This is a genomic window from Vibrio sp. 10N.247.311.47 (genome assembly GCF_041467535.1).
GTDB lineage: Bacteria > Pseudomonadota > Gammaproteobacteria > Enterobacterales > Vibrionaceae > Vibrio > Vibrio crassostreae_C.
This window is the reverse complement of record NZ_JBFSUR010000015.1, coordinates 1-57671: the sequence shown is the minus strand read 5'-3', so window position 1 is coordinate 57671 and position 57671 is coordinate 1. Positions and strand designations below refer to the sequence as shown.

General features: G+C 43.1%; 46 protein-coding genes (1 of these 46 running past the window's edge). 27 read left to right on the top strand and 19 right to left on the bottom strand.

Annotated elements, in window-relative coordinates:
* The 3 genes in view from AB6E51_RS11875 to AB6E51_RS11865 are tightly spaced (at most 10 nt apart) and all read right to left on the bottom strand, a layout consistent with a single transcriptional unit that may run on beyond the window.
* A protein-coding gene (locus tag AB6E51_RS11875) for an FUSC family protein (RefSeq protein ID WP_372058303.1) crosses the window boundary here: on the bottom strand, positions 1-990 show its 5' portion. The gene continues 366 nt to the left of window position 1, outside the view; the window shows 990 of its 1356 coding nt (coding positions 1-990); the start codon lies at positions 988-990; its stop codon lies beyond the left edge, outside the window.
* Between the two features lie 9 nt (positions 991-999).
* Positions 1000-1866, bottom strand: coding sequence for an HlyD family secretion protein (locus AB6E51_RS11870; protein ID WP_017059803.1), 867 nt, complete (start codon positions 1864-1866; stop codon positions 1000-1002).
* Between the two features lie 10 nt (positions 1867-1876).
* A complete protein-coding gene (locus AB6E51_RS11865) occupies positions 1877-2089 on the bottom strand; it encodes a DUF1656 domain-containing protein (protein WP_017059802.1) in 213 nt (70 codons plus the stop codon).
* A gap of 471 nt (positions 2090-2560) precedes the next feature.
* On the opposite strand from AB6E51_RS11865, the gene aspT reads away from it, so the two are divergent.
* The 7 genes from aspT to AB6E51_RS11830 all read left to right on the top strand — a co-directional run bounded on the left by aspT (position 2561) and on the right by AB6E51_RS11830 (position 11395).
* Positions 2561-4276, top strand: a complete 1716-nt coding sequence (aspT, locus tag AB6E51_RS11860; protein ID WP_372058304.1) for an aspartate-alanine antiporter — start codon at positions 2561-2563, stop codon at positions 4274-4276.
* Positions 4277-4427: 151 nt separating this feature from the next.
* Positions 4428-6026: a bifunctional aspartate transaminase/aspartate 4-decarboxylase gene (locus AB6E51_RS11855; protein ID WP_372058306.1), complete on the top strand. Its 1599-nt coding sequence runs from the start codon at positions 4428-4430 to the stop codon at positions 6024-6026.
* 206 nt (positions 6027-6232) lie between these two features.
* On the top strand, positions 6233-7090 hold the full coding sequence (pdxY, locus tag AB6E51_RS11850; RefSeq protein ID WP_017060057.1) for a pyridoxal kinase PdxY: 858 nt from the start codon (positions 6233-6235) through the stop codon (positions 7088-7090).
* A 213-nt stretch (positions 7091-7303) separates the two neighbouring features.
* Positions 7304-8476: a patatin-like phospholipase family protein gene (locus AB6E51_RS11845; protein ID WP_372058307.1), complete on the top strand. Its 1173-nt coding sequence runs from the start codon at positions 7304-7306 to the stop codon at positions 8474-8476.
* A 17-nt stretch (positions 8477-8493) separates the two neighbouring features.
* Entirely contained in the window at positions 8494-8919 is a 426-nt protein-coding gene (locus tag AB6E51_RS11840) for a hypothetical protein (protein ID WP_017060059.1), read from the top strand.
* A gap of 158 nt (positions 8920-9077) precedes the next feature.
* Complete coding sequence (locus AB6E51_RS11835; protein ID WP_372058309.1) at positions 9078-9983, top strand: LysR family transcriptional regulator; 906 nt, start codon at positions 9078-9080, stop codon at positions 9981-9983.
* Between the two features lie 260 nt (positions 9984-10243).
* A complete protein-coding gene (locus AB6E51_RS11830; protein WP_372058310.1) occupies positions 10244-11395 on the top strand; it encodes a BamA/TamA family outer membrane protein in 1152 nt (383 codons plus the stop codon).
* An 83-nt stretch (positions 11396-11478) separates the two neighbouring features.
* On the opposite strand, the gene AB6E51_RS11825 is transcribed toward AB6E51_RS11830, so the two are convergent.
* The 3 genes from AB6E51_RS11825 to AB6E51_RS11815 form a co-directional block, all read right to left on the bottom strand.
* Positions 11479-12036 carry a PhnA domain-containing protein gene (locus AB6E51_RS11825; protein ID WP_017060062.1) on the bottom strand — a complete coding sequence of 186 codons (558 nt, stop codon included), beginning with the start codon at positions 12034-12036 and terminating at the stop codon, positions 11479-11481.
* Between the two features lie 264 nt (positions 12037-12300).
* A complete protein-coding gene (locus AB6E51_RS11820) occupies positions 12301-14835 on the bottom strand; it encodes a VolA/Pla-1 family phospholipase (protein ID WP_372058311.1) in 2535 nt (844 codons plus the stop codon).
* An 18-nt stretch (positions 14836-14853) separates the two neighbouring features.
* Entirely contained in the window at positions 14854-16107 is a 1254-nt protein-coding gene (locus AB6E51_RS11815) for an outer membrane protein transport protein (protein ID WP_372058312.1), read from the bottom strand.
* 358 nt (positions 16108-16465) lie between these two features.
* Here AB6E51_RS11815 and AB6E51_RS11810 point away from each other — a divergent pair, with 358 nt between their 5' ends.
* On the top strand, positions 16466-17548 hold the full coding sequence (locus AB6E51_RS11810) for a site-2 protease family protein (protein WP_372058313.1): 1083 nt from the start codon (positions 16466-16468) through the stop codon (positions 17546-17548).
* A gap of 137 nt (positions 17549-17685) precedes the next feature.
* Here AB6E51_RS11810 and AB6E51_RS11805 read toward each other — a convergent pair whose 3' ends face one another.
* The gene (locus AB6E51_RS11805) at positions 17686-18474 is read right to left on the bottom strand and encodes a M48 family metallopeptidase (RefSeq protein ID WP_017060066.1); all 789 of its coding nucleotides are present in this window, start codon (positions 18472-18474) and stop codon (positions 17686-17688) included.
* 139 nt (positions 18475-18613) lie between these two features.
* On the opposite strand from AB6E51_RS11805, the gene AB6E51_RS11800 reads away from it, so the two are divergent.
* From AB6E51_RS11800 to AB6E51_RS11780, 5 genes are all read left to right on the top strand, one after another.
* Positions 18614-19039 carry a hotdog fold thioesterase gene (locus AB6E51_RS11800; protein ID WP_017060067.1) on the top strand — a complete coding sequence of 142 codons (426 nt, stop codon included), beginning with the start codon at positions 18614-18616 and terminating at the stop codon, positions 19037-19039.
* Positions 19040-19134: 95 nt separating this feature from the next.
* Complete coding sequence (locus AB6E51_RS11795; protein WP_017064605.1) at positions 19135-19368, top strand: DUF3389 domain-containing protein; 234 nt, start codon at positions 19135-19137, stop codon at positions 19366-19368.
* Between the two features lie 153 nt (positions 19369-19521).
* A complete protein-coding gene (locus tag AB6E51_RS11790; protein ID WP_372058315.1) occupies positions 19522-21213 on the top strand; it encodes an SgrR family transcriptional regulator in 1692 nt (563 codons plus the stop codon).
* A 48-nt stretch (positions 21214-21261) separates the two neighbouring features.
* On the top strand, positions 21262-22167 hold the full coding sequence (locus AB6E51_RS11785; protein ID WP_372058317.1) for a DMT family transporter: 906 nt from the start codon (positions 21262-21264) through the stop codon (positions 22165-22167).
* 21 nt (positions 22168-22188) lie between these two features.
* Positions 22189-22440: a hypothetical protein gene (locus AB6E51_RS11780; RefSeq protein WP_017060071.1), complete on the top strand. Its 252-nt coding sequence runs from the start codon at positions 22189-22191 to the stop codon at positions 22438-22440.
* Between the two features lie 125 nt (positions 22441-22565).
* Here the strand turns inward: AB6E51_RS11780 and AB6E51_RS11775 are convergent, their stop codons facing one another.
* A complete protein-coding gene (locus AB6E51_RS11775; RefSeq protein ID WP_104216053.1) occupies positions 22566-23174 on the bottom strand; it encodes a DUF2238 domain-containing protein in 609 nt (202 codons plus the stop codon).
* Positions 23175-23375: 201 nt separating this feature from the next.
* Between AB6E51_RS11775 and AB6E51_RS11770 the strand changes: the two genes are divergently transcribed.
* Together AB6E51_RS11770 and AB6E51_RS11765 are read left to right on the top strand one after the other, a co-directional pair.
* On the top strand, positions 23376-24215 hold the full coding sequence (locus tag AB6E51_RS11770) for an isopenicillin N synthase family oxygenase (RefSeq protein ID WP_017060073.1): 840 nt from the start codon (positions 23376-23378) through the stop codon (positions 24213-24215).
* Between the two features lie 575 nt (positions 24216-24790).
* Positions 24791-25411 carry a DNA-J related domain-containing protein gene (locus AB6E51_RS11765; protein ID WP_029235437.1) on the top strand — a complete coding sequence of 207 codons (621 nt, stop codon included), beginning with the start codon at positions 24791-24793 and terminating at the stop codon, positions 25409-25411.
* 145 nt (positions 25412-25556) lie between these two features.
* Here AB6E51_RS11765 and mrdA read toward each other — a convergent pair whose 3' ends face one another.
* The 5 genes from mrdA to AB6E51_RS11740 all read right to left on the bottom strand — a co-directional run bounded on the left by mrdA (position 25557) and on the right by AB6E51_RS11740 (position 33593).
* Positions 25557-27455 carry a penicillin-binding protein 2 gene (gene mrdA / locus AB6E51_RS11760; protein WP_136981853.1) on the bottom strand — a complete coding sequence of 633 codons (1899 nt, stop codon included), beginning with the start codon at positions 27453-27455 and terminating at the stop codon, positions 25557-25559.
* A 376-nt stretch (positions 27456-27831) separates the two neighbouring features.
* Entirely contained in the window at positions 27832-29487 is a 1656-nt protein-coding gene (locus AB6E51_RS11755) for an ABC-ATPase domain-containing protein (protein WP_017064599.1), read from the bottom strand.
* A gap of 120 nt (positions 29488-29607) precedes the next feature.
* Positions 29608-31515: an EAL domain-containing protein gene (locus AB6E51_RS11750; protein ID WP_372058319.1), complete on the bottom strand. Its 1908-nt coding sequence runs from the start codon at positions 31513-31515 to the stop codon at positions 29608-29610.
* 179 nt (positions 31516-31694) lie between these two features.
* Positions 31695-32894 carry an enoyl-ACP reductase FabV gene (gene fabV / locus AB6E51_RS11745; protein WP_372058320.1) on the bottom strand — a complete coding sequence of 400 codons (1200 nt, stop codon included), beginning with the start codon at positions 32892-32894 and terminating at the stop codon, positions 31695-31697.
* Positions 32895-32975: 81 nt separating this feature from the next.
* Complete coding sequence (locus tag AB6E51_RS11740) at positions 32976-33593, bottom strand: arylesterase (RefSeq protein WP_017060079.1); 618 nt, start codon at positions 33591-33593, stop codon at positions 32976-32978.
* Between AB6E51_RS11740 and AB6E51_RS11735 the strand changes: the two genes are divergently transcribed.
* The 3 genes from AB6E51_RS11735 to AB6E51_RS11725 all read left to right on the top strand — a co-directional run bounded on the left by AB6E51_RS11735 (position 33592) and on the right by AB6E51_RS11725 (position 38693).
* Positions 33592-34266: an ABC transporter ATP-binding protein gene (locus AB6E51_RS11735; RefSeq protein WP_004730959.1), complete on the top strand. Its 675-nt coding sequence runs from the start codon at positions 33592-33594 to the stop codon at positions 34264-34266. The genes AB6E51_RS11740 and AB6E51_RS11735 overlap by 2 nt on opposite strands.
* Position 34267: 1 nt before the next feature.
* The gene (locus tag AB6E51_RS11730; RefSeq protein WP_372058322.1) at positions 34268-36706 is read left to right on the top strand and encodes an ABC transporter permease; all 2439 of its coding nucleotides are present in this window, start codon (positions 34268-34270) and stop codon (positions 36704-36706) included.
* A gap of 532 nt (positions 36707-37238) precedes the next feature.
* Positions 37239-38693 carry an FAD-dependent oxidoreductase gene (locus AB6E51_RS11725; protein WP_017060081.1) on the top strand — a complete coding sequence of 485 codons (1455 nt, stop codon included), beginning with the start codon at positions 37239-37241 and terminating at the stop codon, positions 38691-38693.
* A 180-nt stretch (positions 38694-38873) separates the two neighbouring features.
* Here AB6E51_RS11725 and AB6E51_RS11720 read toward each other — a convergent pair whose 3' ends face one another.
* The 3 genes from AB6E51_RS11720 to AB6E51_RS11710 form a co-directional block, all read right to left on the bottom strand.
* Entirely contained in the window at positions 38874-39824 is a 951-nt protein-coding gene (locus tag AB6E51_RS11720; RefSeq protein WP_372058323.1) for a biotin-dependent carboxyltransferase family protein, read from the bottom strand.
* A complete protein-coding gene (locus AB6E51_RS11715) occupies positions 39817-40569 on the bottom strand; it encodes an allophanate hydrolase subunit 1 (RefSeq protein ID WP_372058325.1) in 753 nt (250 codons plus the stop codon). Before AB6E51_RS11715 ends, AB6E51_RS11720 begins: the two co-directional genes overlap by 8 nt.
* 134 nt (positions 40570-40703) lie before the next feature.
* Positions 40704-41447, bottom strand: a complete 744-nt coding sequence (locus AB6E51_RS11710; protein ID WP_372058327.1) for a 5-oxoprolinase subunit PxpA — start codon at positions 41445-41447, stop codon at positions 40704-40706.
* 170 nt (positions 41448-41617) lie between these two features.
* Here AB6E51_RS11710 and AB6E51_RS11705 point away from each other — a divergent pair, with 170 nt between their 5' ends.
* The 4 genes from AB6E51_RS11705 (at position 41618) to galE (ending at position 47279) form a co-directional block, all read left to right on the top strand.
* A complete protein-coding gene (locus AB6E51_RS11705; RefSeq protein WP_372058329.1) occupies positions 41618-43681 on the top strand; it encodes a TonB-dependent receptor plug domain-containing protein in 2064 nt (687 codons plus the stop codon).
* Positions 43671-44207, top strand: coding sequence for a YfiR family protein (locus AB6E51_RS11700; RefSeq protein ID WP_017060086.1), 537 nt, complete (start codon positions 43671-43673; stop codon positions 44205-44207). The genes AB6E51_RS11705 and AB6E51_RS11700 overlap by 11 nt, the downstream gene beginning before the upstream one ends.
* Positions 44207-46183 carry a diguanylate cyclase domain-containing protein gene (locus AB6E51_RS11695; RefSeq protein WP_065584959.1) on the top strand — a complete coding sequence of 659 codons (1977 nt, stop codon included), beginning with the start codon at positions 44207-44209 and terminating at the stop codon, positions 46181-46183. The genes AB6E51_RS11700 and AB6E51_RS11695 overlap by 1 nt, the downstream gene beginning before the upstream one ends.
* Before the next feature lie 82 nt (positions 46184-46265).
* Positions 46266-47279, top strand: coding sequence for a UDP-glucose 4-epimerase GalE (gene galE, locus AB6E51_RS11690; protein ID WP_017060088.1), 1014 nt, complete (start codon positions 46266-46268; stop codon positions 47277-47279).
* A 358-nt stretch (positions 47280-47637) separates the two neighbouring features.
* On the opposite strand, the gene AB6E51_RS11685 is transcribed toward galE, so the two are convergent.
* Positions 47638-49785, bottom strand: coding sequence for a TonB-dependent hemoglobin/transferrin/lactoferrin family receptor (locus AB6E51_RS11685; RefSeq protein WP_010429656.1), 2148 nt, complete (start codon positions 49783-49785; stop codon positions 47638-47640).
* 222 nt (positions 49786-50007) lie between these two features.
* Here AB6E51_RS11685 and AB6E51_RS11680 point away from each other — a divergent pair, with 222 nt between their 5' ends.
* Complete coding sequence (locus tag AB6E51_RS11680) at positions 50008-50895, top strand: LysR family transcriptional regulator (RefSeq protein WP_372058331.1); 888 nt, start codon at positions 50008-50010, stop codon at positions 50893-50895.
* Here the strand turns inward: AB6E51_RS11680 and AB6E51_RS11675 are convergent.
* Positions 50887-53568, bottom strand: a complete 2682-nt coding sequence (locus AB6E51_RS11675; RefSeq protein ID WP_017064586.1) for a bifunctional acetate--CoA ligase family protein/GNAT family N-acetyltransferase — start codon at positions 53566-53568, stop codon at positions 50887-50889. The two genes, AB6E51_RS11680 and AB6E51_RS11675, sit on opposite strands and share 9 nt — an antisense overlap.
* Positions 53569-53784: 216 nt before the next feature.
* Here AB6E51_RS11675 and AB6E51_RS11670 point away from each other — a divergent pair, with 216 nt between their 5' ends.
* Together AB6E51_RS11670 and AB6E51_RS11665 are read left to right on the top strand one after the other, a co-directional pair.
* Positions 53785-54348, top strand: a complete 564-nt coding sequence (locus AB6E51_RS11670; protein WP_017064585.1) for an SPOR domain-containing protein — start codon at positions 53785-53787, stop codon at positions 54346-54348.
* A gap of 179 nt (positions 54349-54527) precedes the next feature.
* Positions 54528-55523 carry a D-alanine--D-alanine ligase gene (locus AB6E51_RS11665; protein WP_017064584.1) on the top strand — a complete coding sequence of 332 codons (996 nt, stop codon included), beginning with the start codon at positions 54528-54530 and terminating at the stop codon, positions 55521-55523.
* A gap of 157 nt (positions 55524-55680) precedes the next feature.
* Here AB6E51_RS11665 and AB6E51_RS11660 read toward each other — a convergent pair whose 3' ends face one another.
* The gene (locus AB6E51_RS11660; RefSeq protein ID WP_372058332.1) at positions 55681-56649 is read right to left on the bottom strand and encodes a tyrosine-type recombinase/integrase; all 969 of its coding nucleotides are present in this window, start codon (positions 56647-56649) and stop codon (positions 55681-55683) included.
* 100 nt (positions 56650-56749) lie between these two features.
* Here AB6E51_RS11660 and AB6E51_RS11655 point away from each other — a divergent pair, with 100 nt between their 5' ends.
* Both AB6E51_RS11655 and yciH read left to right on the top strand, forming a co-directional pair.
* Positions 56750-57118 carry a DUF3319 domain-containing protein gene (locus tag AB6E51_RS11655; protein ID WP_017060095.1) on the top strand — a complete coding sequence of 123 codons (369 nt, stop codon included), beginning with the start codon at positions 56750-56752 and terminating at the stop codon, positions 57116-57118.
* A gap of 3 nt (positions 57119-57121) precedes the next feature.
* Positions 57122-57433, top strand: coding sequence for a stress response translation initiation inhibitor YciH (gene yciH, locus AB6E51_RS11650; RefSeq protein ID WP_372058333.1), 312 nt, complete (start codon positions 57122-57124; stop codon positions 57431-57433).
* Positions 57434-57671: the final 238 nt, after the last annotated feature.

Below are 57671 nucleotides of genomic sequence, written 5' to 3'. Positions count from 1 at the left end.
TACACCGGCTAACATAGGAAATATGAAACCACCTGGAACTGGAAGATAAATCCAAATCAACAGCGATGTGATAAACATCGACACGCCTTGCAGTACTTTGCGCCCATCTTCATTCAAATGTTCAACAAACGTGCGATGTGCATGATGCCAAGACACGTCTTTATGATCACCTATGACATTGAGTTCACCCTCAACAAGAGATTGTTCTGGTGTTAATACATCGAACGTCTTCAAGTTGTGAGTAAGAACTGCCCATTGGATATCTAAGTCTGATTCGCTGTTACTTTGTTTGAGTAATGTATCTTGGATATGTGCCATTTCATCGATACGCAAGCGCCATGTTTGGATGTTCTCTTTAAGGTGGTAACTTCCGGTCAGTGGCAGATCTAAAAGTTGATACAGCTTATCAATATTCGCGGTGTTGCTTTCAAGTGCGGCAATGTCGATGTTGTCTGTTTTTTCCATCGCATCTAACAACGCTTGTTTACTGGTTTCGAAACGTTGTACAAAGTTGAGTGCAGTATTCACAGGCCACACGATGCGATACACAATAGAGAACACAACAACACCTAATAGTGTTTCTTGAAGTCTAAGTACAGCAAAGTGAAAGGTGGTTTGGTTATCAAACCCGCCCATACAAGCAACAATCGAACACACGGTAAATCCTATTGAAAAGATGTAGCCGTATTTCTCGTCACTAGACATGAAAATACAAGTGCCTAAGAACACGGTAAGAAATGTTAGAAACAAAAATCGATCTTGTGAAAACATCGCAATGAGGAAAAAGGCATAACCGGTCCCTAACAAGGTTCCCATTAACCGGTTATGGCCTTTGTTTATTGAATGGGCGAAGCTCTCGTTCAATGCCATCACTGCGACGGCTATCGCAGCCCAATACGGTTTTTCCCAACCAAACCACAACGCTAGGCAGATTGCGATAACGATAGAGAGTGCGACTTTAATCGCGTCTTTAGTCGATGCAGTGAACATAAGAATCACCTAGCTATTTTTGATTATTTTGATCGAGGCAGTCATACCAACACGCAGTTGTACGTCTTCTGGTATTTTGTCTAACTTCACTTTGATAGGGATGCGTTGAGCTAGGCGTATCCATTGGAAGTTTGGATTCACGTTTGGCAATAAATCATTACCTGTGCTGCCGTCTTGCTTCGCGATACCAAAACCAATACTTTTGATATGTCCTTCTAGCTGAACATTGTTGTGCATCATTAAGGTCACATAAGCAGTGTCCTGAGCATCGACACCGACTAAATCAGTCTCTTTGAAATAACCTTCAATCCAGAAGCTATCTTCATCAATTAGCGCAACCACAGGTGAATTCGCGACAACTTGAGAGCCAACACGTAGGTTCAGATTGGTGATATAGCCGTTAGTAGGCGCATATACCTTGGTGTACTCAAGGTTGAGATGTGCTTCTTCTACGTTCGCTTTTGCCAGTTCGACATTTGCGGCGCTGGTTTCTACCGCGTTGTTCAAGTTGTTTAGTGTCAGCACGGGCACGGCACCGGGCGTTCTTTTCTCTAAATTCAACGCGCGTTGCTCTTCGTTTTTGGCTTTGGCGAGTAGGGCAAATGCTTGTTTTTGAGTCGCAAGTGCTTTTCTGTAGGTCGCCTTGTAAATACTCGGATCGATCTCAAAAAGAAGATCGCCTTTTTTTACCTTCGAGTTGTCTTCGACATGCACTTCAATGACTTGACCCGTGACTCGAGGTGTAATCGAGACGATATAAGCGCTGACTTGTCCGTCTCTGGTCCATGGGTTACTTGAGTACGACTGGTAATAGCTATAAACCACAGTTCCCGCAGCGGCCAATAATAAAAGTGTGATGAGATAACGTTTGATCACAGTAAGTGCCTCAAAAAATGGTAATAAAATGGCCGATAGCGCCAGTAAAAATCACGATCAAGCTCAGTTCTGCTATTGCAGGAAAGGCGACGTACTTATGAAGGCCAAACCGTGTCGCGATTGACCCTGTTAGCATTGTCAGTATGTAAGCCAGTGCGATAACCAATAACAGCGGTGGGAAGTAGACTTCATCCCACACAAGCTCATGCGGCATGGTATTCATGGTTCTGTTCTCTATTTGTTTGATGAATGCAACGATAACGGAGTTCGATTTATTGTGATAATCGCTTATAGAGGATCGTACCCATCAAAATCCAACTTTATTCGGTGATTATGCCAACTGCCTCTTTGTTGAGAGCCGTAAGCCAGTAAAACAACGGTAGGTAGGTTGTCGTTCTTGAAGTGGAAACACTTAATTGAAATTGATTTCGAAAATCATCTACTTTTGCCGGTTTAAGATAAATATATTTAAACCAATTACTTAAGGTGTAAATTGCACTTCAAAAACTATGCGAACAGTTAAAGTGATGATTTGATCCATCAAATGGGATTACATAATAAAACCTTTTGTTCTTAATATTCGGTTCGAAGCAACGAGATGCTTTATTTATTTTGAATAATCCAACAAATATCATTATTAAGTTATTAGTTAGATTATTTACTCCTTATATTTAGTAACAAGAGTAAATTTGTCATGGACATTATTTCTAATCTGTTTGACATGGCACCATTTGTCGCACTATTTATTACACTCTCATTGGGTTATATGGTTGGTAAAATTACTATCGGCCGATTTGTTTTAGGCGGTGTGGCCGGAACATTATTAATGGGCGTAATTATTGGGCAATTTGGTGTTCAGATTGATCCCGGCGTAAAAAGTATTTTCTTTGCGCTCTTTATTTATGCTGTGGGTTATCAAGGCGGCGCACAATTCTTTAAAGCGCTTAACTTTAGAACCATCAACATTCTGTTGTCTGCGGTTGTTATGACGGTTTCAGGCTTATTGTGTGTACTTGCCGCTGCGTGGTTGTTTGACTTAGATAGAGGTACTGCTGCGGGCCTAGCTGCCGGTGGTTTAACTCAGTCTGCGATCATTGGTACTGCAGGCGATGCGATCGCCCGTTTGGGTGGTGTGTCTGAAGAAGCCAAACATCTGATGCAAACTAACGTTGCTGTAGGTTACGCTGTAACATACATCTTTGGTTCATTAGGTCCAATCTTGATGGTGACTTGGGTATTCCCAACGTTGATGAAGTGGGACATTCGCTCTGAAGCAATTGCGTTAGAGGAGAAAAATTCTAACGGTAAACGTGATTTGGCAGATGGCGAATTTAACGCAGTCACAGCTCTAGTGACACGTGCTTTTAAAGTCACTCACGACGATAAACTGGTTGGAAAAACACTCGCGCAATTGAATCAATCATCACTTGCTGCGTGTATCGAACTTATTGAACGCGACGGAAAAGAGCTGAGTGCAGACAAGTTCACAGCACTTAAAGCGGGCGACCTTGTTGTGGTTACCGGCCGTAGAAATGCGGTTCATGAGCTACAGAGCAAGGCGCAAAGTAATGAAGTCGCATTACCGGAAAGCTATGAAGTTATTGAAGAAAATCGTCAACTTATCGCTGACAATCGCAAACTGATTGGTGGTTCGCTAAGAGAGATCAAAGATAGCTCAAATCAACGTTCGTTCCGTGGTGTGTATGTTACAGACTACATGCGTGCTGGTGCTTCAGTCGCCATTACTGATGATCTGATTGTTCAGAAAAACGACGTTATTCAATTAACAGGCACCGCACAAGACATCAACCGAGTTGAAAAGCACATCGGTAAGCGTATGGGTTCAGCAACCATGACTGATTTCATCGTACTGGGTTTCGGTATGGTACTGGGTCTACTTATTGGCTTAATCAGCTTCAAGATTGCAGGCATTCCCGTAACGATTGGTTCTGGTGCAGGTTGTTTGATCTCAGGCTTGCTTGTTGGCTGGTTACGTAGCCGAAACCCACATGTGGCTCAGTTCCCGGTAGGTGCAGCAAACTTCATTCGTGACTTTGGTCTAGCGGCATTTGTAGGCATTGTTGGCCTCCAAGCGGGCCCTCAAGCGGTTGATACCATCAAAGAACACGGCATGTCACTTCTGTTCTTGGGTATGGCAGTAACCATCATTCCACAGATTATTTCATTCTTCTTCTCGTACTTTGTATTGAAGATAAAGAATCCGGTAGAAGCTTTAGGTTGTGTAACCGGTGGTCGAAGTGCAAACCCAGCGTTCGCTGCATTGATGGAAAAAACAGGCAACGCAACGCCAGTATTCTCTTTTACTGTGACTTACGCCGTAGCCAACGTGTTACTGACTCTATGGGGCCCAATTATCGTCGGCATTATTACCGTTAATGCGGGTATGTAATTAAAACCTACAACTCATTATAGATTTAAAAAATCATCAACTTATTAACAGACCTACCCAATCAAAAATAGGGTAGGCCTGAATAATCACGCTTAAGTAAAACACTTTATTTAATTACAAGTGTTTAATATTAAATTATTAGGTAAATATTATGACTACACAAAATACAAATATCGACTTTTCAAAATTCGCTGATTTAAGCCCATTTGAATTAAAAGACAAATTAATTGAAGTTGCTCAAGCAGTGCCAGACCGTGCTTTACTAGACGCAGGTCGTGGTAATCCAAACTTCTTAGCAACATTGCCACGTAAAGCATTTATTCGTTTGGGTGAATTTGCAGTAATGGAAGCGGAACGTAACTACGCTTACCTCGGTGGTGATTTCGGTGGTATCCCTGATGGCGTGGGTATCGTTGAGCGTTTCGATACGTTTACTAAAGAATACTCAAACGACAAAGGTGTTCAGTTCATCGAGCGCGCACTAAGCTACGCAAAAGATCGTCTAGGCATCCAAAAACAAGCGTTCCTAAACGAACTCGTTCTTGCTTACCTAGCGTGTAACTACCCAGTACCACCACGTATGTTGACTAACATTGAGAAAGTGGTGAAGCAGTACATTGCAGAAGAGATGTATGGCCCAGTTCCAATGACCACGGACTTTGACTTGTTCGCAACGGAAGGTGGTACGGCATCAATGACCTACACATTCCAAACGATGTTCAACAATGGTCTATTGAAAAAAGGCGATAAAGTGGCGCTAATTACGCCAATCTTTACCCCTTACCTAGAAATCCCAGAGCTTTCTGAGTACGAACTAGAGATCGTTGAACTGCGTCTTGATGAGACCACTTGGCAGCTTCCAATGTCTGAAATCGAGAAACTGGCAGATACAGACATCAAACTACTTTGCGTCGTTAACCCTGCTAATCCAGCATCAGTGAAATTCTCTGACGAGACTCTAGAGAACCTAACAAACTTTGTGAATGAGCAACGCAGTGACCTATTCATCATCACTGATGACGTATACGGTACATTTGCCGATGACTTCGTTTCTCTATTTGCAAAACTACCATACAACACACTTTGTGTTTACTCGTTCTCTAAGTACTTTGGCGCAACAGGCTGGCGTTTAGGTACCATTGGTATCCAACACAAAAACGTATTTGATGACGCACTAAGTTCTTTCAGCGAAGAAAAACAGTGTCAACTTGATGACCGTTACAAAACACTGACTCCAGAGCCACGTGACATTAAGTTCATCGACCGCATCGTTGCGGATAGCCGTAGCGTAGCCTTGAATCACACTGCCGGTCTATCTCTACCGCAACAAGTGCAAATGGCGATGTTTGCTCTAACTTGCCTAATGGATTCTGAAGGTAGCTACAAAGCAGCATGCAAGCGCATCATTCGTGAGCGCTATACAACTCTATACACCAACATGGGGCTAGAAGTTGAAGAGAACAAAGATCGTGTGGACTACTACACACTACTAGAGTTAGACACTCTAGGTGGCAAACTATACGGTCAAGAGTTCGTTGAATGGTTCAAAGCAAGCGGTAAAGGTAAAGATTTCTTATTCCATCTAGCTCACGAAACTGGTGTTATTTTACTACCAGGAAATGGCTTCGATACTGTACATGCGTCGGTTCGCGTATCTCTGGCTAACCTGACTCACCATGAGTACGAACTGATTGGCCGCGCAACTCGCAAGGTATTGGACGAGCACTTCGCTGAGTTTCAAGACGCATAAGTTCAAGTCTGGCTTAGAATCAAATACATGATTTAAAGCCGATGGCGTCCAACTCATTAAGAATAAGCCTCGGCGATGTCGAGGCTATTCCGACCAAATAAGCACAGTGGTTAGATCGATAAAACTTCCTATCTTGATGTTCCGTTGTGTTTATTTAGTCGTCTTATCCAAGTATTCAAATCCATTTCAAACTGAAAGAGCGACGCATGAAAAGCATTATTTCTATTCAATCTCACGTGGTTTACGGGCATGCAGGAAACAGTTCTGCGGTTTTTCCAATCCAAAGAATGGGACTCGATGTGTGGCCAATCCACACTGTTCAGTTCTCTAATCACACTCAATATCAACAAGGTTGGACCGGGCAAACATTCGGCTCAGATGATATTCGAAACTTGATTCGAGGCTTAGACAACATCAACGTACTGAAAGACTGTGGTGCGATCCTATCGGGTTATCAGGGAAGCGCAGACCAATGTAAAGCGGTTGCCGAGTCGGTTAATTTAGTTAAAGAAAAGAACCACAGTGCACTCTATGTTTGTGACCCTGTAATGGGTGACCCAGATAAAGGTTGTATCGTTGAGGATGGCGTTAGAACCGCCATTACTAAACACTTGCTTCCTATTGCCGATGTTATAGTGCCAAACCAATTTGAACTAAGTGAATTGACCGGCATTAAAATCCTCTCCCTTTATGACGCGGTTACAGCATGTAAGAAAGCATTGGAGCTTGGTCCAAAGATGGTGCTCGTGAAGCATCTTCACTCATTACCCGATGACGCGTTCAGTATGATTTTAGCAACGAAAAAGGCATGTTATTTAGCCCAACGACCGAACATTGAATTTGCTCAACAACCGGTTGGTGTCGGTGACCTTATCTCTGGCCTGTTTACCGCAGGGTTAATAAAGAGAATGTCTCCCGTAGCTGCATTCCGACATGCAAATAACGCGGTCTATGGTGTGTTGGAGCTAACTAAAAGCTATGGCACTTGGGAGCTACAAACAATCAATGCACAATATGAATTTGTAGAGCCTACCCACGATTTCAACGTGGTCAAAATCGGGTAGAGCGTTTAACTCCGATAGTGGTGGAGGGTGTACCTATTCGATGGGTCGCATCCTACAAACGAGATTACGAGCTAAGACTAAACCTAGCTATATTACTCCCAGAAAGAGACGGACTTCACTTTATCCCTATTTATTAACTTCTCTGTTTATAGCTGTTCTTTTGATTAAACAGAGTTTCTGAATCATTTTAGAGAACACTAAATGAGCCTAATTATGAACCGTCTAATTTCCTCGGGTTTTACCGTTGCTTTGTCATTACTTGTAGTGGCATGTAGCTCACCCCACACGTTGGATGTACGCGTACACAAAGACAATTACAAAGAAGTGGTTGTAGAAGAAGCGATATCAGTAAAAGAGCCATTGCGTATGTGGGCGAGTGAGAACCCAGACTTCTTATACTCTCCAATCGATCAAACAACGCCAATTAAAGTGTCAGGTGAGCAACTAAATATCTTAGCTTTGTCAGGAGGCGGCGCGAACGGAGCCTTTGGAGCCGGTATTTTGATAGGGCTGGAAGAATCTGGCCAATTGAAAGACTACTCAATAGTTACTGGCATCAGTGCAGGAGCGCTAATAGCACCATTTGTATTCATCGGCGGAGATGCATTTCCGAAGATGAAGGAGGTGATGTTAAACATCAATGACAAATCAGTGCTCGGCAAAAAGAACTTTTTAAACACCGTGTTTAAAGATGCTTTTACTGACGGTAAAAACTTGAATCAATTTATCGCTCAGGCGTTCCCTGAACCGATGATCGAGCAAATTGCTGCGCGACACCGCAACGGTAAGCGTTTGTTTATTGGTAGCACACACTTTGATTCTGGAGAGCTTGTCATTTGGAATGTGGGCGCAATTGCAAATAGTGACATGCCAGATAAGTCTGAACTTATATATAAGGTTTTAGCAGCAAGTGCTTCTATTCCTGGAGTCTTCCCACCGCAGTTTATCAATGTGAAGTACGAAGGTAAAAGTTATGAAGAACTTCACGTCGATGGTGGTTTAGCCGCTCAAGTATTTTTCAATCCATCTAACTTCGACTATCAGCAGATCTCAGATGCTCTTGGGTTAGAAAAACCACCACAGCTCGATGTTATTCGAAATGGAGCACTGAAAGCGCCATACCACTCGCTGAGAGATAAGGGTCTAGATTTAGTAGCAAAGAGCGTATCAAGCCTGACTCTTGCTCAAACACGTGGTGATTTATATCGAATGAAATACATCTGTAAAATCAACAACATTGATATGCAATTTACTTACATCGAGCACGACTTTGGTTACGCCAAACGAACCAAAGACATGTTTGATGAACACTATTTATTAACCATATACGAATATGGTTATCACAAAGCAACTCAGGGCAAACCTTGGGTAACAGAATTACCTTAATTTAGGGATATCGTAAAATGAATAAAACAGCTTTAGCGCTACTTATCATGGCAACGTCTAGCGCTGCCATGGCACAAAATGTGACCTCAATGGAACAGCAAAAAGTCGATAACGACATGCTACAACTGGCCGACGTTCAACAAGAAGCGGCGTTGTTCATGGTTGAAGAAAATTCAGACTACGTGGAGATTGACTACATTGGTCAGTGGGTTGACGTGAACAATTACGTCACACACAAAGAAGCTAAAGAACGCCAGCTTCAAAAGACCACCAAGAAATACATTTACTCGCAAACAGGTGAAACTCTAGAATCCATCGAGCAGCGAATTGCTGAGCATATTCAAGTGGACCAACCTAGATATTTCAGTGTCGATGTTTACCGTAATTACCACGGTGATTCTGGGGACTTTAACTATCTAGCTCGAGTTATCGAATACATTTAAGTTATTCGTTTTACATCAACGATAAAACCTACTATCTTAAGTAGGTTTTTTTGTTTCAAATTGACGAATTATTTTCACTAATATTATTCTGACAAAGTAGATATTTCGCCAACCTGTGATAATTTAAATACATAACGATTAAAAGTAAGCACAACAACATGAATTTCAGCATTGAACAACTTCTCGCGTTCGTTACCGTTTATGACCAACTCTCTTTCAGCAAGGCAGCAGTCAAGCTTAACAAGCACAGAACGACAATCGGGCAGGTTATAACTAACCTTGAAGACCAACTCGCGGTAAGCCTATTTGAAAGGGTTGGACGCTCTGTAAAGCCGACAGAAGATGGTCATCTTCTTTACCACTACGCTAAGCAAACGATTGAACAGGCACGCACTTTCGACAAGGTAGCCTTGAGCTTGTCTTATGGCGGTTTGGAAAACATTACTTTTGCTTATTCAAGTGTGATACCTCATCAAATCCTTGTGGATATTCGAAAGAAGTTGCGTCGTGATTTCCCGATGATGCGAGTGAATTTTCTTGTACGAAATAAAAAAGACATTAAGCAAGGCCTTCAGAGCGGTGAGTATCATTTTGGATTGGTCAACGTGCATGACAGTCGTGGAATACACAGTTTTGATGCCACCTTTTTAGGCCATATAGAATTTTTTCCTTTCGTTCAAAAAAATGGTGAGTTTTCATCTTTGGCAAAAGAAGATGTACTTTTAGCGCTAAGAAATGCGAAGCAGTTTGTCTTAAAATCCTTCATTGAAGAAGGAATGTCCGAAAAAATAACCGTTAGTTCTGACAATGAAGAAGTCGACCAATTAGCGCTAGTTATCAAAATGGTTGAAGCAGGTCTAGGATGGGCACTTCTACCAAAAACGTTCGCTCATTCTGAATTTTCGCATTACGACATCGAACCTATACAATCGTCTGAAATGGAACAAGGATTTAAATTTGGCTTTGCACTATGGTGCCCTCATTCTAAACAAATTAGCGAAGTTAAGTCATCAGTATTATCAGTTATCAAAGAAAACGTAGAGCGATTGCTAAAGCGAGATTAATGAACCAATAACACAGTTTACTTGTTCACAGAGGCTCATTTATATGAGCCTTTTTCGTATTTGTCATCTTTAGAATGATTTGATTTTGTAGGGCTAGATCCTCCATATGAGAGTAGGGCAATACCACAGTTTGACCTATTCTAACCTTGTCGATTAAGGACCCCTTTATTGGCAATAAGTGTTTAATTTCTATGTTTATTGCAAGGAAGCAAACTTTCGGCCGGGTTTCGTCACCCGGTCTTTTTTATGAGGCAAATTTTATGACTCGCTGCGGCGGCATTGTTCTTCTTTCCTGCTTTTTATTTACAACATCTTCTTTCGCATCGTTTTATGATCCTGTTGATGGTCAATTTGATATGGGGCATCACCTTGCGGAAAACGCACATGGCTTTTTGCCTATCCCAATTTTGATTACCGAGCCTGCGGTGGGGTACGGCGGCGGTGTGGCTGGTTTGTTTTTACATGAGACGGATGAGGAAAAGCGACAAAGAAAGCAAGCTGCTCTTTCTGCCATAGATGGTGGTGCGCAGTTAGTACCCTCAGCAATGTCAGTAGTGGGCGCAGTAGGGACAGAGAACGAAACTTGGTTTGTATTTGGTGGCCATAGACGATCTTGGATGAATGATTCCATTCGTTACACAGGAGGCGGCGGCTTTGGTGTTGCGAATTTGGATTTGTACACATCAATCAACTGGGGCCCCATAGATCATGACCTTAGAATAGGCACGTCAACTTCGGTAGCCGTACTTTCACAAAAGGTGCAGTTCCGGATTGGGCATACGCCTTGGATGTTGGGAATAAAGCAGTTGTTAGCTAAGTCTGAGATTGAATTTGATAACATGGTTTTAGACCGAATTTTGGGTAACGAATCGGTTACTTCTGGTTTAGGGTTGGAGGCTGAATATGACACAAGAGATAATTTATTTTATCCAACCAAAGGTTACAAATTGTCTGCAGATTACATGGTGTACGACGATGCGATTGGCAGTGATTACAATTACCGAAATTTGAACATAGATGGCGAAGCCTATATCCCAATTACCAATAAATGGACGTTAGGCTTGGCTGCAAATTATCAAAGCTTCGAACAGCAAGACCTGCTTGTATCACCCACAGCGAAACCGTACGTGTCGTTACGCGGGGTGTCATCTTATCGGTACCAAGGAGATGAGATTGAAACAATCCAAGGCCAATTGACGTATAGCATCACTCATCGTTGGAAGGTGTCTGGGTTTTACGGTTCAGGGGTTGCAAAGCAAGATAACGGCATAAGCCACGACAGTACCGTCAATGCCGGAGGTGTCGGCTTTCGATACCAAATCGCGAGACGTTACGGTTTGCATCTTGGGATGGATTATGCGCAAAGCCATGAAGAACGCGCTATCTACTTTAACGTAGGCAGTGGTTTCTAGAACAACGGAATAGGTTAAATTTTTCCAAGAAAAAAGGCGCTAATTAGCGCCTTTTCGTTTTCTATCACTTTCTTACAGTAAGATTACTTCTTACGGCAGAACTCAGCGATTACGTACATTGATTGACCGCCGTTTGTTTTACCAGAAACAAGCTTAGGATCGTCACCAACGCTGATACCACGAATAACAGTACCTTGCTTAATCACTTGGTTAGTACCTTTGATTGGCAGGTCTTTGATTACTGTTACGTCGTCACCTTTCTTAAGTTCAACGCCATTCACATCAAGAGGCTTGTCATCAGCAGACATGCCGATTTGTGCCCAAACTGATGTTTCTTCTTCAAGGTACATCATGTCTAGCGCGTCCTGAGCCCAGCTTTCTGTGTTCAGACGAGTAAGTTGACGCCATGCCGTTACTTGAACTGGCGCTTCCTGGCTCCACATGCTGTCAGTCAGACAACGCCAGTGGTTGATATCTTTAGGATCGTCAATCTCACCAAGACATTTGTCACATACCATGATGCCGTGATCCACTGTTACGTGGCTGTGTGGCGGCACTGCGTATGCAGTAAGAGAAGAATCAGAACCACATAGTTCACATTTAGATTGGCAGCGTTCTAGCATAGTAGCTTCAGAAGACATAATGGACTCACATTTATTAGGTATTAAATTACGGGGCTATTATCCACTTTATTTACAATAAAGAAAGAGGTCGTACGGTATTCTGTCTTGATTAATTTTAGCTGAGATCAACCATTTGTGTTTTAAAGTTTTATGCAAACGGTTAACTAGGGGAACTGTTCGAACGGCAGATACAAAAATGCCAGCGGTTAGGCTGGCATGAATAAGTTATAACTTGGCTTAATGATCTGGGCTATTTACCTTTTAATCATTAGTTACTTGTTGCTAATCAATCGTTGCATCAAGCAGTGCAGGGTTAACGACCAAGCTACCCGTCGCATTACCTTGTGTGAGATTGAATTGCACAATTTGTGATACCATTTCTTCATGCGCGGCACTGTCGTCTTCTGCAGGTAGGTGAGATTTTTGTGGTGCAATCACAGTACTATGCTCAGCAAATGAAGTGCGAGCAAAATAAGATGCCAATAATTGGCCTGTAGAATGATTAACACTGTTCTTTAACTCAAGTTTGCTAAACAGAGCTTGCGTGCCAGCTGTAGGCAGTCGAGTCGTATTAGGTATTGTTTCATCACCTTCTGCTTGTATGCCAAGTACAGGGCCAGACATAAGCGTCGCTATGTTAATCGGGTCAACATTGTCTAACACGGTTTGCGCCGCATAAGTGAATGACGTGAGCGTTGCATCAATCACGGCTTTTGTTTGCTTTTGTTCATTACTTGCGTTCGAGTCACTGAGCGTTTCATAGAAATCATCAAAGCAATCACCACCGTCAACTGCCGGCGTTTTGTTATAACAATTGACCGCATAATAGTCTTGATAGGCGGTGACTTGAGTACCTATTACCGTATGCTTTATTGTGCCGGAAAATGAGCCAGATTCAAGTAAGAATTGACCGATACCACCGCCTGGATTCGCTAGCGTTGTCGCTTTATAAGCAAGTTCGTCATCAACCGTGATGCCGAATTTCGCATCAATTTTGGTGTTGGCTACCGCTGAAGAGCTAATGCCAGTAATGCCACCAATAGAATGCCCCATCAAAGAGACGTTGCTCGTATCTAAAGAGCTAAATGGTGCACCAGTACCGTTATTGAGCGCAAGTCTCAAACCAATGCCATCAATCGCACTTTGTCTAATATTGTCACGGGCAACCGGTAAGTACTCAAGGTTCATGTACACAGTCGGTGTGTTTGGCGTAGTCACGACTTCTCCATTTTGTCCAAGACCTCGCTGACCATGTAGCGGTTGATCAATCGCAACAATGGCATAAGGTTGCTGGCCGGTTTGGATTGCGCCCGCAATATGCTGCAACGCGAAAGCGTAACTGGTCTCTTTTAAACTGGTAATACCGTGCTGGTATTGAAGTACTGGCAGGCTGTTACCGACAAGGACACCAGAAGGAATAAACATAATAACATCAACGCTTTCAACAGAGCGAATCTGTGGTACTGGGCTGTATTTGGTTAAAATTCGTTCCTGGTCTAACTGTGAGCCATTCGCTAAGGTGAGTTCGGCACCAATTAGGTTTTTTTGGTAGTTTGGGTCCAATAATTGATTAGCTGGATCTGAGATACCTAACTCAAATAGTTGTCGTGCAATCTCACCTTTATCCGCATCTGAACCCGATGATAGAACCTTTAGTATCTTGAGTACACTTGGCATGCTACTGCGCCAAGGCTGAGTTTTCCAACCACTATTCGCCGTATCATTTGATAGAAAATAAGGCAATTTCACCTTGGCACGATATACCGTGATCTCGCTTCCTGTTGCTAACTTGAAACCTGCGTAGTTGGTTGTGAGCGCATCAATACCTGCCGTCCCCAGAGCAGCCATTGCATACGGGTCAACGCTTAACGCGGTATCAAATGGCATAGTGTTTGGGATCGGGCTTGCACTGTCTATTTCTATCTCATAAAGGCTATTGAGCATATCTGCATCAATATTGTTCGGGTTGGCGCTGCCTTGCCAAATCTGAGATTGGGTTGATTCATACCCTAGTGCTAACGCGTTTTTAGTATTTTGCATAACGTTACCTGCCGAGGCGGTGGTAAACCAAGATGAGTATATGATTTCATCTGAGCTTGATACAGAACCATAGCCAGCGAACAACGCTTCAACTTGATGGATGATTTTCTGTGGTAAATCGAGCGAGCCTGCTTGGTCAATATCTGTCGTTTTTAAAGATGCGTAAGAGCTTGATGTTCCAAGTGGTTCATCTGCGCTATCAACAATTGAGTCAGTTAATGCATAGATGTAGTCAGAGCTAGGATCTAAACCTTTAAGAGGCAACACTTGTATGGTCTTAAAATCACTAGATGCCACTAAGTAGTCAACGCCAGCAGTTAGCGCAGTAAAGTTAGACATTACACCAGTGCTCAGGTCAACATCCACTTTAGCAACTTTTACACCGGCATTTAGGTGCGCGCTAAACGGTGTCGTACCCATCATCACGACATCATTCTTCAGCGTCCTATCACTTGGAAGATTCACATTGATAGTGAACGGCATGATAGTACTCCAACCATCAGCTTCCCCCATGGCTACTTTTGGATCATTCAAGAGCCCCGTTGAATTTGCATCTAACGGAATGTTTAACGTGTGATCGTTGGTATCGAATAGAAAAAAAGACGGCAGAGGAATATCTGCTTCTGGGCCTAAGAGCGTAAAGCTGACTTTTGAGCTTCGTTCCAAGGATTGTTCGATAGCATCAGAATAGATAGATCCTGAGCTTTCACTATTATCACCACATCCAGCAATTAGTAATGCCGAGCATACGAGAGAAAAAGAAAATTTATTGTTCATGTAATTATTCCCGTACGGTTAGTTGAAGGTATAGTTTAGTTGGATCGCAGAAAGGTAAGCATCGCCTTCAGCATCAAATGTTAACTTGTCATCGGCAGCATCAGTTTCTGTGAATGAACCACTTTTACTTTGCACGAGAGCAAATGCAGCATCGACAGTCATGTTTTCAGAAACTGCGTAAGTTAAACCCGCTGAATACCACATCCGATCGCTGTCTGGGATACTTAACGTTGCTTCACCTGCTTGTTCGTCATATGCCAAACCTGCACGTAAAGTCCAGTTTTGGTTAACCGTGTAAGTAGCACCTACAGACCATCTTTGGTTGTCTTCGTAATGTTCTGTCTTTAAGAAACATTCATTATTTTTACAATCAGGACTCGTCGCTTTTAACTCTTTGAACTTACTCCACTTAGTTAACTGCCAACCGTAGTGTACGGCCCAAGCATCATTTAGTTGGTGGAAAGCAGATAGTTCGAAGATGTCTGGTAGCTCAATTTCTAGCCGCCCTGTTGTTTTTCCTGGCTGGTCATTAGCCATTTTTAAACCTACATAGTCAGTGAACTCACCGTCATCAAAATCGAGTTCAACAGACGATCGGTAACCAAAGCCAAAACGGTTGTACTCGTTTAGTTCATATAACGCACCCACGTTCCAACCAAAAGCAAATGTCTCACCAGTCATCGATATCAATTTGTCGCTTGATGAACCACCAACAGGAAGGCTGCCTTTATGTCTGTTGAGTTCAGCTTCTGCATAAACAAAATTGACGCCAGCTCCAACACTAAAGCTATCGTTAACTCTGTACGCAATGTTTGGATTTAGGTTTACGGACACCAAAGATGTGTCACCGGCTAAATCACCTGCATAAATATCATCGGGATAATCAGTAGCAACGCCATATGTAGTGAACATGCCAATCCCCCAAGCCCATTTATCGTTGATAGGGCTAATGTAGTAAGCGGCAGGGACTATTTGTAAAGGGGCTACGTCAGAAGACTTCTGATTGAAATCGCTATCATTAATTTTGGTTTGAGTGACGTTAACCTCTGGATCAACGATAGAAACCGCGCCTGAAAATTGGGCTGTATCAAATAGGGTCATTGCGGCGGGGTTTCTCGCTAGTACACTCGCGTTATCGGCTACAGCGCCTTCACCTGAGAATGCGCGACCAAGACCTGAGGCAGAATGCTCAGCAACTTGGAAACCAGCCGCAAGTGAGTTACATGCAAATAGTACTGAAAGTGAAACGAGAGAGCGTTGTATTGTTTTCATCCTTGACCCTCCTAGGGCATCGAATTTCGTTATTATGGTTTGAAAACACACTGAGCATTTTTGGTGTTGAAGCTCCAATGTAAATGGCATGTTAAATTCATGTTTTATATAAAGTCAAAGAAAGAGTTGTTATTTTGTGAGGTTATGTTTTAAAGGGGCGGCACTTTAACATCGATAATATAAGTATAATCAATAATTTATTCGTGGTTGGAGGTGTGACCAGAGTGTTTATGCATCGTTGCGGTATAAATAGTGTTCAATAGCTCAATATGTAACAACTTTGTTTCTGTTTACCACCATTCGCTAAATCGGCATAATATCGACACTCGTTAGAAGTCATTAAATTGGAATTTTAAGTTTGGAATTACTCGCGATAGAGTTTCTTGGAAAACCGCTTCGTTTAGAAGGATCAATGGCAGGGTGGCAACAGTTGTATTGGGATAACACTTTGGTATCTCAATTAGATGCGACCACAGACCAAGAAGACGCCCGAAAACACGAATTTACACTACGCGCTGGCGAAGAAACGTTGCAGTGTCACGTTAAATCGACCGTTCAGTGGCAACCGTTTGAGATGACGTATAAAGCGTCGGTGAATGGGCAAACCATTACCGAAGGCAATCGAAACACCAAAGATATTGAACAACAAACTCCTGTTGTCGCTCCTAAACCAGAGAAGCGTTTTAGCTTAATTGGGTTGGTGTCGCTTGGTATGAAAGCGCTTAAAAGCGCCAAGCTAATCAAGGTCGTACTTGCTTCTGCGAGTTTAGCGGCCTATTCATGGTTGTTTTCAATTCAGTTCGCTTTGGCCTTAATCGCCTGTTTAATGTTCCATGAGTACGGTCATATTAGAGCGATGAAATACTTCGGCATGAAAACCAAAGGGATCTATTTGATACCATTTCTTGGTGGCTTGGCGTTATCCGATGAAAAGATTAATACGCGTTGGCAAGATGTGGTTATCTCAATCATGGGGCCATTGTTCGGCCTGATATTGTCGTTAGTATTTATGGTGCTGTATTGGGCGACTGGCGAAATGTTCTTTGCCGGCCTTGCAGTATTTAATGCTCTATTAAACCTGTTCAATCTATTGCCGATTTTGCCTCTCGATGGCGGACATGTTCTTAAAAGTATCAGTTTCTCGATGAACAGCGTACTTGGCATTGTACTTTGTGTCGCGGCTGCCGTTGCTGGTGTGGTATTGAGTTATCAGTTGAATTTAACCCTGTTTGGTTTCTTATTGATCATGGGCAGTGTTGAAATACTGTTTGAATGGAAAGGACGTCATCACAGTCACTTGTTACCGTTAGACAAATACGGGCAAGTCGTGTCGTTCGTTTGGTATGTAGGTTTAGTGAGCAGTTTGATTGGTGTTATCTGGTATTTTGCATCTACTGGTGATCAGCTATTAAGCCTACCATTACAAATTCTTGGTACTTAACGAGTGAGTTTCTGTTGTTGGAATTATCCAGCTGCTTAGTGCACTTGAACTGTTAGCAAGCAAGAAACTGAAAATGCCCTAACCAATATGGATAGGGCATTTTTGTATTTACACCAGCTAGGCGATTCTTACTTAGATTACGCTTTGCAATTTGGTCTTGGTGAACCTGATTGAGGAAGCGTTTTTATCGTTGCTTGTAGATCTTTAATACGCGTACTGTGGGAAGGGTGCGTAGAAAGCAACTCTGGCGGTTGATTACCCCCTGATGCTTTCGCCATGTTTTGCCACAAGTTGACACTTTGGTTTGGATCGAAACCTGCTTGAGCCATATACTCTAAACCAACAACATCGGCTTCAGACTCTTGAGTTCGCCCATACGGTAGAATAACGCCATATTGAACGCCTAACCCTAACGCGGCCATCGTCATACCTTGATACTGTTTGTATTCTGATGCACCTAACGCAACGTTAGTAATAGATAAGCCCGTATTAGCGATTTGAGACTGAGAAAGGCGCTCATTACTGTGGTCCGCTAAAACGTGTGCCACTTCGTGACCGATAACCGTCGCGAGTTGGTCTTGATTGACTGCAACCTTGAGTAACCCTGTGTATACACCGATTTTTCCGCCAGGTAGGGCGAATGCGTTCACTTGATCACTATCAAACACAACAACTTCCCATTCACTAAAACCTTGTTTAGGAATATATTGAGTGATGCTGTTCGCTACGCACTGTACATAAGCGTTAGTTTTGGCATCTTTGCTGATGGGTTGTTCTTTTTTCATTTGTTCAAAAGACTGTGCTCCAAGCTGAGACATGTCTTTATCTGAAAAAAGCAGCAATTGGTTTCTGCCTGTCGGAGAAGCGCTACACGCGGTTAGGCCTGCAAGTGTGAGAAGCGAGGCAAACTTCATCCATGACGTCATACAATATCCTCTGTGTATTCGGTTTTTATGCATGTTAACATCAACTTGCGTAATAGCTAAGGGCTGTAAGATAACTAACAGCGGTAATATAGAAAAAAGCTATGCACGCGATAACAAGATCAATAATTAAGGAACCTATATGAGTATTTGGAAAAAGCCCGTTGACCTAGATACCTTCAACGCGACCTCAAAAAATACCTTAATTGAACACCTCAACATTGTTTACACCGAAGTAAATGACAATTCTTTGGTAGCAACCATGCCGGTTTGTCACTTTACGCACCAACCACTGGGTATGCTTCATGGCGGCGCATCGGTTGTGCTAGCAGAAACGCTTGGCTCATTGGCTGCAAACTTCTGCGTACCAGAAGGCTATTATTGCGTTGGGCTCGATATCAATGCGAACCACGTAAGGTCAATGCGTGAAGGGCATGTCATTGGTACTGCTGAGCCTATTCACTTGGGCGTCTCTACTCAAGTATGGCAGATCAATATCACTGATGATCGTCAACGCTTAGTTTGTACCAGCCGTTTAACCATTGCCGTTAAGAAACATAAGCGATAACAGACTAGGCAGTCGTACGCTGGTTTTGTCTTTAGAAGAAGTAATCAGTACTTAGAACAAGCAATCAGTATTTAAAGAAGTAACCCGAGAAGCCCATGGTCATAACGTTTAAAAGTGGAAAAGTCATCGCAACCGCACATGAATTGGTTGTTCGTTTAGATGGGGAGCATAGAGTCACGCTGCAAGCCCAAGTTGATGCAATTCAATTGATCGGAAAAGGGGCAAATGTTATTTCAGCTAACGGTTCTGAGTGTAAATGGTCGATAAAATTAGACGATGAACAGCAGCTCCGTGAAATCGCTAATGAAATTGGCTGCGATGTAATGTAATCCTTTACGGTAAAGGCACTTAACCCTTAAGATTGAATAACATCTTAGGATGTCGTACTCATAATTCACAATAAAATTGTGTCAGTAATATTGATTTTACGCCATAAAATAGGGAAACTGAATTCAATGTCCTTTGAATAAGTTTTCCTCTTTATGAGCAGCCCAAGACTTCGCGTTCAATTTGAAACCCTGTTTGAATACTTCGATGGTAAAGATTCTGATGTTCAGCTCGACGACATCACGGATGTGCTCTGTTGTACTCGTCGTAATGCCCGAATGGTACTCAACAAGCTTGAAGAAGAAGGGTGGGTAGAATGGTTACCTGCAGCTGGTCGAGGAAAGTTATCTCAACTTATCTTTAAACAGAATCGTTGTGATGTCAGCGAGAACCTAGCAAGACGCTACTTGCAGGAAGGAAAAATTGGACAGGCGCTGTCAGTGCTTGATCACAATGCTGCCAAACTCACCCAAGTTATTCAAAACTACTTGGGTGTACAGTATCAAGAAGGTGAACAAGTTATTCGTTTGCCTTATTACCGACCGCTTTCAATGCTTAACCCAACCAAATCGATGCGTCGTTCAGAGCAGCATATCGCTTGTCAGGTATTCAGTGGGTTGACTCGTCTAGATGAGAATGACCAGCTCCAACCCGATCTGGCTCATTCATGGCAAAAAATCAGCGATTGCCAATGGCGATTCTTCTTGAGACCCGGTGTTCGTTTCCATAACGGGGAACCTCTGTTAACCAATCATGTTGTGGATACACTGCTTGCGCTCGAACCTCTCAACATGTTTTCGCATATCAAAGATGTCTCTTCACCTGCAAATTGTGTCGTAGATGTTTTTCTCACACGTCCAGACAAGTATTTTCCGCTTGCGCTAACGGAATCGGTCGCTAAAGTTACTTTACCGATCACTTTACGTGGTGAAGATTACGATATTCGACCGATTGGAACGGGACCTTATCGCATTGAAAAGAACGACGAGAAACAACTCGTGTTAACCGCTTTTAATGGGTACTTTGGTTTCAGACCGTTAATTGATCGCGTTGAAGTTTGGGTGGTGGATGAGGCTTATTCTTCAATGGTTTACCCAAGCCTATCTAAGCCTGTTATGGCCGACCGTGGCGATAGCGATGAAGTAGAACTCGATCCTGGCTGCACGTATTTACTGCTCAATAGAAAGAAAGGTATTGCACAAGATCCCGCATGGGCACAGTTTTTATCTAACGCATTGAATGCGGCGGATCTGTTTGTTCATATTCCAAAAGAGACTGTTATCGATTTGGGCGTGTTACACGCTTATGGGATAAAACCCGGTTGGTATGACATAAAGTTGAAGGTGCCAGTTTGTCCACCAGAAAATTCCAAACCAACGATAAGATTGGCGTATCAATGCCAACATCCAATGTTTCCAACGCTTGCCAAGGCGATTGTCACGATGCTGAAGCAATACAACGTCGATGTTGATCTTTACGGTTACGAAACCGATCCTCCACACGCTGATGATGTCGATATTTGGATTAACCCTATGGGTATCGCTAATAACAGAGACGACGCTTTAGCCGGTTGGCTAATGGACTACAGTTTTCTTGATGAATCTAGCCCGGCAGAAGACTTCGACCAATGGTGTCACATGATTGACCGTTGGCGTTCTGGTGAATTCGAGCAATTCCCAGCACGACAGTTAGGTAAACAACTGGTCCAAAGCAATCAATTGATCCCGATGTTCCATTGCTGGTTAGGCGTTAATAAAGATCAATGTGGTACGTTGCAAAACGCGAAATGTAATGCATTAGGTTGGTTCGACTTTAGCCAAGTTTGGGTGAAGCCTGACGTTGATTGAAATCCAAGAAAACTCAATTAGGACCAAATAACTCATTTAGGAAAAACGATGCAAACTCTGATGGTTACATTTATTACGCTGGTGGCATTTGCTGCGAATTCAGTTTTGTGTCGCTGGGCCTTAATGGATCAAACGATCGATCCTTTGAGCTTTTCGATCGTTCGCATCTTATCTGGTGCGCTTACGCTTCTGATTTTATTAACTTTGTCTTCCCAATCTAAAGCTAGACGTGTGTTAACAAACAACAAATCGCTATACACAAGGTTAAAATCACAGTTTCAATTCACGTCAATACTGTCACTGCTCGTGTATATGTTTGGTTTCTCGTTTGCTTACTTAGAGCTCGGCGCAGGTCTTGGTGCTCTGGTGTTGTTTGTCGCAGTGCAATTTACGATGATTGCCGCGCACCTGTTTTCTGGAAACAGAATGTCGCTCATTGAGTGGGGCGGGTGTTTGTTATCTGTGGCAGGGCTTGTTTATTTGTTAATGCCAACGGAATCGACTCAAGCACCCGACTTAGTTTCTATTATCTTGATGTCTCTGGCCGGAATTGGGTGGGGCATTTACACATTGGCAGGAAAGAAATCGTCAAACGCACTGCAATCGACCACCGCTAACTTTGGATTCAGCTCGCTAGTTATCCTTGTGGCATTGAGCTTATTAGTTTTAATACCTAATGCATTAACGCAAGTGTCTATCACTGAGCAAGGTTTGATTTACGCGGTTATATCGGGCTCTGTGGCTTCTGGTATCGGTTATAGTTTGTGGTATTACGTAGTGAAAAAACTGAATACCGTGGTTGCGTCTATTGCACAGCTTTCTGTTCCAGTTATCGCGACACTTGGTGGCGTATTACTGTTATCTGAACCTGTCACTATGCAATTTATAGTCTCATCAACCGTTATACTTCTTGGGATAAGCTTGGTTCTTGTCGCACCTAAACTTAAGAAATAAAGAGTTCAATCATTAACTTCTATGGCTAAACCAAACAAGAAACAACCGACCAAGACGGTTCAGATTTTCTGTGCCAAATGCAAAACGCAGCTTTTTAAGTATCGGAAAGGTGGCAAAGGTGCACTCGTGAAATGTTTTAAGGAGCGTATCGTTGAAGATTTCACGACAAAACCATGTGTGTGCCCTGAATGCGGGATTGAATTTGCGCGAGACACTTTGGTTCGAGGTACGCCAGCCTACAAGTTTGTTGGTGGCAAGGTAACGATGAAATAACCTGTCACGATGAAACGACCAGTCATATTAAAACGAGCAAACAATGCTGAAACTAAAAATGCCACAGCACGGTTTGTGTGTGGCATTTCAACGTTGCTTTTGATACTCAGTGTAAATAATTGAGCTTAGTAAGCATTGACACGCCCTTGAAGCTTAAGAAGTAATAGCGAGACAATTGCGCCCGTGGTGTCACACAGCATATCTTTCTGTGCATCCCAAATATCGCCTTGTGAACCAAGGAATGCGATACCTTCATCACCACCTGCAATCTCCGCGTACCACCACTCGATGATTTCATAACCTGCAGCAACACTCATGATCGCAAATAACGCAAAGAAACATGCAAGCACCGGTTGAGCCAGTTTTTTACGAATCAAGTACTCAGCGAGTGGGTAAGCATAAAGGCCAATAGAGAAATGCGCGACACGGTCAAAGTTATTCCGTTCTGAACCTATCATGTTATTGAACCAATCAAATGGCACTTCCGCGAAGGTATATTTTGCGCCTATCGTATGCAAAATCAGCCAGATAAACATCAAAACGTAAGCTGTCTTAGTGAAGGTGAGCTTTGTTGATAACCACCAAATACCCACCAATATCGCGAGCGCTGGGACAATTTCGGCAATCCACACCGCTCTTGAAGAGGGAGCGAACGCTGAAAATAGAAACACCGTCAGATACAGCGTCGTCAATGACAGCAATGGTCGATTTTGAGCAAGTGGCGTGATTGTCATATCAAGATCTCTCGTCGAAGTTTTTAATAGTTTTACACAATAATGAACAGTGTTCAATTGTGTCTTAATCACCAGATTTGTTGAAAAGTGGTGTTATCGCCCAGTATCTAGACAAACGGTTGCTAGAGTTTCACAAAAGTTTGATTTACAACAAAGCGATCCTTAAAATCGCTCTATTACTACATAACAAGAAAGAAAGTCATGAAACTGGAAACTGTCGATTACCTTGCTGACGACGCAGCAGAACAATTTGTTCGCTCTCTACGTGAAACTGGTTTTGGTGTTCTTAAGAACCACCCAATCCCGAAAGAGCTTGTTGAGTCAATTTACGAAAACTGGTACCAATTCTTCATCTCTGAAGAGAAAGAGAACTTCCACTTTAATGTTGAAACACAAGATGGATATTTTCCACCTTCAGTGTCTGAAGTTGCTAAAGGCCACACTGTAAAAGACATCAAAGAGTACTTTCACGTATACCCTTGGGGCCAAATCCCTGAACAGCTGAAAGAACAGATTCTAGATTACTACCAACGTGCGAATGCTTTTGCTCAAGAGCTGCTAGGTTGGGTTGAAGCTCATGCTCCTAAAGAAGTACAAGAGAAATTCTCTATTGCGTTATCAGAAATGATCAACGGCAGTGAACAGACTCTGCTTCGTGTTCTTCACTACCCACCAATGCAAGGTGATGAAGAGCCAGGTGCAATCCGCGCTGCGGCACACGAAGACATCAACTTACTGACGGTTCTTCCTGCTGCAAGCGAGCCGGGCCTTCAAGTTAAAGCTCAAAATGACGAGTGGCTAGATGTTCCATGTGACTTCGGTAACATGATCATCAACATCGGTGACATGCTTCAAGAAGCATCTGGTGGTTACTTCCCATCGACAACTCACCGTGTAATCAACCCATCAGGTGAACGCCAAGAGAAGTCTCGTATCTCTTTGCCTCTATTCCTTCACCCGAAACCAGAAGTAGTGCTATCTGAAAAGTACACAGCAAACGAATACCTAATGGAACGTCTAAGAGAGCTTGGCGTTATCTAGTCAGTTCAATGCTTCGTCCCTAAAATTGGGATAGATGTGAAAGGTCAGCTAAGTCGCTGACCTTTTTTGTATCCGTACCAAAGAATTGCGGCTTTATTACTAGGGCGTGTTGATCTTTCGAGCTGATTTTTGCAGCGAGTTGCTGGGTATTTATACAAGGCAGAGGCATCGATGTGTAGCTAGCCTACATGAGAAGCCGATAACGTAGTAGAAATGACCAGCAAACGCTGCCCGAAGGGTTCGGCTAAAAGCGTTTTACTCTTTGTTGAGGGAGATTTGCTTAGAATGACTAGGCTACTTCTCCCTCGCCGCGATTAAAACGCTTTTATCTCGAACAAAATTTAACCGCGAAAGGTCAACACGCCCTAATGGTTGTATTCAACGAAATGGTACTCAGTTTTGACGATAAAAGGTGCCTTTAAGCCAAACGTTAGAAAGTTGTTTGTCCTTAAGCTCGACAAATCTTAGAAAATCGCTTTCAATTAAAGAAGATACGCAACGGATGCGAAACAGGTTACTTATAGTATCCACAGTTCTAGAAATCCATTAATTCAGAGAAGCTAACTGAGTCAACTATGTCGAATTATCAAGATGTGAGAGCAAACTTTCATTGCCATATGGAAAACCCATTGCTTTGGCCGATAATGGAAGTGCTTAAGCAAAAGCCAAGCGGATGGAAAGTACACACATTGGCAGCTCATCTGAACGATCTTGGGTTTGTGCCAGTGTTGGATGCTGTGCCTGAGAAAGAGTTGTTTAAAAAGAACTTCCTTATCATGAATGCGCTTTATCAGCTTCAAGAAACCTTACACCCAGATGGTTGGCTCCAAGTCCAAGCGATGGACATCGAATTGATGAATGGTCGTTATCACGGAAGCAGTCACAGCATCGATCATCAAGACCCACTTCGAGAATACTACATTAATTGGGTTAACTATGAAGCGGATGAAGGTGAAGTCAAAAGGCTGTTGAACGAATTTTGGACTCGGTATAGAAAGTATGTGGGTGGTGATGAACTCGATATGGATCGAAGTCGAGCATTGAACCTGTTTGAGTTACCTTTAGACGCGACACACCATGAAATTAGAAAACGTTGGCGACAACTGGCATTGAGATGGCATCCGGACAGAGATGAAGGCAACACCGCAAAATTTCAGACGCTCTGTGAAGCATGGCATGTATTAAGAAGCTCATAATCGACAGGCATTTTTAGCTGTCTAATTGCTCAGAACCCTAAAACGGAAAGCCCCACATTGTGAGTGATACAAGTGGGGCTTTGTCGTCATTACGTTATGTTTTGGGTAACTACGTTATGTGCTGTAGCGACTTAAGTTATTGGTGTTAGGAGTGATCTTTGCTCTCACCACTTTTATGTTCAAAGGCATAGTCGAGTACTTTACGGATATAAGGCGCACCAACTTTTGAGCCACCGTTACCGTGTTCAATAACCACAGTTGCGACATATTCAGGGTGTTCATACGGTGCGAAAGCCGTGTAAAGCGCATGGTCAAGCAAGTGTCTAGCGAGTTTCTTCGAGTTGTAGACCTGGTCTTTCGCAAGATCAAAGACTTGTGCAGTTCCTGATTTGCCGCCGCTCGTGTATTCAGTTCCCTTAAATGCACGTCTGCCGCTGCCTCGATTACCGTGGTTTACGAGTCGCATCGCATTGATTGGCACATCCCAAATTCTATCCGGTACTTCGGTGATTGAGGGCATTGGCTCCGGTTCGACAAGTTGTTGTGTACTGAAATCTTCACCGTGATCTAAGGTGGCTCTTAAGATATGAGGTGGCATCACCTTACCATGATTAACCAATACTGACGTTGCTTTAGCAAGTTGCATAGGTGTCGATGTCCAATAACCTTGGCCAATACCAATCGGAACTGTGTCACCCTGATACCAAGGGGTGCGATAACGCATCATCTTCCATTCTCGAGTCGGCATGTTGGCGGTACTTTCTTCATAGATATCAATGCCTGTCGGTTCACCAAATCCAAATCGGTTCATCCAACTTGAAATTCGGTCAATACCCAAATCGAAAGCGGTTTGATAGAAGAATGAATCTACCGACTCTTCAATGGCTTGAGTGACATCGACAGGTCCGTGACCCCAACGTTTCCAGTCACGCCAAGATTTAGAGTTTCGTTTAGAGCCAGGAATTCTCCAAACGCCATGGTCGTTACGGATGGTATCTTCAGAGATGACATGTTCTTGCAGTCCTGCCACAGCCATAAATGGTTTAACGGTTGAGGCAGGAGGATAAACGCCTAGAGTGGTGCGGTTAACCAACGGGTGAGCCGGATCATTCAATAAACGTTGGTAGTTCTTACTCGAAATGCCGTCGACAAATAGGTTAGGGTCGTAACTCGGGCTTGATGCCATCGCCAACACGCTGTTGTCTTTCGGATCGAGAATAACCGCGCTTCCAGTTCGGTGATCAAGTTGCTCAAAGACGTATTTTTGCAGCTCAAGGTCAATATTTAACACGATATCTTTACCAGCTACTGGCGGCACGTACTCAATGGTTCGGACTATTCGCCCACGGCTGTTTACTTCGACTTCTTGATAACCTTTGGTGCCGTGCAGAATATCTTCGTAATAACGTTCAACACCCAGTTTTCCTATGATTGTTGTAGCTTGATAATTCGCTTCTATCCCTTGTTCTTCAAGCTTTCTGAGATCGCTATCATTGATGTGCGCCACGTAACCAAGAACATGGGTAAGCACCTCACCATTCGGGTAAAAACGCTTTAAGCTGGTATCGATAGATAAGCCGGGGAACTGGTACTGGTGCACGGAGAACTTGGCGATCTCTTCCTCCGTTAAGTTCTCTAGAATAGTCACAGATTTAAAACGGCGGGTGTTGTGATAGCGTTTTTTGAAACGAGCGATCTGCTCTGCATCACGGGGGACATATTTGTCTAGCTTGGCGAGCATTGCATCGACATCATCGGTTTGCTCTGGAATCATCGTCAGATCAAAGACAAGCTTGTTCTCTGCAAGCAACACGCCGTTACGGTCGTAAATAAGTCCACGAGTAGGGGCGATAGGTAATACTTTGATTCTGTTGCCATCGGCACGAGTTTGATAGCTTTTAAAATTTTCAACTTGAAGTCGGTATAGATTGCCGACTAAGACAAGAGTGAACATCAAGATCCCACAAAACGCGACGATTACGCGGTTTTTGAATAGGTTCACTTCGATTTTATGGTCACGCATCTTAACGCGTTTATGATTCATTGAAGCCTCAAGGGTCTGTTACATTTGGTTACACTTGTCGAATCGGGACTTTATCTGAATATCACTAGGGTTTTGTAAAAGCTGTGTCATGTTTTGAGGGATCGACAGCATTAGATGGCGGTAAACAGTGCCTTTAATTTTCTCATTATAAAAGATGATAAGTAATTGATGTAAAGATTGGTTTTATGAATTCATAAAGTTCAAGAGTTTTGACGACACTAGAGGTTAGGTCAAAAGAGGTTAGATAAATTTACGGCCCTCAGAATGAGAGCCGTAGAAGGTTAATTTGCTTATTTAGTGGCTTAGAAGCTTTAGTAAATTAGAAGATTAAAACTTCAAAAACCTAGAAGCACAATAAATCCGATATTTAACGAAATCAGTTCGAAGGCTTGAACTGAGATTTACGCATACGGTTCAGAGCAGCCATCACATCTAACGTTCTTGGTTTCGCTAGGTCACCGTAGTTAGGCATGTTAGCGTGCCATTCGTTTTCTAAAATAGCGTTAAACTCTTTAGCAGGGTTGTTTGACCAACCTGGAGTTTGTGCGAATTGGAACCAAGCCCAACCGATCGCATTCACTTCAGACGGTGATTCTAATTGCTCAAGCGCAGAAAGGTCTGCAAACTCTTTACCAAAACGCAGTGACTCTTTGCCTTTAGCATTAACACGGAATTTACCGTCAGTCAGAATGTTCATCAGTGAAGCACGGTTCAATGAACGCGGTACAAACGTTTCTAAAGCAGTTTCACATTCGTTAGTACGCTGAGTAGGGTGCTGAGCAATCACGTCTTTTGCTTTTTCAGTCACATCTACCGCTTGGTAGTCGTGCATTTGAATCACAGTGTTCGCGACATCTAGGTAATCACCAGAGCCACCCATTACAACAATGGTAGAGATATCCATCTCTTCACGAAGCTGACCAATGCGGTCGACAAGTGGTGTGATTGGCTCATCGCCTTTTGACACTAGCGCTTGCATACGCTCGTCACGAATCATGAAGTTAGTCGCTGACGTATCTTCATCGATAAGTAGAGTTTGAACGCCGGCTTCAATCGATTCTTGTAACCAAGCCGCTTGAGACGTAGAACCTGACGCATCTTGTGTGCTGAAGTCAGATGTGTCTTTCTGCATTGGTAAATGGTTGATGTAGTTTGACAGGTTCAAGCTGTGCACACATCGACCATCTTCAGCGCGGATCTTCATCGTATCAATCGCAGTTACAATGCCTTCGCGACCGTCACCAGGAATATGGTTGTAGATAGAACGTTCAACGGCGTTCAACAGTGTCGATTTACCATGGAAACCACCACCAACGATCAGCGTAATGCCTTTTGGAATGCCTAGGCCGGTCACGTCACCTTGGTTTGGAGTATTTAACGTAACACTCAATGATTCTGGAGCCGCGAAAGGTACCGCGTCTTTCATTGGAAGGTCGCAGTTACCCGCGATACGAGGTAACACACTGCCGTTTGCAACGAAAGCGGCTAGGTTGTTTTCATCCAATTGAGCACGCAGCGCTTCTTGGTCTTCAACGGCTTCACAATGTTTGATCATTGCATCGATGTTTAACTCACGCTCAAGCGTCGCGCGACGAATAAACTTCGGTAAGTAGAAAGTGATGATGTTGTTCGCTTTCTTAGCAAGAATGCTACGACCATCAGCTGGTAAATTAATACGGAAACGAATTTCGATGCCGTGGTCTGTGAATACAACAGCTGTGTTGTCTAATACGGTTTGACCCGTCAGCGCGATAGAAACGGTCGACTCTTGTTTCGCGAACTCAGAGAAGCTACGTGCGATAAAGTCACGAGCGGCTACTTGGTATTCGTAAGATTTTTCTTTCAGCCAATCTAACCCGGTCAAAGACCACGCGCGCGTTGCACGAAAACGAGAAGCTGACGCGTATGGGTCACCTTGGATGTGGTCGATGTGTAATTCAAAATCAGCAAAGTCGTATTGACCTTTAATTTGTTGATATGCACGGTAGTTTTGTTTTTCGAGCTTTTTAAGCTTTGCAGTCAACTGATCCATAACGAGGAATGCCTATATAAGGGGAAAGATAAAAACAGAAAGGCGGCGATTATAAAAATCACCACCTTTAGAGTAAAGAGAAAGTAGGCCTAAATCCAAAACTAACTGCTCTTTTTCGCTTTAAGCGTAACGAGTTGTCCCCAAATAGTTTTGATTGATTAAGCTGTGTTCGAATTCTTGGCTCGGCATTGGTCTTCCGTAAAGGTAACCTTGGCCCACATCGCAGCCTTCATTAATAATAAATTGCTCCTGAACCTCCGTTTCTATGCCTTCAATCGTCACTTTTAAGTCGAGCTTTTTGGCAATTTGGACAATAGAACGAACAATTTCCGAGTCTTCGTGTGAGTTGAGCATTTGGTCGATAAAGCTCTTATCAATCTTAATGGTGTCGAATGGGAACTTCTTCAGATAACTGAAGGAGGCGTAGCCCGTACCGAAGTCATCTAGTGACAATGTAACGCCAATATCGTGCAAAGATCCCAAGGTATTCTTGGCAACCACTTCATCTGCTATCAGTCCACTCTCCGTAACTTCAAGTTCTAAGAAACGAGGCTCTAAATGATAGGTTTCGAGTAGGTGAACCACTTGTTCCGCAAAGTGTACGTTCTTGAGTTGAATTGCAGACACATTCACAGCCATCTTGAAATCTTCAACGTATTCGGACCACTCTTTGGCTTTTTCAATCGCATTGCGTAAAACAAAGCTGCCCACTTCGAAAATCAAACCGTTTTGTTCAGCCATGTGGATCAGGGTTTCGTTAGAGATATCACCCAAAACAGGATGTCGCCAACGAAGCAAAGCTTCAGCACCGACCCAGCGATGCGTCAACGGGCTAACTTTGGGTTGAAAGTAGAGCATAAGGTCATCATTACGAACGGCTTGAAGCAAATAGCCTTCGATCTTATTAATGTGAGTTTGTTCTTCGGTATGGGATTGAGAGTAGTAAGCGAACTTTTGTCCTGAATCTTTGCAGGCTAACATCGCTTCAGAAGATTTCTGCAGAATGCTTTCCGCGTCATCTTCGTCGTTCGTAATTGCAATCCCAATAAACGCGTGCAAATGCACTTTGTCACTTTCGATGTCGAATTCTGAATGACCAACTTTAACGAGCGTCTGGCAAAGTTCTTCAAGGCGATGGTGTAAATCTTTAACGCTAAACGCCAATACGAGGTCAACCGAAGTAGGGCGTGCAGTTAACACATCGATATCAGAAATACAGTCGATGCGTTTTCGGTATTCAACAAGCACTTGGTCTAACGCGTTATAGCCGTAGCGTGCTTGTATGCGTCTACCGTTGGTAAAACCAATATGAACGACTGCAAATGAGCTGTCTGTCAGCCTTCTCTGTGACAGTAGCTTGTGGTTTAAGCGAGATTCAAATGCGTTTCGGTTTAAAAAGCCGGTGCCGAGGTCGTGATTCTTTTGGAAGTTAATCTTCTGTTCAGCCGCTTTTCGTTTATCAATTTCTTGATTCAACGAGTAATTAAGGCTCGCGAGATCTTTAGTGCGATTGTAAACGCGGTTTTTTAGGTCGCGATTCATTTGGGTAAGCTTGGCGTGTTGGAATAGGGTTTTAAGCTGAGATTCAATCGAAGTCCGAAAGCTCTCTAACAGTTTGATATAAGTAGGGGTGTAGTGATTCTCTTTCGAGTCCAAGATACAAATGGTGCCAAACAGTTCACCGTTAGGCCAAAGTAATGGAATACCACAATAGGAGTCTAAGCCGAGTTTGATGTCTGGGTTGTTGTCCCACTTAGGATCGGCAAGCGCGTTAGGCACAAGAAGCTGTCGTTGAGTTTCCATCACTGTTTCGCAGTACAGCCCATTCCCCAGCGTTTCAGAATCACCTTTGTTGTATGGGTTGTTCTCGCTACGACTGGTTGAAAAAACTTCAATGTAATTGGCGTGAACACGCATGATTAGTGCTGCGGGCACTTGAGTAATTTGAGCTAAGAGGTCGACAATATTCTGCCAACCGTGCTCCATATCGTCTGGGATATCTAAATCGAGAGTTTTTATTTTCTTCATATGACTCCGAGTCAATTATGCTAAATGCATCAACACATCCTGTGTTAATTATGATGAACCAAAGAAAACTGTGAATCTTACGTTAACTAAGTATAAGAAATGTTGCACAAAAAAACCTCGGCAATTTTGCAGAGGTTTTCAAATGTGAATACGGGTCTCAGTAATGAGATAAATTTCGATTAGGGCTTTAATTTTATAAAGTCTTCGCTATTCAGTTTCTTACTGTAATCTACTGATGGCTGCGCGAACCCGTTGAGCTGCAAGAACTCGTCTTTGAACCCTTGGTAATCACCTAAAGTTTGGAAGTTGTTTTCATCCATCTTTTCTAGTAGTTCAGTTACGTGCGCTTGGGTTTCTGGATCTAATTCCCAATCATCCATACGGATCAATCGCTCACCATCAAGTGGTACTTTTGATTGACCATAGAGTTTACTGCTAAATAGACGCTGCATTTGTTGGATACAACCTTCGTGGGTCTCTTTCTCTTTCATCACTTTATACAAAGCAAGTAAGTAAGGGCTGAGTCCCGGGATGAAAACGCTCGCTTTAGTGACTAGTGCTTTACAGACAGTCGCGTAAGCGTTGCCATCAAAGTTAGCTAATTCTAGATTAAGAGCGTGGCTGGTTTGGTGAAGGTCGATCTTAGCGCGACCTAAAGTACCGTCTAAGTAGATAGGGTGCGTCACTTCAGGGCCAACATAGGAGAAGGCGATCGTCTTACAACCCGGAGCAATAGACTCAGCGTTGATCAGTTCGTCTATCCAGTTTTCCCAATCTTCACCACCCATCACTTTGAGTGTACTTTCAGCTTCTTCTTCTGTTGCAGCGTCGAGCGTGTTGGTCACCCAGTTGTCGTGTTCCAGAGAAATAGTTGCGCCAGTTACGCTTTCACCAATAGGTTTGATGGCAGAGCGCCAAAACTCATCGGAATCTGGTTTAGGGCGAACGCCTGCAGCTAAGCTATAGATAATCAGATCCACTTCACCTTCGAAGTAGGTTTCAATGGCTTCGACAACTTGTGAGCGTGTTTCTTGCGAAAATGCGTCGCCAACGATGTTGATAGCAGTGTGTTGCTCTCGTTCGGCTTCTTTTTTGAAGTAGATGTTGTTGTACCAACCAGCACTACCTAGGGATTTTTCGTTTGGACCGCGCTCGAATGAGACGCCGATAGTGTCAGCTTTTGCGCCGCCAAAGGTAAGGGCAATACGAGCGGCAAGGCCAAAGCCTGAGGAAGCGCCGATAATCAGTACTCGTTTAGGGCCATCTTTGATTTGCGGCGCACTCTTAACAAACTTGATTTGTTGCTTTACGGCTTCTTGACAGCCAAGAGGGTGAGCGCTTTTGGCTACCACACCCTTGATAACAGGTTCGATCAGCATAAATAACCTTACAGTTAACGGTGATATGCACTCAGGCTAACGTAAAGCTGTGTAAAATTTATTGAGCTAGACCATTAAAACTTAAAGATACTGATATAATTCTTCGGCGACGAATTCAGCAATCCAAGGTTGAGCTTCTGGTTTTGGATGCAGTCCATCGTTCATCATCCACTCAGGTTTGAGGATGATATGCTCTAGGAAAAACGGCAAAAGTGGCACGTTTTGTTGATCAGCAAGCGCTGCAAAAACGTATTCAAACTGCTGGTTGTAACGCTTTCCGTAATTTGGTGGGATTTTAATCTGCATCATTATAGGTTTGGCGCCCGCAGCTTTTATCTGCTCAATGATCTGCTCAAGATTTGCAGACATCAGCTTAGGTGGGAAACCACGAAGTCCATCATTCGCACCAAGTTCGATAAGAACGGTGTCTGGAGCATGTTCTTCAAGCAATTGTGGTAGGCGGGCTAAACCATTGCCCGTTGTATCACCAGAAATACTCCCGTTAACCACGGTTACCGTTTTGTCATGCTTTGCTAACGCGTCTGGTAACAGGCTTGGCCAACTCTGTTTGATGTCCATGTTGTAACCAGCACTCAGGCTATCACCAAGGACCAGTAACTTAGAATCTAAGCGGGTATCTTGAGCCAAAGAAGCGGTTGAAAATAAAATAAAGAATAAAAAGGAAATTAGTCGAGTCATGCATACATCCATCATTAAAGCAGAAGCTGTTTCGAAGACAGTGTCTACTAATCAAGAACATTTAACAATCCTAGAGCACGTCGATATCGATATTCGTGAAGGCGAAACTGTCGCGATTGTCGGCACGTCTGGCGCGGGTAAATCGACCTTAATGACGCTGCTTGCTGGTCTTGATGTACCAACGAAAGGCGAAATCAGTTTATTAGGACAGCCACTTTCACAGCTTGATGACGAGGCAAGAGCGAAGATCCGCAGTGAATCGGTAGGGTTTGTATTTCAAAGCTTCTTGTTAATTCCAAGTCTTTCAGCGCTACAAAATGTCACGTTACCTTGTTTGTTAAAGGGAGAAGACGAAGACATCGAACGCGCGACTGCTCTGCTTGAATCAGTAGGCTTGAAAGACAGGCTTGATCACTTACCGTCGCAGCTATCTGGTGGTGAACAACAAAGGGTCGCGTTGGCGCGCGCATTTATGATTAAGCCAAAAATTCTTTTTGCCGATGAACCCACAGGCAACCTAGACCAACAAACGGCAGCCAAAATTGTTGAGTTGTTGTTTGAATTGAACTCATCCCACGGCACAACTTTAGTTTTGGTGACACACGATCCTAAGCTTGCACAACGTTGCCAAAGAACACTCAAGATGCATGTCGGTCAGATAGAGGAAGTCTAAATTGAATTCATCAAACGGACTGAATAAACGCCTGTTTTCATGGAGTATCGAAGAGATTCGACACGGCCAGTTGTGGCCAGTTTCAATCGCTTTAACGCTTATTATTGCTTGTGTATTTGCATTGTCGGCGTTGGCCGAACGTATGGAGCAGGTAATTGTTAAACAGGGCAAAGATGCGCTTACTGCTGATAGCGTGTTTATCTCAGCAAACCCAATTCCGCAATCCTTGTTAGACCTCACTCAAGTTGAACAATTAGAAAGATCTCAGTTGACTCGTTTTTCAACCATGGCATTCAGTGATAACTCAATGCAGTTAGTGACGGTAAAAGCAGTTGAAAGTAATTACCCATTACGCGGTGAAATGATCTTAGAGGGCGCTGATAAAGCATCAAGTAACCATGTTGAGCCGGGTGAACTTTGGCTAGACGAGCGTATATTTGCACAGTTAGAGGTTGAAATTGGTGACAATGTCACTATTGGTGATGCCGATTTAGCGATAACTGGACGAATCACTCAAGAACCAGGCTTAAGCTTTAACCCATTCCAACAAATGCCAGCTGTGCTGATTCATACAAGTGATATCGATGCCACGGGAGCGATTCAACCGGGCAGTCGCGTTAGCTTTAGATTGTTTTTAAATGGTGATGAATCGAAACTCAAAGCCGCACAAGACAGTATCGAACTGACACCAAGCGATCGCTGGCGTACTCAAGATTCTGCGAGCCGTACTAACGACATGTTCGAAAGCACGACTCAATATCTTTCGTTAACCGTTGCTATTGTTGTGATCATGGCTGCGACCACTTTGGTACTCACTTGCCAACATTATGTTGCGAGTCGCCGTAAAACCATCGCGATGCTTAAGAGTTTGGGTGCAAGCAAGCAGTGGATCGTTAAATGGTTGTCTGTACAGGTATCTTTATTAGTGGTTATCGGTGCAGTACTGGGAATAACTATCGGTATCGGCTTAGAGTTTTTGCTTCGTATACCTCTGGGTGACTTATTACCAACGCCACTTCCTAGCTATGGTATTGAACCTGCAATCTTGGCGATTTTATCAAGCATCTTAATTGGTGTTCCTGCTCTTGGTATCCCGTTAATTGGCTTGGTCAATACCTCGGCAATCAGCGTTATCCAATCAAGTCACCAGTCCAATGAAAGCTACAAGAAATATTTGTTGTTACTGGTACCGATTATTCCAATGATGCTGATGTATGGCGACAATCTATTGGTATGGATAGTTCTAGCGGGTATCGCTTGCCTGTTCTTAGTACTTGCGGTCGTTAGTACGCTTGTTCTGCGTTTGGTTGGCAAGTTACCGACATCTACGTCTATGCGTTTAGCATTGAGCAGAATTAATCGCACACCTTTAGCAACGGGGATTCAATTTGGCTCTTTAGCGCTTTCACTGATGTTGCTGTCTATCATCTGGTTGGTAAGAAGTGATTTACTGTCAGATTGGCAACAAACCTTACCCGAGAACGCACCGAATGCGTTTGCACTTAACATTGCAAGCTATGAGAAAGACAGTTATCTCGAGACGATTGATGCAAACGAAGTAGAGCGTACTCAAGCGTTTCCAATTATCCGAGGACGACTGACGACGATAAACGGTGTTGAAGCGTCGGAATACAGCGATACCTCAGGCGAAACAGACGCACTAAGTCGAGAGATCAACTTCACTTGGGGAGATAGCTTACCCGAGTACAATGAAGTGTTAGAAGGTAACTGGACGCAAGAGCATGGCGTATCTGTGGAATCGGATGTCGCGGAGCAACTGGATCTAAAGATTGGCGATGAGCTGTCATTCACAATCAACAGCCAGAATGTTTCTGCCAAGGTGAATAGCATCCGCAAAGTCGAGTGGCGAGAAATGAAGCCGAACTTCTACTTCATTTTTACTCCAGATGTCTTGAGTTCAATCCCTTCTACTTGGCTAGTGAGCTTCAGATTAGAAGAACAACACAATCAGATGCTCAACGAACTCTCTCGAAATCATCCAACCGTGAGTTTGATGGATATTCGTAAGATGGGTAGCAAGATCCAAGAGTTGCTTAAGCAGATTGTTTGGTCGATTACCGTACTTGCGGCGTTAGGTGTGGTGGCGGGGCTGTTGCTTATCTTCACTCTATTGCGATTGAGCTTATCTCAAAGACAACAAGAGATACGCTTGTATCGAACATTAGGCGCGAGTAAGAAGCGAATTCTCAATACTATTTGGTGTGAGTACGGTTTAATGGCGTTAGTCGCAGGCTCAATTGCAGCCCTTGGTTCTGAGCTCAGCGTGGCAGGAGTGATGAACTTTGGTTTTGAGTTACAACCTTCACTTCACCCGATGTTGTGGATAGCGCTACCGGTGCTAACGTTCATCACATTAGCCGCGGTAGTGAATAGCTTAATCAAACGTTTGTTAGCACCAGTAAACAAGGATTTTGGCTAGTCGTTAGCGAGATCTAGCCAAGCGCTTAAAACGGTCTAAAAGTGAGATTATTTATACTTAGTCATGCACTATTTATAATACGTCGCTTTAGACCGTTTTTTATTTAACCAACCGGTAGCATAAGTAAAAAATATCGCACCTTAGATTCCACTGTTTTTAGCATTTTTTAAAACTAATTACCCAATAATGCCGATTTAATGAACAGCGGTTAGTCCCTGTAAACAAAGGGTTTGCGCAACTTAGCAAGAACGTTATCAACAGTTATCCACAAAAACGGTGGATAACTTTAGGGATAAGTTAACCGCTATGTTTTAAGAGTACTGAGGCAGCCTTTATGTGGCGTCACTTAGGACAAATTTGACTGTTAGAATAACCTTTAAAACCCTATCTGGAGTTATTGAGTCAAGAGATTATTTATGTTTTTTACATAGATATTAAATCCCGCCTATCTAAGACCTTGATAAAAATGTGTTTTAATTCATCGCAGAACAAAAGTAGAATAGAGGCAGTTAATCTTATTCTACAGAACACGATGAACCACAACAAAACGGATACAAATCAACCTTCTATTGCCATTGTTGGTGGTGGTATTGCCGGAACAACGAGCGCGATTCACTTTAGTGAGTTGGGTTTTAAGGTCACTATCTTAGAAAAAGGGCCGAGTTTGGTTAATGGTCCACCAATTTGCCACCTGCACGCTGGCGGCAATTTGTATCGAGATATTTCTGTAGAGCAGTGTCTTCAGTTGCTCACGCAGTCAATTGATACCGTCCGCTTATTTCCTCATACGATCAATATTCGTCCGACAATCATCGCCGTTCCGCACAGTGATGGTGGAGAGCCGTTGGATCTGCTTCCTCGTCTCAAGATAATCAAAAGCGCTTATGCCGATCTTGTTAAACAAGATAAAAGCAACCAAGTGCTCGGTGATCCGGAAGAGTATTATAAGCTGTACAGCAAAGAAGATTTATTAGCACTTTCTGCGAAAACACAGCCTCTGAAACCAACATCGCTTGATGATTGGTGTATTCCTTTCGCCAAGCATACGGATTTAGAGACCCTAAAGTATCCTGTTGCGATGGTCCAAGAGTATGGCTGGAGCGTATTCCGACTTTCTGCGACCGCTCAACTCTCTTTGGGGCAACAAGCTAACTGTACTGTGTTAACCAACAGCCGATTACAATCTGTTGAGTCGACAGGTCAAGGTTGGTCTTTGACTTATACCGATGCCGAAAACCAAAGCTGCCAACTAACGACCGATTACTTGATTAATGCGAGTGGGTTTGAAACGGGTATCGTAGATGACTTTGTTGGCTCTAAGCAGCAAAGACTTGTTGAGTTTAAAGCTGCATACGTTACAGAGTGGCCATATTCGCAAGAATGTAAGGAAGAGTGGCCAGAAGTTATCTTCCATGGCCCGAGAGGCACACCGCAAGGCATGGCGCAATTAACGCCGTATGCTGATGGTGTGTTCCAACTTCACGGCATGACAGAAGGGATTACTCTGTTTGAGGGTGGGCTTGTTTCATCGTCAACAGACTCGTCACAGCCACAGTTGCCTTCGAAGCTGCTTAAGAAAATCGTATCGGGTTGGAGTGAAGATCAGCTTGAATTAAGAACTCGCGCGGCAATAACGCATATGTCTCAGTTCATCCCAAGTTTCAGTTCTGCATTGGTCGGTGGTAAACCTTTGTTTGGTGCACAACAGATTCCGGGAACCGATCCAAGCTTGAGAGCTTCAGACGTTTCATTCTGTGGGGATCGCTATGCTCGACTTGAAGTAGTAAAAGCTTCTTCAACATTAGAAGCGGCACAAAAGGTCGCTGAGCAATGGTTTGATGTATCAGAGGCGGCATCTATTGAAGACACACACTCAGTGACAATGTCACTTAATCTAAATGATATTGAAAACAGAGCGATAGATTTGACACAAGAACGTGGATACCCAGAAGCGCTTGCCAAGGTGTCAGGTCAAGATCACGCTTAGTAGCCTATAATTAGTCTATCATCATCGACTGCGTTTAATTTCTTCAATTCGGCTTACTGTAATAGGTAAGCCGAATCTTCATTTCAACATCTGCTTAGATACCGAACCTCATCTAAATGACATCTTCCTAGTTGATTATTCTCAGCTACATAGCATTTAGCACATAACACATCGCAAAAACTAATAGCCGAAAAACTGAGCCCATTGGCACCAAACATCTTGTAAGCCCAAGCGATCGCCCTTGCTGAACGATATCGCATGTCCAGGTTTTGCTTGCGCCAAGCGTGGTAAATCGATTCTGGCGACACATCCTATCTTCGGATAACCACCTATGGTCTGTCTATCATTAAGCAGCACGATAGGCTGTCCATCTTGTGGAATTTGAATCGCACCTAGGGCAATGCCTTCTGACAATAGCGAAATGTCAGGCGAGTCGACGGGTTCGCCACTGAGTCGATAACCCATCCGATTTGAGTTTTGGTCAACGTGATACTGCGCGTTATACAAAGTCTCTTTTGCTGACTCGGAGAATAGCTCGCTTTGATAGCCTTCAATCACTCGTAGGTTCACGGGTAGATTGTAATCAGGCGTGTATCGGAAGGTAACACTCAACGCTTTAAATGGATGAGAGAGTTGGTGTTGGGTAAAAGCGATTTGTTGCCCTTGCTGGCATGGCTCGCCATCTTGCGTTAATCCACCAATCTTTTCACGAGTGACTGTAGAGCAGCTATCAAGAGTTGATGGAACATCGAAACCGCCCTTAATGGCTAAATACGCCCTTAGACCATTTTTAGGCAAACCAAATGAGAGAACTTGCCCCTTAAAAGCTTGAAAAGTGCTCCAGTTAGCCTGTGGTTTACCATCGAGTTTCGCTTGTAAATCACCCCCGCATAGTGCCATCTCGCAATCAAAATCGATTCTCAACGCACATTGCCCAAGCGTGATTTCCAACGCCGCTTGGTTGACTGGGTTGCCCAATAGATGGTTAGCCCAGCTATAAGAGTAGTCATCAACCGGTCCACCTTGCGTTAATCCAAGATGAGCAACACCAAATCGCCCAAAGTCTTGAATCAAACTCAACGGGCCGGGCTTAATCACTGTCAGTGTTGGTTTAGTTTTTGTCTTAGCCATTTACGATGCCTCCACCCAACTCTACAAATTCTTTTTTTGAAATCGCTATGAAACGGACGGTATCACCAACATTAAGCAGAGACAGTGGTCTTTGCGTGATATCGGCGTTCTTCAACTGGCTATGATCGAACAACGGAAGTGGGCAATTGCCAATAATATTCCAACCGCCCGGTGAATCCGAAGGGTACACAGCTGTTTTCGTATCCGCGATGGCGATACTGCCTTTGGGCACAATTAAGCGGGGTGTGGAGTGACGGGGCAAGGCAAGCTCATTAACCACATCCGACATAAAGGCAAAGCCAGGCGTAAACCCAATCGCACTGACGCTGTATGTCTGTGAGGTGTGATGTTGAATTATCTGGTCGAGCGACAGGCCTTTGTTTTGATATCGGTCTAAATCGAGCGCCGTTTCTGGTGAGTAATAGGCAGGAAGCTCAATCGTATCGCGAGTTTTACTAACACTAGAAAAGGACGACAGAGCATGACTCAACAAATTATTGAGCTGTTCAATGAGCTGCTGTTCTGATATTCGATAAGGGAGGTAGTCGACCAATATTGTTTGGTAAGCCGGTGTCACATTCATCAACACCGATGCTAAGTTTTGGCGAATGGCATCGGAAAAGTGAGCTATGTATTGCGCATATTCGGCGCTAGATTGATTATTTGAAGGCGATAGCGTCAAGGTCACCAAAACGCTGCATTCCGCGATTGGCGCTATATTGTATTCAATCTGATTCGTCGTCATTTCGTTTCCATACGTTTGTTATCTTGCCTTTTTTAGCTTACTTGGCGTGTCTCACTTCCGTGTCCAAGCCAATACAAATCAATTAGATCTCACGAGCGATTAGACCATGCGTCATACCAATCACACGCTTCATACTAATTAAAAGCGTTGAGGTCTTGTCTGATTTTTCTAATTAATGCGATGGATTGAGGGTTATCACCATGAACACAGATAGTATCAGCTTCAATAGGCAGTCTTTCGCCCTCTAAAGTCGTAACCGAGCCATAGTTAATGATTTGCATAACTTGGTTATAGATATCGTCTTGATTGACGTAAACCGAGCCTTTTTGAGTACGTGGCGCTAATTGTCCGTTATTTAAATAAGCACGGTCGGCAAACGCTTCAAACAAGAGAGGCAAGTCATGGTCGTCAGCAATATCCAAATACTGTTGATTGTCTGATGAAGAGAGAATCATCAACGGGATGTTAAACTCAGCGACGGCTTGGGCTACCGCATTGAACACATCAATGTTTGCCATCATATCGTTATAAAGAGCGCCATGAGGTTTCACATAGCCAGCAGTGGTATGGTGATAGCGGCAAAGGGCTTGTAATGCACCGACTTGATAGCAAACCAGCTCACTGATTTCGTCCATGGTGTGTGGAATAGAACGGCGACCAAAACCAACGAGATCTTGATAACCGGGATGAGCACCAATTTGGGTGTGATAGTGCTGCGCCAGTTTTATCGTCTTGGACATAACGTGCGGATCAGACGCGTGGAAGCCACAAGCGATGTTTGCCATATCGACCCATTCCATGACCGACTCGTCATCGCCCATCTTCCAATTGCCGAAACTTTCTCCCATGTCGCAATTAAGCAAAATCTTCGTTGTCACGTGGTGCTAATCCTTTACGTTGAGGTAAGTAATGACGGTCTTATAAATACCATAAATAAACAGTGACCTAACTCAAACTTTCGACACCGTAGATTTACCAGTATGGCATTTCATATATAGTTGAACTATTGATTAAAGGATTAATATCTATCTGTATATTAGGTGAGCACATGATATCCCGCCAGGTTTGCTTAGGACTAGCATTAATGATACCTGTTTTTGTCTCTGCTCAAGAAAACTCTCTAGACCAGCTGATGTCGATGAGCCTTGAAGAGTTGTCTATGTTAGATGTCGAAATGGAAACGGCTTCGAAAGTGACACAAAAACTCACTGACATTCCCTCGTCGGTGTACGTACTTTCTAATGAGCGAATTCAGCGCAGTGGCGCGAAAACCATTGCAGAAGTCCTAACGCTTGTACCCGGACTCAAAGTCACCAAATTCAACGAAACCTCATGGTTTGTTTCAACACGCGGCTTTCATGATGGGTTATATAACAAGATGCTCGTGATGATGGATGGACGAAGCTTGTTTAGCCCAGTCTATGGCGGTACGTATTGGAGCGACGTTGATTATGTGCTTTCCGACATAGAACGCATCGAAGTACTAAAAGGCCCCGGCGGAACAATTTGGGGAGGTAACGCGGTTAATGGTGTTGTCAATATCATTACTAAGTCTGCCAATGATACGCAGGGGACTTATATCTCCGGTGTTGCGTCTAATACTGATAACTACGAATTTAGTGTTCGTCAGGGATTAAGCCTCAACGACAGTGTGAATGCTCGTGCCTTTTATAAATACCGAGAAGAACCAACATATCGCACAAATGAATCTGAAAAATGGAAAGCACAAACGGCAGGGATGGTGTTTCAGCCAAGTAATGCTGAAGAAAATTGGTCATTACGTATCGGTGGTGAGAAAAGCTTTTATGAGTCGGAATTGTATACGTTTCAATATGATAACTCAGGGTCGTTTGTCGGGGCACAAGCCAATGATTTCGATAACAAGAGCCAATCTGTTTACGTCCAATTCAACGACTCTCGCCATTTTGATGAAAGTTCGACACTCTCATATTCGTTATGGGGTGAATATAATGAGGATAATGCGCCAGACGCTCCGGGAAGCTATTCGACCCTCGATTTTGACTCTACTTATATCAACCAACTATCGGAAAGCCATCAGCTAACACTCGGTGGTGGCCTGCGATATATGTATCTTGATTTCTCCTCAAGCCAAGTTTCGGACGTGGATTGGTACAATCCCGATTACTACGGTCGAGCTTACAACATCCAATCTGCCAACGATTATATTGCGAACGCTTTTATACAGTCTCAAATTCAAATGACGGAAGCGCTGTCTATTACTCTTGGTGCCAAGGTTGAACACTTTACACAGAATGAATCAACTGAGTTTTCACCTCAATTGCGTGGTTTATATAAGTTCACCCAACGTCACTCCGTATGGGCGGGGCTTAGCCGTGCGGTCGTTGCACCATCTTATATGGATTCCAATTCCACCTATTATTTCAATAGTTACAATGCTGACTCAAACAACAGCTACCTAGATGTATATAAATCAAGCTCGAGTCTTGAAACAGAGAGTGTCGTAACGGCGGAAATGGGTTATCGCTACTCAAACAATTCAAATTTCGAACTCGATGCAACGATTTATCTGAGTGAACATGACAACCTTCGCTTTCACAGCTATGACCCGAATGATATCCCTGCGAATCATGTCTATGTCGGTGCGTTGTCTGATGATTATAAAGCAAAAACTTATGGCTTAGAGTTAGGCGCGAGTTACCAACTCACCGCAGATTTAGCCAGTTACCTGAGTTACGCCTATACGACATTGGAAGGTGAGAATAAAGGTGATGACCTGAAATCTAGTCCTCAAACGAGTGTTTATTACGATATTGATAATGAACATTTAGCCACGGCACAGTTGATGTGGAATATCACCGAAAGTTGGCAATTCGATGTGATAGGCCAGTACATTAATGTGAATTACCCAGACTATTGGGTAGCAGGCGATGGCACTCAATATAAATGGCAGTCTTACCCACATGAAATAACCTTTGATGCGCGTCTCGCATGGAAAAAATCGTCCGCAGCACCTTTAATTGAAGTGGTTGTTGAAAATATAGGTAAGAGTGACGGCTATCAAGCTGAATTCACATCTCAGAAAAGCGTCAATCAAGAATCGGTGTATGTGAGGATCTCTCATGAATTCTAAATGGCTTAAGCACCGCATTAAGCTCGGCTTATCTAAACTAGGCTTAGCGGCTTTAACGATGCTTATTGTGCCGTTGAACACCTCAGCTGCTAGCTTCAAACCTTATGAAGTGAAAGCGGTGTACCTTTTTAGAATTGCGAATTTTATACGTTGGAATGATGAAAGCTCAATGAACGCTGTGAACTTTTGTGTGATTGGCGATGAAAAGGTAAGCCAAGTGCTAACGTCAATTACCGAGGGGAAATCTATTCGTTCGCTCGCTATCCGAGTTCAACAGTCGATTACTTCTAAGTGTGATATTACGTATTTGTCTGACCGTAAAAATGACCAATTTCTTAGTCAAGAGCACTCGCCACATACTGTGACAATCAGTGATATCCCTAACTTTACGGACTTAGGTGGAATCATTGAACTCACGCACATCGATAATAAGCTCAAACCTAAGATCAATCTAGAGAACGCAAGGCGCGGTGACTACGTCATTGGCTCGAACCTGTTACGAATCGCTATAGTGGAGGGCCAATAATGTTGTCATTCATTAATAACATATCGATTAAAAACAAGCTGATATTACCCATTATCATCTTCATCGCAGTCACTTTTGTAACGATCCAATCGGTAAATTACACTGTCACGTTTGAGAGAGAGAAAGAGAGTCTTATTCAGCGTGTTAAAGTGCTAGCACAAGGTGTTGCTTATAACTTGCAAGCCGCGATTTTATTTGAAGACAAGTCATCGGCTCAGGAAATATTGTCAGCTTTCGTCGCAGATAAAGATATTGTTAGAGTGAAGCTCTATGACATCAACGAACAGCTTTTTGCCAGCTATCAGGTGAGCAACACTCTGGTTCCAAGGCCAAACGCAGAAGAATTAGACGATATCGCCGATCATCAATTTGCCATCTCTGAGCATTTCATCTTCTTGCTCGTTCCAGTGACACTGGATGGCGCAGTGATCGCGAACTTGAGAGTAACAATATCGAAAGAGACGTTTAATTCGATCTTAACGAATATTTTCAAGGTTGCGGTCGTCTACCTGTTGTTTCTGGTGATGTTAGGCGGAGTAGTGGTCAAATTGGTGCAACGCTTGATTATCGAACCGATGTTTGACCTCAATGAGGCGATGCAAGCCTTTGTTGAGCGTCGTTCGAAGCAGCCTAAATTAGTCGTAACGAACCGCGATGAAATCGGCGATCTGGTTCGAGCTTTCAATACCATGTTAGAAAGGCTTCAACATCGCGATAACCAAATCAATTTTACGTTAGACAAGTTACAAGAAGAAAAATCATTCGCAAATGAGGTAATTGAAACCGTTCAGCACTCTTTGTTGGTGGTGGATGAAAAAGGGCTCATTCTTCATGCGAACGCAGCTACTCGGGATATTTTTAAATGCTCGGAAGCCTTTCTTGAGAATTTGTTGATCCAAGAGTTGATCGCGACCAAGCAAACGGGTTACTTACAAGATGTTATTGATGCCAATATTGAACTTAATGACGAATTGCTGGAAACCACCGATCTCTTTCAATCAAAACGCTGGCTCCGTGTGAGCAGTCGTTCTTTGACAAAACATGGTCGTATTCTTTATGCAATCCAAGATGTCACCGACATAGAAACGGCCATGAGTCGCCAACGTATTGCTGCGGGTGTTTTCGAAAACAGTAAAGACGGCTTGATCGTGCTCAACTCATCCAATGTGATAACCATGGTTAACCCGGCGATCACACAACTTCTCGGTTATCACTCTGATCTGCTGGTGGGCAAAACACCATTTGAAGTATTTTCGTGGCAGCAATTTTCATCATTGATGCCGACAATTCGCAGTTCGTTAGACAACTATGGTCAATGGCAAGGCGAAGTGTGGGAGAAAAGCGCGTCCGGCACGTTAGTTCCAATGTTTGTCAAAGTGAATCGAATTGCCTCAGACAACGAGAAAGACGAGTTTGATATGGTATTAACGCTGTCTGATTTATCCAACGTTAAAGAGATGGAAAGACTCGAACACTTGGCTCATCACGATGCATTAACCGGGTTAGCGAATAGAGCGCAGCTGTATAAGGTTATGGATGATGTTGTCACGTCGAGCCACTATTCAAATCAGCATTTTGCGGTTATTTACTTGGATTTGGATGGCTTCAAAGAAGTGAATGACAACTATGGTCACGATGCGGGTGACGAAATCCTTAAAGAAGTGTCAAACCGGTTATTATCTCAGGTAAGAGCGGGGGATTTGGTTGCACGTTTGTCGGGTGATGAATTTGTTCTTATTATTAAACAGACAAACAAAGTCTTATTAGCGAAGTTAGCCGAGCGATTGTTGGATCTGATCGGGCAAGAAGTGAATTATAAACAGCGTTCACTTCATGTTGGGGCGAGCTTAGGTATCAATTTAGTTGATGGCTCAGAGCGTGATATTGACGTGATTCTAAAGGTTGCTGATGAGGCTATGTACCAAGCGAAACGCAAAGGAAAAGGTCAGTTTGTGTTCGCTCGTGAGGGTAAATAGGCACCGGTGTTTGTGAGCTCACCCTAAGTTGTTGTATCATAAGTGATAGGTTGAATATTTTTAATTAAAAGGTCTGCTAAGCATGAATGTTTTAGTTACAGGTGGCATGGGTTACATTGGTAGCCATACAAGTATCCAGATGATCAACGCAGGTATGACACCTGTACTTTTTGATAGCTTGTACAACAGCAAACCAAGCGTTCTAGAGCGCATCGAAAAAGTCTCGGGCGTTCGTCCCAACTTCATTGAAGGTGACGTTCGTGATAAAGCGCTTTTGACTGAAACTATGAAGCAACACAACATCGAAGCGGTTATCCATTTTGCTGGTCTGAAAGCCGTCGGAGAGTCTGTGGAAAAGCCTCTTGAATACTACGACAACAACGTAAACGGCACTTTAGTTCTTGTTGATGCAATGCGTGATGCGGGTGTAAAAACCTTGGTATTTAGCTCTTCAGCAACGGTATACGGTGATCCTGCAAGTGTGCCAATTACTGAAGACTTCCCAACAAGCGCTACCAACCCATATGGTCGTAGTAAACTAATGGTTGAAGAGTGTTTAACCGATTTCCAAAAAGCCAATCCTGATTGGAGCATTACACTGCTGCGTTACTTTAACCCTGTAGGTTCACATCCAAGTGGTGAGCTAGGTGAAGACCCGCAAGGTATCCCAAATAACCTAATGCCATTTGTCTCTCAAGTAGCAGTGGGCCGCCGTGAATTCCTATCTGTATTTGGTAGCGATTATCCAACAAAAGACGGGACTGGCGTTCGCGATTACATCCACGTAATGGATCTGTCTGATGGCCACATCGCAGCGCTTGAGAAAGTAGGGTGCAAAGACGGTCTTCATATCTACAACCTTGGTACGGGTAACGGTTCAAGTGTGTTAGACATGGTTAAAGCATTCGAACAAGCAAGCGGTAAAGAGATCCCTTACAAGCTAGTTGAACGCCGTCCTGGTGACATCGCAGAGTGTTGGGCAGATCCAGCTAAAGCTCAGAAAGAACTGGGCTGGAATGCAAGCCGCACATTGGCTGAAATGACCGAAGATACATGGCGCTGGCAGTCAACAAACCCGAATGGATTCCCTGGTTAACCTAGTGGTTTCGTGAATGATTCAAAAATTAAAAGATGCTTTCGGGCATCTTTTTTGATCTTAATCGAATAAAAAGTAAATTAGTGGTTAAAAAGTATCATTCTGTATCCGCTGTGTTATTATGCTCGCGAATTATATGTTTAATGTTAATTTTCTTTGGAGTTAATCATGGAACTAGGCCTAATCATCACTTTCATCGTTGCTGCTGCAGTAATGGTTAAAAAAGAGATGGCAGAGAAGTAATTTCACTTATTACCTTTTTTATACAATTTTTTAGTGAAATAAATTAAAAGCCAGCAATTAAGCTGGCTTTTTAGTTTCTGCTGTATCAGATTCTGTCGTTAAGTTTTCTAACGAGTTAGAATTCGTATTTAGCTGAAATACCGTAGTTTCTTTCCGCTTGAGTGTTCTCTTTGTAAAGTTCATCATCACCGCGAATATCATTCCAACGGTAGTACTCTTCGTTAGTTAAGTTGAACACACCACCACGAATCGTCAGATCCTTCATTGGTTTGTAGTAAGCTGTTAAATCAACAACTGTTGCGCTTGGAAGCTCAGCCTGGCCTGCGTTACCGCCACTTTCGTCATCGAAGTTGATGTCTGAACCAGATTTGTCAGCTGTGTAGTTTAACTTAACGCTAGTACCCCAATTTTGGTTTGGCGCATCATAGTTAAGACCTAACACCGCATTCCAAGGGTTAACACTATTTAGTGCATTTCCGTTTCCGTCCTCACCCTCTGTGTATGAAGCTACGAAGTGAGTTGAAATACCCTTAGGCGCACCAACCAAGACATCCCAAAGTAACGTGTTCGAGAATTCAATCCCCTTTATCGTTGCCGAATCCAAGTTAACGTTAGAATAGTGCGTTGTTCCACCAACCTTTTTCGTAACCACTGTCTCGATAAAGTCATCGTAGTCACTGTAGTAGGCCGCGATTTCAGATGATGAAGCTTGAGTGTTGTGACGATAGCCTAGCTCGTATGAAATACTGGTTTCTGATTTAAGATCTGGATTTGGATCATTTACGTACCCATGTCCAGGGTTATCATATGTATAGTAAAGTTCATCAAAAGAAGGGGCTCTAAAGCCTTGGCTAATTTGGCCAAAAATAGTGCCTGTATCTGTAAGTTTGTATGTTGAACCTAAACGACCAGTTACCGCAGAATCTGAGAAATCACTCAACGTCTCAGTGGTGTTGTTACCAGGATCAGTTGAGAAATAGTCAAAGCGTACACCAGGGGTAACAATAAGTTTGTCATTCACTAAGCTAATTTCGTCTTGAATAAACAAGCCAAATTTTTGCTCCTTAGCATCTGGAGTATATACATAAAGTTGGTTATCAGTAGCAGGATCAGAGTTATACTCCATATTGGTGTTGCTGATGTCACTATGTGTATAAGTTGCACCATACACTAGGTAATGGTTGTTAATTTCTTTATCTAGCTGAGTCTCGATTTCAAGCTTATCTTCAGTGTACTCGTAGTCTTTTGTTTGTAAGTTGTCGTTGTTAGCTGGTACCCAAGGTGGCATACCTGGGCCTGCAGGTTTAAAGCGCTTAGTTACACCATTCTCTTCTTTAGAAATGTACGATACTTTACTCGTTACAGTATCGGCAATTGTGCCATCAGCGAACCAAATGTGCTTAATAGCGAATCGATTTTGCGTTGTGTCATCAGCACCTGTATAGCTATCGTAGCTTGAGTGGTAGATGTCAGAGTCTGAAGTATCTTTGATTAGCTCAGCTAAAAACTCGATACGATGACTTTCGTTTAACTGATATTGCAACTTAACCAAAAGATTATCTGCTGAAGTATCTTGACCTTCTACAGCGTAGTTCTCTAAGTCGTTAGGGTTACGGAAGTTTTGCAACTCTTCACCATCTCGACGAGTGTAGGCTACCAATGTTTCTAGGTCATCGAATCGATTAGCTAATGCAACGTGCTCACTGAAAGAGTTATCTTCTGAAGAGTAAGACAGTTTCGCTTGACCGCCAAAGTCTTCTCCATCTTTTAAGAAATCAGAAGGGTCTTTAGTTTCAAAGGCGACAACACCACCAATAGCGTCGCTTCCGTGTAAACTTGAAGCCGCACCTTTGATAATTTCGACACTTTTCAGCATATCGGGATCGATTGAAATACCGCTAGAGTTAATAAATGCGTAAGGGCCACCATCAAATGAACCTGGTTGCGATGAGCCATCCACTAAAATCTTTACGCGCTTACCTTCCATGCCACGAATGTTGATGGTTTGTGCACCTTGTCGAGAGCTCGAGTTCATCGTTACACCTGGAGTGTATTCGAAGATTTCGTTAACATTTTTTGCCATGTTCTCTTCGATTTGCTCATCGGAGATGACTGCAACAGAAGCCGCTGTATTGATAAGTGTTTGATTCGTGCGCGTCGAGGATACAACAACCTCATCAAATAGGGCATAATCTTCAGCAAAGGCTGACGTTGATGAAAGCGCTAAAACGATTGAAGCAGAGAGTAGGGATTGCTTATACATCTGATAGTTACCTTAGTTCCATAGTATTATCTTGATTTGCGAAGATGATATTGGATCTAAATGATAATTACTATTATTTGCATTTAATTAATTTTCAACTTTATCAACTAATTCATAATTAATGCTCTTAATCACTTGTATTAAAAAGACTTATTCAGTTCCATTCATTTTGTGAATGCTTCTGTTTTTGTGATGTAAGTCTCAATTTATAGTAGGAAAGCTATGCATAGCCCAATAACACTTGAAGCATTAAACATACTAGATGCTATCGATCGTCGTGGAAGTTTCGCCGCAGCAGCGAATGAAATGGACCGAGCGCCATCATCATTGAGTTACCAAATTCAGAAGTTGGAGCAAGATCTAGACATCATGATTTTTGATCGGTCTGGGCATCGTGCAAATTTCACGGAAGCGGGGCAGTTAATACTAGAACAAGGCAGGATAATTCTTGGTGCGACTGAACAACTCGTTAACGATGCGAGTATTCTTGCTAATGGTTGGGAGCTAGATCTAACTATCGCCTTTGATGGCATTATTCCGATTAGTAATTTTTTCTCACTGGTTGATGAACTAGGTAAAATCAGTAAAACACGCGTTCGTTTGCAAGAGGAAATCTTAGCGGGTTGTTGGGAATCTCTGGCCGATGGCCGAGCTGACTTACTTGTGTGCCCAAAGCTTGATACGATTCCAAACGACATTAAAAGTGACGTAATAGGTAAAATAGAAATGGTTTGGGTGGCAGCATCAAACCATTATGTTCACAAGCGTTCTGGTGAATTCGATCAGAAGGCGAGAGAAAGTTACAGGGTTATTGCCATTGCAGACACCGCACGCGATCAGCCAGCACTAAGCATCAATATTCTAGAGAAACAGCCTCGTTTAACCGTGACAAGCTTTCCTGCGAAAGTAGAGGCTTTGACATCAGGACTAGGGATTGGCACCTTACCGAATAGTGTCGCTAAACCTTTGATTGAATCTGGCGTACTACAGCAGATCTCCGGTACAGAACCACAACCGATCGATATTGTTATGGCTTGGCGACGCAACAAAATGGGCGACGCCAAGTCTTGGTGTATCCAACATCTTAAAAAGACATGGGCGTTAAAGTAACGGTAACACCATATCTGCAGTACCATCTTCAAAACTGATATCTAGCTTAAAACCGAGCTTTTGAGCTAGTGTCAGCATCCCTCTATTGGTTGGCATCGTCATACCCGACATCTGCTTGGTCTGCTTCGCACGGCAGTAATCGATAACCTTGGTCATAAGAATGCGACCTAGACCAACACCTTTAAGGTCAGAACGAATCAATATTGCGAATTCGGCGTCTGTGTTCTCAGGGTTAATCAGCGCACGGGACACGCCGATGATCGCTGGAACGCCTTGTTCCTCGCGAACGACCACAAAGGCGATTTCTCTATCGAAATCAATTTGAGTGAAATTCGCCAACGCCTCATGATTGAATTCACCGACATCACTAAAGAAACGCTTATACAGATCCTCTTTAGACACACGGTTAATGAAGTCAGCATGAAGCGGTTCATCTTCGGGAAGAATAGGGCGTAACAACACTTCGGTTCCATCTTTTAGCTGGATACGTTCTTCAAGCTCGACCGGATAAGGGCGAATCGCAAGACGTTCCTGTGGATCGCCTTCGTACGCTTTCAAGATGATATCGGCATCTAATATCGTGAACTTGTCACCATTGGCCAGTACTGGATGGATATCCAAATCATGTATTTCAGGGCAATCCACTACCATTTGCGATATACGTACCAATAACTCAGACAAACCTTCTATATCGATGGGGTTAGGGAGTTTTTGTAGACGAATCTTGCCGCTTTTTATCGCTCGAATAATCAAGTAACGCGCCAGTGTTATGTTGAGCGGTGGAAAAGCAGCTGCGGCATCAATCGACTCATCCCACTCCGAACCACCTTGTCCAAGTAATATGATTGGGCCGAAGGTTTCGTCTGTTGTAACCTTAATACGCAACTCTTGGCCGCCCGCGAGCTTAGCCATACCTTGAATTAACAAGCCATGGATGTTTGCTGTAGGGAAGGATAATTGAGAACGATCGAGAATTGCCTGAGCCGCATTGGCAACTTCACTGCTGTTTCGCAAATTGAGCATCACGCCTTGTACGTCTGACTTATGTGCAATATCCGGCGAACGTAATTTTACTGCGACGGGATAACCGATCGTTTCAGCGATGTGTACCGCTTCACTTGGGTCAGAAGCGATCCAAGTTGGTAACACATCGAGGTTGAAGCTCTTGAAAAACTGACTGTTTTGGTGAGTATCAAGGCTAACTGTATCTTTATCCAGTAGTTTTCTTTCTATCCAACCTTTCGCATCTGCTAGATCTTCAATGTGTACTTTTTCTGCAGTGGTCGGCGTTTCCATTAACTGACGTTGGTTACGTCTGTACTCGACTAAGTGCATGAATGCGACCACAGAGCTTTCAGGGGTCCGATAAGTTGGGAAACCCGCTTCGGTAAACAGCTTTCGTGCGGGCCTTGCTGTTAGCTCACCAGACCAATTCGTCAGGATGTTAAAGCGCTTGTGGCGAGGGTGCTTCTTAATCGCTTCAATAATTCGTTCTGCCGTTTTAGCGGAATGTGCGACCGCTGAAGGGCTGTGCATGATAAGAATCGCGTCTGCTTCATCGCCATCGAGTAAGATGTTTATAGTGTCGATATAACGTTGATCACCAGCGTCGCCGACAATATCGATAGGATTGCTATGAGACCAACTCGATGGCAAAACCTTGTTCAACTTATCAAGTGTCTCTTCTGAAAACTCTGCGAGCTTACCACCGCGGTCAAATAGGGTGTCCACAGCCATAATCGCAGGGCCGCCACCATTAGTAACAATAGCCAAGCGCTCGCCTCGCAATGGTACTGAATGAGTCAGTGTTTCTACCGCAGCAAACAGTTCATGTAAGTTCTTAACTCGTAGCATGCCGCTGCGTCGGATTGCGGAATCATAAATAATATCTAATGTGTCGGCACCGCCAGTGTGAGCCATTGCTGCGGCTCTGCCTTTCGCCGTTCGACCGCCTTTCAACACCAAAATTCGTCGGTTACGCGAAGCCGCACGCGCTGCAGAAATAAAGCGCCTCGCATCAGTAATGCTGTCTACATAAAGCAATATCGCTTCGGTGTGAGAGTCGGTACTGAGATAATCCAATAACTCCGAGAATTCGATATCGCTACCATTGCCTATAGAGATAAACGCCGAAAAACCGATCTCTTTGTCATTAGCCCAATCGAGAATAGTGGTACACACAGCTGCCGACTGAGAAACAAAGGCGATCTTACCGGGTAATGCTGTCACTGGAGAGAATGAGGCGTTCAAATTTAACCAAGGGACAATCACCCCCAAACTATTGGAACCCAACACTCGAATGTTGTGCTTTTTGGCAATCGCTAGGCATCGTTCATCATACGTCTCACCATTATCGCTTTCTTGCTGCATGTCTGAAGAAAGCACAATGACAGAGGCTATACCTTTCTCAGCCAGTTCTTCAAAAATAGCGACATTATGGGTCGCATTGGTACACAAGATTGCGAGGTCAGGAACAATCGGTAACGACAAAATGTTCTTGTAAGAAAGCACACCGGCCACTGAATCATATTTCGGCGTAACCGGCATCACCGCACCTTTAAAATCCCCATGCAACAAATTGTTCATAACAATATATCCTGCGCGTGTTTCTCGTTGAGAAGCACCAACAACAGCGATTGAACGGGGTTTAAGTAGGGGATCAAGATGATTCATAGACATATCCTAGCAATGCACGTAAGTTCATCGTAACTTACTTTGCACTCACAGGTTGATGGCAAATTCACCGAATTCAGATGAATAAGCAAACACTGCATAAAGTTTGTGAAATAGGTCACCCACTAATGGTGTATAATCCCAAAGTTAACTTGATTCTAAACCGACGTATCGGCATGATTTATAGTAATTATTATTAAGGATATAGAGCTTTCCATGAAAAAATTTGCAATTGTGACTTTGCCACTGCTCTTGGCTGCGTGTGTATCTGACGACTACGTTACCAATGTCACTTCAGATAGTTATCAAGAAGAGTACAAGACGGCCAAAGTTGAAGCTCCAGTTGTATCTCAATCTGAGCAAACAGGCGTTGTTGAAGAAAACGTTGTCAACGTGATCAGAACTGAACCTGTTGAACAGAAAGTCACTCAAACGACTAAAGCTAAGCCAGTTGCAGTAGTGACAGGACCAACGAAGAAACAACAAGACATGAACCAGCGTTTTGGTTACACAGTTCAAGTTGTTGCTGTTGGCAGCCAAAGTAAAGTCGATTCTTTCGTGAAAATGCTACCTACGACTTCTCAGCCAGTTTGGGAAAACTACAAAATGGTTAACGGCACTAAGTGGTTCACGGTACTTTATGGTGACTACGCAACACGCTTAGAAGCTAAAAAGGCAATCTCAACACTGCCGAACACTTTCCAAAACTTGAAGCCGTTCGTTAAGAGCATTGATGACATCAAGAACTCTGAATACCCAACGCTTAACAAGTTGAACTAAGTTTTGATTCATAAAGAAGGGGCAAATGCTCCTTCTTTTGTTTTAAGACTCGCTGTTTTGTTTAATAGTTAATCGCTCGATCTTTCGAACGCAATTTTAACAATCAAAACACTGTACCTATCTCGACTTTTGTTTATCATTGAAGTCAGTACTCCTAGTTTCAAGGACCGAATTTACCCATGAACACCACAAACATCCTTCTACTTTGCGGCGGTGGATCTTCAGAGCATGAAGTATCTTTAGTTTCAGCCAATTACCTTTTTGAACAACTTAATAGCGTTGCAGATTTTAACGTTGTAAGAGTTGAAATTAAGAACGAAGGCTGGTGTCTTGATTCAGGTGAATTGGTTTATCTTGATATTAACGACCAAACCTTACGCGGTGACAATTTAGCATCTAAAGTCGATTTCATTGTGCCTTGCATACACGGTTTCCCAGGTGAAACAGGTGACATTCAATCACTGTTTGAAATGGCTAAAATTCCATACCTAGGTTGTGGTCCAGAAGCAAGCAACAACAGCTTTAACAAAATCACGTCAAAGCTTTGGTACGACGCACTTGGTATTCCAAACACGCCGTACCTGTTCTTATCAGACAACAATGATCAAGCTCACTCACAAGCAACTCAAGCATTTGAAAAGTGGGGTAAAGTGTTTGTGAAAGCGGCTCGTCAAGGTTCTTCTGTAGGTTGTTACCAAGTTAACCAAGTAGAAGATTTAAGCGAGGCTATCAACAAGGCGTTCACTTTCTCGGACCAAGTATTGGTTGAGAAATCAGTGGTGCCTAGAGAGCTAGAAATTGCTGCTTATGAAATCGATGGCGAGCTACACATCAGCAAGCCGGGTGAGGTGATTGCACCGAATGGCGCATTTTACTCTTACGAAGAGAAGTACAGTGCAGACAGCCACTCGATCACTGAAGTTGAAGCAAGTAATTTAACTGACGAACAGCGTGAATTGATTGCAGACAGCGCACGAAAAGTCTTCACCCAGATGAAGCTTCGTCACTTGTCTCGTATCGACTTCTTTTTAACGCAAGACAACGAGATCTACCTGAACGAAGTCAACACCTTCCCAGGTATGACGCCAATCTCCATGTTCCCTAAAATGGTTGAGCATGACGGCCACAAATTCAGCCAGTTCTTAGAAAACTGCGTGAGAACAAGCCTTTCTTAGGTTTCTAACTCGTTTTCGTTCACTTAGAGCTGAACCCAAAAGTGCCTTAAGCTTTCGCCAAGGCACTTTTTGTTTTTAAAGCTAGCCGTTTTTTACGAATCTATCATTTAGCCACAACTTATATCCAAGTAACAATATCCAAGTAATTACGAACCGTTTATTGCCAAGGTATTAGCGCCTTAAACTTCATCTTCTCACTCTCAGCCGTTCCCGTGAAACCCACATATTGGGCTGGCATGGCAGGGCTAAGCCAGCGACCAAAGTCCTGAATCTCTCTAACCTTAAGACCTTGTTTCGACAACTCTTGTGCAGCACCAACACGAATCGAATTTCCAGAGAAATGGTGATTTTCTGGCAGTTGAAGTAAGTCGCTAGCTCTTCTCAATATCCTATAGATGGACGAATCATCTAAAGGCTGCAAACCAATATTCTCATGCTTGTCTATCGCACGAAATACTGGCAAGTCATCTTGTATACCAGTAAACGAAAGCCAACGTTGAAGTGCAACACTGGCTATTTGTGACAACTGATAAGCCGAATCTTTGACTGTTACTTGGTAATGCTCTTCAACGTACTCAACATCACTCATCGATAACAACTTAAGCTCTGAGCGCTTTAAAGCACACTCGAACATCACGTTATAAATAGCAATGTCTCTGATCTCTTTCAGGTTTGCTTTCTCATGGGAGAGTAACGTATTCAAATCAGTGAGATGCACAGATGTCATAGCATTGGTTTGTTTAGCGTCACCGGCCATTTGAGATTGTAAGTGGAGTAGGGTAAAGCGAACTTGCCTGTGCTTGATCGGGTTAGCAAAGCTCAACACAGTATGTAACATGCTAAGCGTTGCAGTGTAACGTTTTAGCGATGCGTATTTTCTATCGTTAGACTCCGTTTCAAGAAAACGACGAACAGCGGTTATAGATGCGGGAAGTGTGTTAATACGATGTTTGGTACAGAACGCATGATAGCGATTCCAATCACTGTAAATGCCCAACAGTGAATTGCGAGAGTATTGAAATCCTGTCAACTCATCTATAATTTCTATTGTCGCGTTGCTGTTTAATTTTTCAACAAATGAATTAATTATCACAGAGTCAGTTAAAATAGGGACTTTTTTTCTCAAATTACCATACCTCGACAGGTGTTTTTACCATATTATGCTTGATATCATTATTAGTATACTTATGATTAATGCAGTGAAAACAGAAAGATGATTAATAGATATGGCTAATTCAATTTACCGAAGCGTCCATCTTCAATCGATAGATGCTAACAACACAGTTTGGCGTGCTAAGTTAAAAAACAACGTTATTCAGGGCAACCTAGCTGCCGTGAAAAAGAGTATTGATTGGTGGATTGATACCGCATCTATTATTGATCCAAAAGAATTCATGTCATTAAATAAGTCGAGAGGAACTGGTGGCTCGACTGAAAACTTCAACGGCTACCAAATCAAGAATGACACCGGTGAGCCTAATGCGTGGTATTGCATGTTTAACGGTCGCTTAATCAAAGGCGGCAAGGTTGCAATCCAACGCCATATAGAAGCTTACTTACTCGCAAAACAAAAAGCAGAGCAACAAAAGAAGTAAATTATGAGCCTAGTATATTCAACAGAAACAGGTCGCATTAAGCCTGAAGAAGAGAAAGTCCAACGTCCTAAAGGCGATGGTATCGTTCGAATCCAAAAAGAAACCAAAGGCCGTAAAGGCAAAGGCGTTTCTGTCGTAACTGGCTTAGACCTAGATGACGCACCATTAAAACTAATGGCAGCAGAACTCAAGAAAGTTTGCGGCTGCGGTGGCTCAGTAAAAGATGGCAACATCGAAATTCAAGGTGACGCGCGCGACAAGATCAAAACGCACCTTGAAAAGAAAGGCTACAAAGTCAAATTTGCTGGCGGTTAATCTCTAACTAATACCAGGGTTAAAATCGAAGATTATTATCACTGGTTATTAGGTATTTTATGGTAAATAGCCAGTATGGTTAAATACACAGTATAAATTAGAGAATATCGGCACAATACAAAGGCAGGGCACCACACAAAGATACCTGCCTTATAAACATCAAAACCCATTTAACATAACGTACATAATACGCACTTAGGCTAGTTTGATTTTGAGGGGCTTTCTAGGCTCATACAGA

Bases quoted from the DNA above. Each gene is read 5' to 3' on its own strand.
- AB6E51_RS11815 (WP_372058312.1), bottom strand. From the start codon at position 16,107: ATGAAAACAATACAACGCTCTCTCGTTTCACTTTCAGTACTATTTGCA.
- AB6E51_RS11785 (WP_372058317.1), top strand. From the start codon at position 21,262: ATGCAAACTCTGATGGTTACATTTATTACGCTGGTGGCATTTGCTGCG.
- AB6E51_RS11675 (WP_017064586.1), bottom strand. From the start codon at position 53,568: ATGAATCATCTTGATCCCCTACTTAAACCCCGTTCAATCGCTGTTGTT.
- AB6E51_RS11755 (WP_017064599.1), bottom strand. From the start codon at position 29,487: ATGGATCAGTTGACTGCAAAGCTTAAAAAGCTCGAAAAACAAAACTAC.
- AB6E51_RS11805 (WP_017060066.1), bottom strand. From the start codon at position 18,474: ATGACGTCATGGATGAAGTTTGCCTCGCTTCTCACACTTGCAGGCCTA.
- galE (WP_017060088.1), top strand. From the start codon at position 46,266: ATGAATGTTTTAGTTACAGGTGGCATGGGTTACATTGGTAGCCATACA.
- AB6E51_RS11835 (WP_372058309.1), top strand. From the start codon at position 9,078: ATGAATTTCAGCATTGAACAACTTCTCGCGTTCGTTACCGTTTATGAC.
- AB6E51_RS11695 (WP_065584959.1), top strand. From the start codon at position 44,207: ATGTTGTCATTCATTAATAACATATCGATTAAAAACAAGCTGATATTA.
- yciH (WP_372058333.1), top strand. From the start codon at position 57,122: ATGAGCCTAGTATATTCAACAGAAACAGGTCGCATTAAGCCTGAAGAA.
- AB6E51_RS11705 (WP_372058329.1), top strand. From the start codon at position 41,618: ATGATATCCCGCCAGGTTTGCTTAGGACTAGCATTAATGATACCTGTT.
- fabV (WP_372058320.1), bottom strand. From the start codon at position 32,894: ATGCTGATCGAACCTGTTATCAAGGGTGTGGTAGCCAAAAGCGCTCAC.
- AB6E51_RS11840 (WP_017060059.1), top strand. From the start codon at position 8,494: ATGAATAAAACAGCTTTAGCGCTACTTATCATGGCAACGTCTAGCGCT.
- AB6E51_RS11800 (WP_017060067.1), top strand. From the start codon at position 18,614: ATGAGTATTTGGAAAAAGCCCGTTGACCTAGATACCTTCAACGCGACC.
- AB6E51_RS11855 (WP_372058306.1), top strand. From the start codon at position 4,428: ATGACTACACAAAATACAAATATCGACTTTTCAAAATTCGCTGATTTA.
- AB6E51_RS11735 (WP_004730959.1), top strand. From the start codon at position 33,592: ATGCATACATCCATCATTAAAGCAGAAGCTGTTTCGAAGACAGTGTCT.
- mrdA (WP_136981853.1), bottom strand. From the start codon at position 27,455: ATGAATCATAAACGCGTTAAGATGCGTGACCATAAAATCGAAGTGAAC.
- AB6E51_RS11790 (WP_372058315.1), top strand. From the start codon at position 19,522: ATGAGCAGCCCAAGACTTCGCGTTCAATTTGAAACCCTGTTTGAATAC.
- AB6E51_RS11670 (WP_017064585.1), top strand. From the start codon at position 53,785: ATGAAAAAATTTGCAATTGTGACTTTGCCACTGCTCTTGGCTGCGTGT.
- AB6E51_RS11780 (WP_017060071.1), top strand. From the start codon at position 22,189: ATGGCTAAACCAAACAAGAAACAACCGACCAAGACGGTTCAGATTTTC.
- AB6E51_RS11845 (WP_372058307.1), top strand. From the start codon at position 7,304: ATGAACCGTCTAATTTCCTCGGGTTTTACCGTTGCTTTGTCATTACTT.
- AB6E51_RS11680 (WP_372058331.1), top strand. From the start codon at position 50,008: ATGCATAGCCCAATAACACTTGAAGCATTAAACATACTAGATGCTATC.
- AB6E51_RS11655 (WP_017060095.1), top strand. From the start codon at position 56,750: ATGGCTAATTCAATTTACCGAAGCGTCCATCTTCAATCGATAGATGCT.
- AB6E51_RS11685 (WP_010429656.1), bottom strand. From the start codon at position 49,785: ATGTATAAGCAATCCCTACTCTCTGCTTCAATCGTTTTAGCGCTTTCA.
- AB6E51_RS11740 (WP_017060079.1), bottom strand. From the start codon at position 33,593: ATGACTCGACTAATTTCCTTTTTATTCTTTATTTTATTTTCAACCGCT.
- AB6E51_RS11830 (WP_372058310.1), top strand. From the start codon at position 10,244: ATGACTCGCTGCGGCGGCATTGTTCTTCTTTCCTGCTTTTTATTTACA.
- AB6E51_RS11720 (WP_372058323.1), bottom strand. From the start codon at position 39,824: ATGGCTAAGACAAAAACTAAACCAACACTGACAGTGATTAAGCCCGGC.
- AB6E51_RS11770 (WP_017060073.1), top strand. From the start codon at position 23,376: ATGAAACTGGAAACTGTCGATTACCTTGCTGACGACGCAGCAGAACAA.
- AB6E51_RS11865 (WP_017059802.1), bottom strand. From the start codon at position 2,089: ATGAATACCATGCCGCATGAGCTTGTGTGGGATGAAGTCTACTTCCCA.
- AB6E51_RS11795 (WP_017064605.1), top strand. From the start codon at position 19,135: ATGGTCATAACGTTTAAAAGTGGAAAAGTCATCGCAACCGCACATGAA.
- AB6E51_RS11775 (WP_104216053.1), bottom strand. From the start codon at position 23,174: ATGACAATCACGCCACTTGCTCAAAATCGACCATTGCTGTCATTGACG.
- AB6E51_RS11765 (WP_029235437.1), top strand. From the start codon at position 24,791: ATGTCGAATTATCAAGATGTGAGAGCAAACTTTCATTGCCATATGGAA.
- AB6E51_RS11820 (WP_372058311.1), bottom strand. From the start codon at position 14,835: ATGAACAATAAATTTTCTTTTTCTCTCGTATGCTCGGCATTACTAATT.
- AB6E51_RS11700 (WP_017060086.1), top strand. From the start codon at position 43,671: ATGAATTCTAAATGGCTTAAGCACCGCATTAAGCTCGGCTTATCTAAA.
- AB6E51_RS11665 (WP_017064584.1), top strand. From the start codon at position 54,528: ATGAACACCACAAACATCCTTCTACTTTGCGGCGGTGGATCTTCAGAG.
- AB6E51_RS11750 (WP_372058319.1), bottom strand. From the start codon at position 31,515: ATGAAGAAAATAAAAACTCTCGATTTAGATATCCCAGACGATATGGAG.
- pdxY (WP_017060057.1), top strand. From the start codon at position 6,233: ATGAAAAGCATTATTTCTATTCAATCTCACGTGGTTTACGGGCATGCA.
- AB6E51_RS11725 (WP_017060081.1), top strand. From the start codon at position 37,239: ATGAACCACAACAAAACGGATACAAATCAACCTTCTATTGCCATTGTT.
- AB6E51_RS11825 (WP_017060062.1), bottom strand. From the start codon at position 12,036: ATGTCTTCTGAAGCTACTATGCTAGAACGCTGCCAATCTAAATGTGAA.
- aspT (WP_372058304.1), top strand. From the start codon at position 2,561: ATGGACATTATTTCTAATCTGTTTGACATGGCACCATTTGTCGCACTA.
- AB6E51_RS11715 (WP_372058325.1), bottom strand. From the start codon at position 40,569: ATGACGACGAATCAGATTGAATACAATATAGCGCCAATCGCGGAATGC.